The following is a 56,418-nucleotide window of genomic DNA, read 5'->3' as shown; positions in this document are numbered from 1 at the left end:
GCCGTGCAGCGCGATCTCGCGGTCCTTCTTCTGCAGCGCCAGGCAGATGCGCTTGGTGATGAAGTACGCGATGAACGGACCCGCGATGAGCAGGAACTGCAGGCTGTGGATCACGCCCTCCATCGTGAGGTGGAAGTGCGTCGCGATGAGGTCGGACGAGGCGGCGGCCCAGAGGACGGCGTAGAAGCTGACTCCGGCGGCGCCGATCGCGGTGCGGGTCGCGGCGTTGCGCGGGCGGTCGAGCAGGTGGTGCTCGCGCTTGTCACCGGTGATCCACGCCTCGAGGAACGGGTAGAGCATGACCACGGCGATGAACAGTCCGAGACCGACGAGCGGGATCAGGATGTTGAACGACAGGGTTCCGATGCCCGGGATGGCCCACTCGAGTCCCGGCGGGACGAGGCGCAGGGCGCCGTCGGCGAAGCCGATGTACCAGTCGGGCTGGGTTCCCGCGGAGACGGGCGAGGGGTCGTACGGGCCGTAGTTCCAGATCGGGTTGATCGTGAACAGCGAGGCGATGAGGACGACGACGCCGAAGACGATGAAGAAGAATCCACCGGCCTTCGCGGCGTAGACCGGCAGCACCGGGTAGCCGACGACGTTCTGCTCGGTCTTGCCCGCACCGGGGAACTGGGTGTGCTTGTGGACGACCACGAACACGAGGTGCAGGGCGATGAACGCGAGCACCAGCGCCGGCAGCAGCAGGATGTGCAGCGTGTAGAGGCGGCCGACGATGTCGGTGCCCGGGAACTCGCCGCCGAAGAGCAGGAACGAGATCCAGGTGCCGACGATCGGGATGCCCTTGACCATGCCGTCGATGATGCGGAGGCCGTTGCCCGAGAGCAGGTCGTCGGGGAGCGAGTAGCCGGTGAAGCCCTCGGCCATCGCGAGGATGAAGAGGACGAAGCCGATGACCCAGTTGAGCTCGCGGGGCTTGCGGAACGCACCGGTGAAGAAGATGCGCAGCATGTGCAGGCCGATCGAGGCCACGAACAACAGCGCCGCCCAGTGGTGGATCTGCCGCATCAGCAGGCCGCCGCGGATGTCGAAGGAGATGTCGAGCGAGGACGACATCGCCGCCGACATCTCGATGCCCTTGAGGGGCAGATAGCTGCCCTCGTAGTGCGTCTCGACCATCGAGGCCTGGAAGAAGAAGGTGAGGAACGTGCCCGACAGCAGGATGATGACGAAGCTGTAGAGCGCGACCTCGCCGAGGAGGAAGGACCAGTGGTCGGGGAAGATCTTGCGACCGAACTCCTTGACGACCGCGGAGATGCTCGTGCGCTCGTCGATGTAGTTCGACGCCGCTCCGACGTACCCCTTCTGGAACTTGCCGGATCCGAGGATGACGCCGTCCTCGGGCTCCGCGGGGGAGCTGGAGGGGCGTGAGGGGGTGGTGGTGGACATGTGAGTCATCGCTCCCAGAAGGACGGTCCGACGGGCTCCGTGAAGTCGCTTCTGGCGACCAGGTAACCCTCGGCGTCGACGGTGATGGGGAGCTGCGGAAGCGGACGCTTCGCCGGGCCGAAGATGACGGCGGCCTCGCGCGTGATGTCGAATTGCGACTGGTGGCACGGGCACAGCAGGTGGTGGGTCTGCTGCTCGTACAGCGCCACGGGGCAGCCGACGTGCGTGCAGATCTTGGAGTAGGCGACGATTCCGTCGTAGTTCCAGGTCTCGCGACCCTCACTGACGATGAGGTCCTCCGGCTTCAGGCGCATCAGGAGGACGGCGGCCTTGGCCTTCTCCTCCAGCTTGCCCTCGGCGTCGTTGAGGCCCTCGGGGATGACGTGGAAGGCGGATCCGAGGGTGACGTCCGATGCGAGGATCGGCGCTCCCGACGGGTCCAGGGTGAGCCTCGTGCCCTCTTCCCACAGGGTGGTCTTGAGGAGGGCGACGGGGTTCTGGTCCTGCGGGCCGAGGCCCCGGAACAGGATCACGGCGGGCAGGGGGAACACGACGAGGGAGGCGATCAGGCTGTTCCGGACGAGGGAGCGGCGGCCGAAGCCGGACTCCTTGTCGGACTGGTCGAAGATCTCGAGCGCACGGGCGCGGGTGGGCTCCGCGCTGCGGACGGGGTGGCGGATGTCGATGCCCTCGTGGTCCGACATCAGCTGCTTGCCCCAATGGACGGCGGCGATGCCGATGCCCAGGAGCGCGAGGGACATGCCCAGGCCGATGAACAGCGTGTTCAGCCGGACCGACGCGACGTCCTCGGTGATCGGGAACGCCATGTAGGCGGCTACCGCGAAGATCGAGCCCGCGAAGGAGAGGTAGAAGAGCGTGTACACCGTGCGCTCGGCACGCTTCTCGACCTTGGGGTCGAGGTCGGTCATCCGGGGGCGGTGCGGCGGGAGGCCCGGGTCCTGGACGCGGTCCCGCGTCACGACCGCGGTGCCGGCCGGAGCCGTTCCGTGCCCGGTGGCCGACGAGGTGGCGAGGTCCGTGCCACCCTCATCGTGCTCTGCCATGGTTCTCCTTTTCACGCCGTGTCGGCACCAGTCGGTGCCGTGGGTCAGTCGCGCCCGTCAGGGCGCTGCAGTCGTCTAGTTGGATCGGGCGGTGATCCACACCGTCAGGGCCACGATCGCGCCGAGGCCGAAGATCCAGAGGAACAGGCCCTCTGCGACCGGCCCGAGGGAGCCGAGCGCGAATCCGCCCGGGGACGGGTTGGCCTCGATGTACTTGAGGTACGAGATGATGTCGCGCTTGTCCTCGGGCGAGATGTTCAGGTCGTTGAAGACCGGCATGTTCTGCGGGCCGGTGACCATCGCCTCGTAGATGTGCGCCTCGGTCACGCCGCCCAGCGGGGGAGCGAACTTGCCCTCCGTGAGCGCGCCGCCGGCTCCGGCGACGTTGTGGCACATCGCGCAGTTGATGCGGAACAGCTCGGCGCCGTTCGCCGCGTCGCCCTGTCCGTCGAGGACCTCGCCCTCGGGGATCGCGGGGCCGGGGGCCAGCGACGCGACATAGGCGGCGAGCTCGCCTACCTGCTCGTCGGTGAACTGCACCGGCTTCTCGAGCGCCTGGGGGCCGTGCATCTGCATCGGCATGCGTCCGGTGCCGACCTGGAAGTCGACCGACGCCGCGCCCACTCCGATGAGGGAGGGAGCGTTGTCGGTGCCCGCGGCGTCGAGGCCGTGGCAGGTGGCGCAGTTCGCGGCGAAGAGCTTCGAGCCCTCGTCGATCGTCTGCTGGCTGGTGGACGACGTCTCCGCCGAGGCGGACGTCGCGACGCCGACCGCGGCGTAGGTCCCGCCGGTGAGCCCGAGGCCGATGGCGATCAGGGCCAGGGTGGCGAGCGGGTGGCGGCGACCCTTCTTGGCTCGGCTCTTCGTCTTCGGGGAGGCCATCGAGGCGTCCTTCCTGCGGGGGTCGGGAGTGGAGTGGGGCATCGGCGGGCGCGTCACTTGAGGAAGTAGATGACGGCGAACAGGCCGACCCAGACGACGTCGACGAAGTGCCAGTAGTACGAGACGACGATGGCGCTCGTCGCCTCCTTGTGGCCGAAGTTCTTGACCGCGAAGCCACGGCCGATGACGAGGAGGAACGCGATGAGGCCGCCGGTGACGTGCAGGGCGTGGAAGCCGGTCGTCAGGTAGAAGGCGGAGCCGTAGGCGTTGCTGGAGAGCGTGACGCCCTCGGAGACGAGGGTCGCGTACTCGAGCACCTGGCCGGAGACGAAGACCGCGCCCAGGGCGTAGGTGAGGAAGAACCACTCGACCATGCCCCACTTGAACGGGCTGAGGCCCGTCGCACGCGGCTGCAGGCGCTCGGCGGCGAACACGCCGAACTGGCAGCTGAACGACGAGGCCACGAGGATCACCGTGTTCACGCCCGCGTAGGGGACGTTGAGGATCTGGGTCTCGGCGCCCCAGAGCTCGGGCGAGGTGCTGCGCAGGGTGAAGTAGATCGCGAAGAGGCCCGCGAAGAACATGACCTCGCTGCCCAGCCAGACGATCGTTCCGACCGCGACCGGGTTGGGTCGGTTCACTACGGGCGCGGTGGCCGTGGGGGAGAGAGAGGTGCTCGTCACACAGACCATTATGGCCGATGGCAGGGGAGGGAAGTCGCACTAGCCGGGAGGCGATCCTCGTCGCATAATCTGGGAGCCATGTCGGAAACCCTGTCCTGGCCGCACGTTCTCAGCGCACTCCTCGAGTCCTCCGATCTGAGCGTCTCCGAGGCGACGTGGGCCATGGAGCAGGTGATGGAGGGCGCGGCGACTCCGGCGCAGCTCGCCGGACTGCTGGTGGCCCTCCGGGCGAAGGGCGAGACCGTCGACGAGATCGTCGGCTTCCGCGACGCGATCCTCGACCACGCGGTGCCGCTGGACGTGGACCCGATGGCCCTGGACATCGTCGGGACGGGCGGGGACCGCTTCGGGACCGTCAACATCTCCTCCACCGCGTCGATCATCGCGGCCGCCGCCGGCACGCCCGTCGTGAAGCACGGGAACAAGGCCGCGTCCTCCTCCTCCGGCTCCTCCGACGTGCTCGCGGCACTCGGGGTCGACCTCTCCCTCTCCCCCGAGCGGGTGGCCGAGGTGTTCCGGCGGACGGGGATCGCCTTCGTCTTCGCGTCCCTCTTCCACCCCGGCTTCCGGCACGCCGGTCCGGTGCGCGCCGAGCTGGGCGTGCCGACGGTGTTCAACTTCCTCGGCCCGCTCTGCAATCCGGCCCGTCCCGAGGCCTCTGCGGTCGGGGTGGCGCACCTCGACCGGGTGCCGCTGGTCGTCGGCGTGTTCCGGACGCGCGGGGCGACGGCTCTGGTGTTCCGCGGGGACGACGGCCTCGACGAGCTCACGACCACGGGTCACAGCCACATCTGGGAGGTGTCGCGCGGCTCCGTGGTCGAGCACGACCTCGATCCGCGCGACCTGGGCCTGCCCCGCGCCCGGATCGACGAGCTGCGCGGCCGCGACGCCGCCTACAACGCGAGCGTGGTGCGCTCGGTGCTCGCGGGAGACGGCGGCCCCGTCCGCGACATCGTCCTTCTGAACGCGGCCGCGGGCCTCGCGGCGTTCGACCTGGCGCGCGACCCGGACCTGGTGCGCACGCCCGTCCTGGAGCGCCTGCGGACGTCGATGGACCGCGCGGCGGAGGCCGTCGACTCCGGGGCCGCCACGGCCAAGCTCGAGGAGTGGGTCCGCGAGACGCAGCGCGCCGTCGTCCCGCTGCCGTAGGCGCGAGCGCAGGGCGTAACGTGGGGCTGCTGTCCGCGACGGTGCGGGCGGCGATCCACCACGCGCCGGATCGCCCGCAGGTCACGGGACGCCCGAGTGGTGGCCCGATCCTGGAGGAGACCTCGATGAAGAAGCTCATCAACGACCCGAAGAACGTCGTCACGGAGTCGGTGGCCGGCTTCGGCCTGGCGCACGCTGACCTGGTCCGGGTGGTGTCGGATCCCCTGTTCGTGGTGCGGGCCGACGCGCCCCGCTCGGGCAAGGTGGGCATCGTCAGCGGAGGCGGCAGCGGGCACGAGCCGCTGCACGCGGGCTTCGTCGGATTCGGGATGCTGGACGCCGCCGTCCCCGGTCCCGTCTTCACCTCGCCCACGCCCGACCCGATCGTCGCGGCCACGCAGGCCGTCGACGGCGGCGCGGGTGTGCTGCACATCGTGAAGAACTACACGGGCGACGTCCTGAACTTCGAGACCGCGGCCGACCTCGCCGGCGCCGAGGGGATCGAGGTGCGCAGCGTGATCGTCGATGACGACGTCGCGGTGAAGGACTCGCTCTACACCGCGGGCCGCCGCGGCGTGGCCGGCACCGTGCTGGTCGAGCGGATCGCGGGCGCGGCGGCCGAGCGGGGCGACTCCCTCGACGAGGTCGCGACGATCGCCGAGACGGTGATCGCCAACGTGCGCTCGATGGGCGTCGCCCTCACGCCGTGCATCGTCCCGCACGCGGGCGAGCCGAGCTTCGAGCTGGGCGAGGACGAGATCGAGATCGGCATCGGCATCCACGGCGAGCCCGGCCGGGAGAAGATCGCGCTGGAGCCGGCCGACCGCATCGTCGACCGGATCCTCGGCCCGATCCTGGAGGACCTGCCGTTCTCCTCCGGGGACGAGGTGCTGCTCCTGGTGAACGGCATGGGCGGCACGCCGCAGATCGAGCTGTACCTCGCCTACCGCCGCGCAGCCGAGGCGCTGGCCGAGAAGGGGATCACCGTCGCACGCAGCCTCGTCGGCAACTACACGACGTCGCTCGAGATGCAGGGCTTCTCGCTCACCGTCCTCAAGCTCGACGACGCCCTGACCGAGCTGTGGGACTCCCCGGTGCAGACCGCGGCGCTGCGGTGGGGACGCTGAGCGCCCGCGCGCACACCATGACCGGAACGACAGCCGCAGGAGCGGCCCACGAGGAGGAGACGACCATGCAGGACGCACAGGGAGCCGGGCTCGACGCGGCGTGGGCGACGGCGTGGATCCGCCGCGCCGCCGAGTCGATCGCGGAGCACCGGGTCGAGCTGATCACGCTCGACCGGGCGATCGGCGACGGGGACCACGGCGAGAACATGGACCGCGGCTTCCAGGCCGTGGTCGCGAAGCTGGACGGGGCGCCGGAGCAGGGGCTCCCGGCGGACGTGCTCAAGCTGGTCGCGACGACGCTCATCTCCACCGTCGGCGGCGCCTCGGGCCCGCTGTTCGGCACGGCGTTCCTGAAGGCCTCCGCCGCGGTCGCGGGCGAGGACGCGCTCGAGGGCGCTGACGTCGCAGCTCTCCTGGCCGCGGCGAGGGACGGCATCGTGCTCCGCGGCAAGGCCGAGGTGGGCGACAAGACGATGGTGGACGCGTGGACGCCGGCGGTCGACGCGGCCGCGGCCGCCGCCGAGGAGGGAGCGGCTCCGGCCGACGTCCTCGCCGCGGCGGCGGAGGCGGCGCAGAAGGGAGCGGAGTCGACGGACCCGCTGGTCGCCCGCAAGGGACGCGCCAGCTACCTCGGCGAGCGCGCCATCGGGCACCGAGATCCCGGCAGCGTGTCGACCGTTCTCCTGCTCCGCGCAGCAGCCGAGGCGGCGGCGTGAGCGTCGGGCTGGTCCTGGTCTCGCACAGCGCGCAGCTGGCGGAGGGGCTGGTCGAGCTCGCGGAGCAGATGGCGGCCTCGGTCGCGCTGGTCGCCGCGGGCGGGACGGACGACGGCGGCATCGGCACCAGCTTCGACCGCATCACGGCGGCCCTGGCGGAAGCGGACTCCGGCGAGGGGGTCGTCGTCCTCTGCGACCTCGGCTCGGCGATCATGACGGCGGAGACCGCGGTCGAGTTCCTCGACGACGACGCGCGCGCCCGGGTCCGGATCGCCGACGCCCCGCTGGTGGAGGGGGCGGTCGCGGCCGCCGTCGCCGCGGGCACGGGGGCGTCGCTGGACGAGGTGCTCGCCGCCGCGGAGTCGGCCCGGGTCGAGACGCTCGCTGCTCCCGCCGAGGAGGCCTCGCCCGGTGACGAGCGCGTGCAGCGCCGCGTCCGCCTCATCAACCCGAACGGCCTGCACGCCCGTCCCGCGGCCGACTTCGTCACGCTCGCCGCCACCTTCGACGCCCGGATCGACGCGAACGGCAAGGACGCCACGAGCCTGCTCGGCGTGATGTCGCTGGGGCTCGACCGCGGGGACGAGGTCGTCCTCTCGGCGTCGGGGCCGCAGGCCCACGAGGCGGTCGGCCGGCTCGGCGATCTGGTCGAGTCGGGCTTCGGCGAGGTGTAGCGCGCCGTCGACCGGTCCAGGGACCGCGGAGGCGCCTCCTCCTACGCTGAGCGCATGGCCCTCCGCGGAACCCGACCCCCGTCTGTCCTGCTCCGCCGACTCGTCACCGTCCCGCGCGTCGTGCGCCGGGCGGACGCTCGTGCGGCCCGGCGGCTGAACGCCCGTCGCCCGTCGCCCGTCGTCGACGGGGCGCTCGTGAGACTCTCCCGGGCCGCGGACTACGGAGTCCTCTGGGCCGGCGTCGGCGTCCTGCTGCTCCTGGCGGGCCGTCCCCGCGAGGCTCTGCGGGGGACCGCCTCGCTCGCCGCGGCCAGCGCGCTCGCGAACCTGGTCGGCAAGCGCGTGTTCGGCGGCGACCGGCCGCTCCTCGTCGACGTCCCGGTCGGCCGGCGCCTGGCGACGGTGCCGACGTCGGCGTCCTTCCCCTCGGGGCACGCGGCGAGCGCCGCTGCCTTCGCCGCCGGGGTCGCGCTCGAGTCGCCCCGAGTGGGGGCGGCGGTCGCCCCGCTCGCCGCCGCCGTGGCCTTCTCCCGCCTGCACGTCGGCGTCCACTGGCTCTCGGACGTCCTCGGCGGCGCGGCGCTCGGCGCGGCGGTCGCGGTCGTCGGCCGAGCCGTCCTGCCGGCCGAGCCGCGCCACGTGCCCGTCTCGGAGCGCGCGACCCGGCCCCCCGTCGACCGCAGCCCGCTGGGGGACGGCGCCGCCCTCCTCGTGGTCCTCAACCCCGGCGCGGGCCGGGACTCGCACCGCCCCGATCCCGAGCCGCTGGTCCGAGCCCGGTTCCCGAAGGCGCGCGTGCACCGGCTGACCGAGGGGGAGGACCTCGCCGACGTGGTGCGCGAGGCGCGCTCGGGGGACTCTCCGCCCCGGGTGCTCGGGATCTACGGCGGGGACGGGACCATGTCGGTCGGTGCCGCTCTCGCCCGCGCCGAGGGGATGACGCTGCTCGTGCTGCCGGGCGGGACCATGAACCACTTCGCGAAGGCGCTGGGGCTGCTCACCGTCCAGGACGCGCTCGACGCGGCGACGATCGGCGAGCGCCGCGACGTCGACGTGGCCGAGGTCGTCGCGGACGGGGGAGACCCGGTCACGGTGCTCAACACGGTCTCGATCGGCGTCTACCCGGAGTTCGTCGCGGCCCGCGAGAAGCGCGAGAAGCGGATCGGGAAGCCGCTCGCCGCCGTGATCGCGGCCCTCTCGGTCGTGCGGCGCACCGATCCGTTCGAGCTCCGACGCGACGGGCGCACGCAGCTCGTCTGGTCGTACTTCGTCGGGGTGAACCAGGAGCACCCGCGCACGGCCGCCCCGCTCGCCCGGCGTCGGCTCGACGACGGCCACCTCGACGTGCGCATCCTGCACTCAGGACGGACTCCTCGCACCCGGGGAGCGTTCTCGCTCCTGCTCGGCCGTACGGCGACCCCGGTGGTCGGCCGTGTGCCCGGCTGGCGGGCACCGGTGGTGGAGTCGTTCTCGACGCCGGAGATCACCGTCGGCGCGCGCCGACCCGCGGGGGACGACCCCGAGTGGGCGCACGACGGCGAGACCGAGCGCTTCGACGGCTCCCGCGACGGATTCGACGAGGCCGTGGTGCGGATCGTGCCGCTGGGCCTGCGGGTCTACGCGACCGCGGACTAGGGGGCGGTGCCGGCCCGGTCCCCGCCGTCCGGATCCGCCAGCAGTTCGGCCAGCGCGTCGAGGGCGGCGACCTGCCCGGCCACCACCAGCGAGCGGGCCTCGTCGAGCGGGTGCCACCGGGCGTCCTCCAGCTCGGGGAAGCTGCGCAGCACGCCGGAGCCCCGCGGCCACTCCAGCTCGAAGGTGTTGCTCGCGACGAAGGCGGTGTCCGCGTGTCCGCGCCCGGCGAAGACCGTGACGGTCTTGGCCGCGCTCTGCCGGAACGCGCCGAGGAGGGTCAGCTCCCCGACGGGCGGAGGAGCGCCGGTCTCCTCCTCGAACTCGCGGCGCGCGGCGTCCAACGGCGTCTCGTCGCCCGTGTGCACGCCCTTCGGGATCGTCCACGCGCGGGGGCGCCGGGTCCAGAAGGGGCCGCCCATCCGCCCGAGGAACACCTCGGTGCCGGAGGGGCCCTCGCGGTGCAGCAGGATCCCCGCGCTCGTCACCGCGGCCATCGCGTCTCTCCGGTCATCCCGCCATCCTGCCCCGCGCCCGTGGAAGGATCGGCAGGACCCGCCCGCGACCGCACGGAGTGAACCATGCACGACCACGAGATCCTCCGACAGCTGCGCGACGCGCTCGGAGACGCGGTCCTGACCGAGGGCCCCGGGTTCGAGGCCGTGCACACCGACAAGTCGGGCTTCTCCGCACCGGGTCGCGCGCTCGCGCTCGTCGCTGCCCGCTCGGTCGAGGACGTGCAGGCGGCGCTGCGCATAGCGACGGAGCACCGGCTCCCGGTCGTGCCGCGCGGAGCGGGAACGGGCCTCGCTGCCGGGGGAGTGGCGAGCGAGGGAGCGCTCGTCCTCTCGACCGCCGCGATGGACCGCATCCTCGAGGTGTCGCTCGAGGACGAGCTCGCGGTCGTCGAGCCCGGGGTCATCAATCAGGCGCTGTCGGACGCTGTCGCTCCGCACGGCCTCGTGTTCTCGCCCGACCCCGCGAGCCGCGCGATCTCGAGCATCGGCGGCAACATCTCGACGAACGCCGGGGGGCTGCTGTGCGCCAAGTACGGCGTGACCCGGGAGGCGGTGCTCGGGTTGACGGTCGTCCTCCCCGACGGGCGACTGCTCCGCACCGGCCGCCGCAGCGTGAAGGGAGTCACCGGGTACGACCTCACCGCGCTCCTGACCGGCTCCGAGGGGACGCTGGGCGTCATCGTGGAGGCCACCGTGAAGCTCCGCCCGATCCCGACCGGGCGCGTGGTCACGGTCGGCGCGTACTTCCCGAGCGTCGTCGCCGCGGCCGCCGCCTCCGCCGCGATCACCGCCGCGCGGCTCCGTCCCGCGGTGATGGAGCTGATGGACGAGGCGGCGCTCGCCGCGATCTCGCGCTACACCGGAGCGATGCTGGACCGCGGTGCCGCCTACCTCCTCGTCCAGACGGACGGCGGAGGAGCGGCGGAGGAGTCGCAGCGCGTCCTCGAGATCGTGACCGCCTCCGGGGGCGCCGCCGAGGCGACCGAGGACCCGGCCGAGGGTGAGGCTCTGCTGGCCGTCCGCCGGGCCTTCCACCCGGCGCTCGAGGCGGAGGGCCGCGTGCTGATCGAGGACGTCTGCGTGCCCCGCTCCGCGCTGCCGGCGATGTTCGCGGCGATCCGCGGCATCGAGGAGCGGACGGGGCTCAGCATCCCCACCGTCGCGCACGCGGGGGACGGGAACCTCCATCCGAACTTCGTGCTGCCCGCGGGGGACGGACCCGTGGGGGAGGGCGTCTGGGACGCCGCCGCGGAGCTCTTCCGCACAGCCCTGGCCCTCGGCGGCACGCTCACGGGCGAGCACGGCGTGGGACTGCTCAAGCGGCGCTGGCTGGCGGAGGAGCTGGGCGAGGACTCGCTGGCGCTCCAGCGCGGGATCAAGGCCGTGTTCGACCCGCTGGGGATCATGAACCCGGGGAAGGTCTTCTGAGGAGGGCGCCCCGGGCTACAGCAGCTCGGCCGTGATCATCGAGGCGGTGAGCACGATCGTCGCCGCGGACATGAGCCAGTAGAGGACCGTCTCGCGCCAGGACCCGGCGGAGCCCAGGACGGGCAGCGCGGCGTAGCCGCCGGTGGTCCAGACGTGGCGCAGCGGTGTCCGGCGCAGGCGCCGCGGCAGGCGCACGCGCAGCGGCCACAGCCAGTTGATCCCGCCGGTCGTGAGGGCGTCGCCGGCCACGTGCACGAGGTAGCCCAGCGTCGCGGCGACCCGGAGCCACGCCCAGGTGCCGTCGGCGAGCGCGACGAGCAGGACCGTGACGACCGTCGCCCCGGCCCAGGCGATGCGCCAGGAGGGGGCGGCCCGGACGGCCTTCGCGGCGAACGCGAGGGCGGGCAGCGTGAGCACGGCGGCCACGGCGACGGGGCCGACGACCGGCACCGGGAAGCGCAGCGCCGTGAGCACCGGCACCAGGTACCAGACGACGGCGACCGCGAGCAGCGAGTGCATCCCGTGCCGGTGCCCTCCGCTGATCCGGCCCGCGGTCGCCGTGAGCAGGGAGGCGCCCGGCGCCGAGCGGGAGACGGTCGCGCTCGCGTGGTCCGCGTCGGGCACCAGGGCCCAGCCGGCGGCGACTCCGAGGCCGACCAGTCGGAGGTCGAGCGGGAGACCCGCGAGGCCGAGGGGCCCGGCGACGGCGGGCACGGAGGCGGCGACGGCCCAGGCGAGCGCACCGGAGACGGCGTGCGAGCGGCCCATCATCGCGGGTCGGCTCCTTCGACTGGGCGCTGCGAGGCCGGAGGACGACCGCGGCGGGACGAGAGAACCCCCGGCCGAGTGCGTGAGCACGGACCGGGGGTGAGGGTGGGCGATACCGGACTCGAACCGATGACCTCTTCCGTGTGAAGGAAGCGCGCTACCAACTGCGCCAATCGCCCAGGGGGACGTGCTGGACGACCCGAGAGACGATCGTAGCGGATCCGCGGGGCCCGGATGCACCGCCGACGCCCGCCACGCCCGGGTGAACGGACGGCGACGAGCCGGTTTCGCGCGGAAAGACGCGGATCGGACTCCGAGCGGCGGGATCGGCGTCCGCTCGATTTGGATTCCGGCGCCGCTGTCGTATACATTCTTCTAGGTCGAGCCGGGCAGCGAAAGCGCCGGACAGACAGCAAGACAGCACGACACGCAAGACGGCAACACCAGTACGACCTACATGCGGATGTGGCGCAGCGGTAGCGCATCACCTTGCCAAGGTGAGGGTCGCGAGTTCGAATCTCGTCATCCGCTCGAACACCGGTCCTCGGACCGGCGTCATCGGGACGGCACCCTCGGGTGCCTCCCACCTGGTCGGCCCTCGGGCCGCCGACACCGAATCCCGTACACGGTGGATTGGCCGAGAGGCGAGGCAGCGGCCTGCAAAGCCGTATACACGGGTTCGAATCCCGTATCCACCTCGATCGTTCACCGAACGAGGCGCTCCGCACGGAGCAACGGGCGATTGGCGCAGCGGTAGCGCGCTTCCCTGACACGGAAGAGGTCACTGGTTCGATCCCAGTATCGCCCACCACGAGAACCCCCGGCCCCTGGCCGGGGGTTCTGTCGTTCCCGGCTCCGGCGCTACCCTCGCAGGATGCCCGCCCCGATCCCCGTCGACGACCAGGGCACCCTCCTGCGGCTCGTCTCGCGGGACGACGGACCGGCCCTCGCCGCCGCGTACCGGCGCAACCGCCGGCACCTCGCGCCCTGGGAGCCGACGCGCTCGACCCGCTTCTTCGAGGCGGGGGGCCAGACCGACGCCGTCGCGGACGCGCTCGCCGCGCACCGGGCCGGCAGCGTCCTCCCGCTCGTCCTCGACGCGGGCGGCGTGATCGTCGGTCGGCTGACTCTCGCGAACATCGTCCGCGGCGCCTTCGACAGCGGCGATCTCGGCTACTGGCTCGACAGCGGTCTGCAGGGCCGCGGCGTGATGACCCGCGCGGTCGGAGCCGTCCTGCGCACCGCGCGTGAGGATCTGGGGCTGCACCGCGTGCAGGCCGGGACGCTCCTCCACAACGTCGGATCGCAGACCGTGCTGCAGCGCAACGGCTTCGAGCGGATCGGCGTCGCGCGGCGCTACCTGCGGATCGCCGGGGAGTGGCAGGACCACGTCCTCTTCCAGGCGCTGCTCGAGGGCGGCCCGCTCCAGCCTCCGCCGACTCCGCTCGTCTAGGGTGAGCGGCGCCGGCCTTCTCCCGGCGCTCCGAGCGGGAGGGACGCGCCCATGACCACGCGGCACATCGGCGGACGAGAGTTCGACTTCGAGCGGCAGGTGGCCGTGATGGCGGTCGTGAACCGCACACCCGACTCCTTCTACGACAAGGGCTCCACCTTCGCCCTGGACAGCGCCATCGCGGCCGCCGTGCGCGCCGCGGAGCTCGGCGCCGACTGGGTCGACATCGGCGGAGTGCCGTTCGGCCGCGGCCCCGCTGTCACGCTCCAGGAGGAGCTCGACCGGGTCGTCCCCGTCGTGGCGGGCATCGCGGAGCGGAGCGACGTGGTCGTCTCGGTAGACACGACGAGCGCCGAGGTCGCGCGCGCGAGCATCGCCGCGGGCGCCTCCGTCATCAACGACACGAGCGGGCTGCACGACCCCCGGATGCTCGAGGTCGTCGCCTCCTCCTCCGCTCAGCTCGTCATCACCCACAGCGTGGGCGCTCCCCGCAGCGAGCCGGAGAGACCCGAGTACGACGACGTCGTGGCGACGGTGGTCGACTACCTGCGGAGCCGCGTCGATCGCGCGCTCTCGGGTGGAGTGCCTGCCGGGAGGATCATCGTCGATCCGGGTCACGACCTGAACAAGAACACCCTGCACACGCTCGAGCTCACCCGCCGGCTGGGCGAGGTGGCCGCGCTCGGCTTCCCGGTGCTCGCCGCGGTCTCCAACAAGGACTTCATCGGCGAGGCGCTGGACCGGCCGCAGGGGGAGCGCCTCGAGGGCTCCCTCGCCGCCGCGGTGATCTGCATCCTGAACGGTGCGCGGATCGTGCGCATGCACGACGTGCGCCAGGCGGTGGACGCCGTGCGGATGACGGAGGCGGTGCTGGGCTGGCGGGCGCCCGTCTTCCTCCGCCACAACGTGGAGCCGGCGGCGTGAGCGCCCGCATCGACGGCCTGTCGCCGGCCGGGCAGGACCTGTCCGACCAGGCTCTGCTGGCCCTCTACGCGGACGGGGCGGGCGAGCAGTGGCTCCGGGTCAACTTCGTCGCGAGCGTCGACGGCGCGATCACCCGCGACGGCGTCTCGGGCGATCTCGGGGGCGCGGCGGACCTGCGCGTGTTCGACCTGCTCCGCCGGCTCGCCGACGTCGTGCTCGTCGCGGCCGGCACGGTGCGGACCGAGGGCTACGGTCCGATGGTGCTGAGCGACGAGTCCGTGCGAGCCCGGCTCGGCACCGGGCTCGCCCCGCAGCCCGTCTTCGCGATCGTCTCGGGGTCGCTCGACCTCGATCCCGCCTCGCGGATCTTCACCGAGGCGCCGGTGCGCCCGATCGTCGTGACCACCGGCTCCTCGCCGGCCCGCCGCCGCGCGGAGCTCGCCGAGGTCGCCGACGTGCTCGTCTGCGGCGACGCAGAGCTCGACGCGACGCGGATGCGGGCGCAGCTCGCGGAGCGGGGGCTCGGCAGGATCCACTGCGAGGGCGGTCCGTCGCTGCTCGGGACCCTCCTCGCCGCGGACGCCGTCGACGAGCTCTGCCTGACCGTCGCTCCGACGCTCGAGGCGGGGGACTCCGGGAGGCTCGCCCGCGGCGACGTCCCCGGACCGCGCCCGCAGCACCTGGCGCACGTGCTCAGCGCCGGCGACACACTGCTCCTGCGCTACCTCCGCCGGCGCTGACCCGCCCTACTCGCGGCGCCGCTCGTTCCCGTCGCGCTTGGCCTCGGAGGCCGGACGGGCGGCGATCACGGGGTGGGCGCCGGTGAAGCCGTCACGGGCGGACGCGATCGCCAGGATGCGCGGCTTCGCGACGTGCCAGCCCACGATCAGGGCGGGCACGCCGACCACCGCGACGATCCCCACGGTCCAGGTGCCGGTCGGGAAGTCGACGGCGATGAGGACCACCACGATCACCAGGAACGCCAGGGTGAGCCACGAGGTCACCGGGGCGCCGGGCATCCGGAAGGACGGGCGCTCCAGGCGCCCCTGGGCCGCCCAGCGCTGCAGCTGCATGTGGCAGAGGACGATCATGCCCCAGCCCGTGACGATGCCCAGCGCCGAGATGTTGAGGACGATCTCGAAGGCCTCGGACGGCACGAAGAGGTTCAGCACGATCCCGATCAGGGTGATGCTCGCCGTGAGCAGGATGCCGCCGTAGGGGACGCCCTGCTTGTTCATCCGGCCGGTGAAGGCGGGGGCGGAGCCGTTGAGCGCCATGGAGCGGAGGATGCGGCCGGTCGAGTAGAGCCCGGCGTTGATGCTGGAGAGCGCGGCCGTCAGCACGACGAAGTTCATGATCGATCCGGCGATCTCGCCCGAGGAGCCGTCGCCCAGCGAGCTGAAGAACGTGACGAACGGGCTCTCGCCCTTCGAGTAGGCCGTGTAGGGCAGCAGCAGCGTCAGCAGCAGCACCGAGCCGACGTAGAAGACGGCGATGCGCAGGATGACCGAGTTGATGGCGCGCGGGATGACCTTCGCCGGCTCCGCGGTCTCGCCCGCCGCCGTGCCGACCAGCTCGACTCCGGAGTAGGCGAACACCACGCCCTGGACGACCAGGACGCTGGCGATCAGGCCGCCGGGCAGGATGCCGCCGTTGTCGTTCCAGAGGCTGATCCCGGGGTCCACGGCGACGCCGCCGGACTGCAGCGGCCAGCCCGCGGCGAGCACGACGACGCCGATCACCAGGAAGACCACCAGCGCCGTGACCTTGATCAGCGCGAACCAGAACTCCAGCTCCCCGAAGACCTTGACCGAGACGAGGTTCAGCGAGAGCACGACGACCAGGGCGATGAGTGCGAGGAGCCACTGGGGCACGGAGGAGAAGAGCGACCAGTACTTCACGTAGAGGGCCACCGCGGTGACGTCGGCGATCGCGGTCATCGCCCAGTTCAGGAAGTACATCCAGCCGGCGACGAAGGCGGCCTTCTCGCCCAGGAACTCGCGGGCGTAGGAGATGAAGGAGCCCGAGCTCGGCCGGTGCAGGACCAGCTCGCCGAGCGCGCGGAGGATCAGGTAGGCGAAGACGCCGCAGACCGCGTACACGACGACGAGCGAGGGACCGGCGGTGGCGAGTCGGCCGCCCGCGCCGAGGAAGAGGCCGGTGCCGATCGCGCCGCCGATGGCGATCATCTGCAGCTGCCGGGGCTTGAGCCCGGGACGGTAGCCCTCCTGCTCCTTCGAGAAGTCGGGCTGCGCGGGACCGCGGTCGTCGTCGCTCTGCGTCACGGGGGCTCCCTCGTCACCGGATCGCGCCGGGCGGCTGCTCCGGCACGCCCGTCAGGGTAAGGGCGCTCTGCTCGGAGGAGGCGGGTGGCGCGGTCCGCGGCATGCGGATCCTCTCAGGATCGGGGCGCCTACCCTGGAGGCATGAGCGGTCCCGACCTCGCACGGCAGTCCTCGCTCGAGGGCGTCCGGATCCCGTCGCCGGCGAGGCGCCTGAACGGCGGCACCGATCCGGCGCTCGTCTGGCGCAACGAGCTCGACGGGCTGACCTTCCGCGTGGACGCCGGGTACCTGAAGTGGAATCCCCGGTCCACGGGCGTCGACCTCCGTCGCGAGATCGCGCGTCTGCGCTGGCTGGAGGGGCGGATCGACGCGCCCCGGATCCTGGAGGCGGGCGAGGACGAGGAGGGGCAGTGGCTCCTCACCGCACCGCTGCCCGGGCGGAGCGCCATCGATCCGAAGTGGACAGCCCGGCCGGAGGAGGCCGTCCGCGCGATCGCGGCCGGCCTGCGGGCGGTCCACGCGCTCCCCGTCGACGCGGTGCCCGAAGAGCTGCGCGGCGACTCCTGGTTCGCGCGCCGGCCGTCGGCGCTCGGCGCGGCTCCGGAGCTCGTGGACCCCGTCGTGGTGCACGGCGACGCGTGCGCTCCGAACACGCTCGTCGACGACGACGGACGCTGGAGCGGCACGGTCGACGTCGGCGACCTGGGCGTGGGCGACCGTTGGGCGGATCTGGCGGTCGCCGCGGTCAGCCTCGGCTGGAACTACGGCCCCGGCCACACCCCGCTGCTCCTCGCGGAGTACGGAGCGGATCCGGACGACGAGCGCGCGGCCTACTACCGCGCGCTCTGGTCGGCCGAGTCCTGAGTCACTTCTTCTTCGCGGCCTCGTCGTCCTGGGCCGCGCCCTCGTCGCTGCGGTTCTCGCTCGCCAGGCGCAGCCAGCGCCCGTCGCGGACGTCCTTCTCGTGCACGGCCGCCTTCTTGTCGCTCGCGGCGGTGTCGCGCGGGGGGAGCTGGATGGTCTCCTCCGCCTCGATGCCCGCCTGCAGCTCGCGTCCGCGCTCGAGCTCGGCGTCGAACTCCGCGCCGAAGAGCAGGGCGATGTTGGTGATCCAGATCCAGAGGAGGAAGACGATCACGGCGCCGAGCGAGCCGTAGGTCTTGTTGTAGTTGGAGAAGTTGGCCACGTAGAACGCGAAGCCGGTCGAGGCGATCAGCCAGATCGCCAGGGCGACGATCGATCCGATGCTGATCCAGCGGAACTTCGGCTGGCGGATGTTGGGCGCCCAGTAGTACAGGATCGCGACGATCACGATCGCGATGACCACGAGCACCGGCCATTTCGCGATGTTCCACACGGTGAGGGCGGCGGGGCCGAGGCCCACGACGTCGCCGACGGCTGTCGCGACAGGTCCGCTGAGCACGAGGATGAGCGCCGCGATCACGATCAGGACGACCGTCACCACGGTCACGCCGAGCATCGTCGGGCGGAGCTTCCAGAAGGGGCGCCCCTCGTCGATCTGGTAGACGCGGTTCATCGCGCGGCCGAAGGCGCCGACGTAGCCGGAGGCGGACCAGATCGCTCCGACGACACCGGTCACGAAGGCGAGACCGGCGGCGGAGGAGCTGGTCAGCGCCTGGATCGGGTCGCGCAGCAGGTCGACGACCTCGCTCGACGCGAGGTTCCCGATCAGGTCGAGCACCAGATCGGTGGTGGCCTGCGCCTGGCCGAAGAGCCCCAGCACCGACACGATCGCGAGCAGGGCGGGGAAGAGCGCGAGCACGGCGTAGTAGGTGAGCGCGGCGGCGAGGTCGGTGCACTGGTCCGCGCCGAACTCGCGAGCCGTCTTCTTGAGGACGTAGAACCAGGAGCGCCTGGTGATGTCGGTGACGTCGTCGGGCTTCCGGGAATCGTCGGGATCGGGCGCTGTCTTCTCGCGGGTCGTGCTCTGCTCGGCCATGCGGACACGCTACGGGGCCGACAGTCGTCGGACGGCCCCCTTGACGGCGCGGCCGGTCGTGTCGCGGGTCAGGCCCGGCGCTGGCGCGCAGCGGCGAGTGTGCCGAAGAGGAGGAAGGAGCAGGTCGCGGCGAGGACGGTCAGCAGGGGAGCCTCCCAGCCGCCGCTCGCGTCGTGCGCGAAGCCGATGACGGTCGGGGCGGTGGCGGCCACGGCGTAGCCGATCCCCTGCACCGTGGCCGAGAGCCGCGACGCGTGGGCGTCGGAGCGGGAGAGCCGCACGACGAGCACGAAGACCACCGTGAATCCTCCGCCCTGGGCCGCGCCGCCCAGCACGCACCAGAGCGCCCAGAGCTGCGGGGCGAGCAGCAGCCCCGCCGGCACCGTGCACCAGAGGAGGCCGACGAGCACGATGCTCCCCAGCGGTCCGAGCCTGCGGACCAGGAGCGGGACGCCGAGGGCGCCGGCGACCGCGGCGAGCTGGAACACCGAGGCGCTCGCGCCCGCGGTCGCGATCGAGAAGCCGTTGCGGTCGACGAGCAGCGAGGGGAGCCACGCCGTCACTCCGTAGTACGAGAACGCCTGGCTCGAGAAGCAGAGCGCGAGCGCCAGCACGGTCGCGCTGCGGAAGATCCGCGGAGCCGGTGCGGCCGGTGCGCGGTCGGCGCGGGACGGGCGGGGAGTCGGACGCAGGGCCGCCCGAGGCCCCACGGCCACGAGCCAGCCGGCCAGAGCGAGGGCGTTGAGGGCGAGCCAGACGAGCAGGGCGCCGCGCCAGCCGAGGGTTAGAGCGAGCGGAGCGGTGCCGAGCGAGGTGATCGTCGAGCCGATGTTGAGGGCCGCGGTGTAGACGCCCGTCGTGAGGTCGACGCGCTCGGGAGCGACGTCCCGCCGGATCACGACGGGGAGGACGACGTTGCCGATCGTGATGGAGACGCCGATCAGGATGGTGCCCGCCACGGCCGGTCCCACGTCGCCGATCGAGCGGACGATCGTGCCGAGCGCGACGCCGATCACCGTGACGGTCACGGCGGCATCGGGTCCCGCGCGGCGGATCACCAGGAGGGCGAGCGGAGTCGCCAGGGCGAAGCAGAGCACGGGGATGCTGGTGAGGATCCCCGCCTGGCCCGCGGACAGCGCGAGGTCCTCGCGCACCGCGTCGATGATGGGCGCGACGGCGACGATCGGACCGCGCAGGACCAGCGCGACCAGGGCGACCGCCACGACGAGGAGCCAGGGAGCGCTCCGGCGCGCGGTCATCGGGGCGTCGAGGGCCGCGGCACCCCGGTCAGCCGGCCAGGCCGGGGACCCCGGCCGAGAGGTTGCCGACGATGGTGAAGACGCCCGACACCAGACCGAGGATCCCGGTGACGAGTCCGGCCGTCGCGAGCCCGCGACCGCCTCCGACGAGCGGTGCGGCCGCCCGGCCCTTCGCCGAGAAGACGATGGCGAGGATCGAGGGGATCAGCAGCGGATTGATCAGCAGGCTCAGGACGCCGAGCACGAGGCTCGCGATCGCCATGGGGTTGCGGCCCGCCGCGGAGGACGGGGCGGACGGATAGGCGTACAGCTCCTGCTCCGGAGCGCCCGGGGGCGTGCCGTAGGCGGGAGCGGGCGCCGAGGAGGACGGACGGGACCGGTCCGTCCACGCCGCGCCGTCCCAGTAGAGCTCCGAGCCGAGGTCGGCCGGGTGCGGGTACCACCCGGGCGCGGGCAGCGGAGCGGAGTCGTCGGGCATGGGGCGAGTCTAGAGCGGCGCCGATCAGCTCTTGGGCTGCTCGATGCCGAGCGCGTTCCCGTCGGGATCGAGGATCCAGGACGCCCAGACGCTGCCGCGGTCGGCCACGCCGTTCTCGGTGCGCAGCTCGTCGCTGTCGTAGTCCTCCGGAGCCACGCCCCGAGCCGCCAGCGCGTCCAGCTCGGCGCGCAGGTCGGCCACCCGCCAGGCGGCCTTGGTCTGCTCGTCCTTCGAGCCCGTGGTGCTGGCGGTGACGGTGAGCCGCGTGCCGCCGCAGGAGTAGGCGATCGCCGACTCGCTCTCCTCGAGGACCTCCAGTCCCAGGGAGCCGGCGTAGAAGGCGCGGGAGGCGGCGAGGTCGCGGGAGAGCAGAACGGGGCCGATGGGGGAGTCGGAGAGCACGGTGAGTCCTTTCGTCGGTGGGCCTCCAGTCGACGCCCGCTGCGGCCCGGCGCGGAAGGGGTTGCCACCGGGCCGGCCGGAGGGAGCTGGCGCGGCAGAATGGCCTCGGCCGTGCCCGCCGCGCGGCCGGGAGGAGCCCTCATGAGCTGGACCATCGACGAGGTGGCGTGGACCCACCCGGACGCCGAGCGTCTGCGCGACGCGCAGCGGTGCGAGCTCGACGAGCGCTACGGCAACGACGACCACGAGCCCGGCACGCCGCCCTCGGCCGACGACGTGCCCGTCTTCCTCGTCGCCCGCGACGCGAGCGGCACGGCGGTGGCCTGCGGCGGACTGCGGCCTCTCGACGACGACGTCCTCGGACCGGGGGCGATCGAGGTGAAGCGGATGTTCGCCGACCGCGCCGCCCGCGGCACCGGAGCGGCCACGGCCGTCCTGCGCGCGCTCGAGGCGCGGGCGGCCGCTCTGGGCACGACGCGCCTGGTGCTGGAGACCGGGACGCTCCAGCCCGACGCGATGCGGTTCTACCTCCGGGAGGGCTACCACGCCATCCCGCCGTTCGGCGCCTACATCGGGTCCGAGCACTCGGTCTGCTACGCCCGCGATCTCGCTCCCGGCGCCTGAGCGTCAGCGGCGCAGGGTCTCCACCGGGTACTCGCCGAAGCGGCGGTGGTACGCCCCCGAGAAGCGGCCCTGGTTGAGGAAGCCCCAGCGCGCGGAGACGGCGCGCACGGTCTCCTCGCCCGGAGCGCCCTCGCGCAGCTCGACGCGCGCCCGGTCGAGACGCACGCCGCGCAGGTAGCCGAGCGGAGTGTCGCCGAAGTGCCTCCGGAACGCGGCCTGCAGCGCCCGCGGAGTGAGCCCCGCCGCTGTCGCGATGTCGGACACGGTGACGGGCGACGCGGCGAACGCGTGCAGGAACTCGGCGGCACGCAGCAGGTGCTCGAGCCCCGGCCGCAGCACCTGCGCCGGAACGACGACCGGCCGGTGCGCGAAGGTCGCGAGCAGGTGCAGAGCGACGCCGCGCTCGGCCGCCACGAGCTGCAGCGCTGTCGCCTCGCGGCCCGACCGGAGGACGCCCGCGAAGTCGTCGACCGCCCGCCACCAGCCCGGGAGTGCCGACGCGGAGGCGATCGAGCGGTGGTCGAAGACGAGCGGCAGCGGCACGCCGTCGCCGGCCTCGGACGCGACCTGCTCGAGGAGGCCGGCGGCCACGTGCACGAGCCGCTGCTGGAAGTCGCGGCTGACGAACTCGAACGGACGCGCGCTGGGGAACACGACCGGCCGCCCCGGCAGGTGGACGATCCGATCGCCCTCCGGGTCCACCACGCTCGTGCCGGAGAGGAACCACGAGACGACGTACTCGCCCGCCGGACGCAGCCCCCCGGACACGGAGCCCCGGAAAACAGACGTCCGCAGGCTCACGCCCTCGCTCCCGGAGACGTCGTAGCGGAAGGAGAAGGGCCGCTCGACCGGTTCCGTCCGGAATCCCGACCCGCCGTAGCCGTCCGAGTAGAAGCGCCGCGCCTCCTCCAGGTCGGCCCCGGAGCGCGTGAAGCGCTGCAGCGCAGGACCGGCACCCATCGGACCAGGATGCCACCTGGACGGATTGCGCACCGGTCGCCCCCGCGCCCCTCTCCGGGCACGTCCTGTCGGCAGGGTGACGGGGTCGGACGACACGGACGGAGACGCATGGAGATCAGCGCACGCAGACTCGCGGCACGCGACGCGGTGGCCGTCATCGCCGTGCTCGCCGCACTCGAGGGGGCGCTCGCCGTGGACTCCCTGCCGCCCGGCCTGGAGGAGGTCCTCCTGCACCAGCTCGAGCGCAGCTCGCTCGTGCTCCCCGGCGCCGACCGGGACGAGCTCGCCTCCGCTCTGCGCGCGCTCGGCGTCCGCGTGCTCGACGCGCTCGGGTAGAGGCCGCCGCCGACTACAGTCGAGGGGTCAACCGAGCCCGAGGAGTGCCCGCACGTGTCGAACGAACCGTCGAATCCCGCAGAGAACGAGTCCCACTCGGTCGTCACCGAGGCGGGCACGGGATTCACGCACTTCACCGACCGGGCCGTGGTCGCGATCCGCGTCAACGGGGAGCTCAAGGACCTCGCCGCCGACGTCGTGCCGGGCGACCGCATCGAGCCGGTGCTCATCTCCTCGCCGGACGGGCTGAACATCCTCCGCCACTCCGCGGCCCACGTGCTCGCACAGGCGGTGCAGCAGATCAACCCGGAGGCGAAGCTGGGCATCGGCCCGCCCGTCACCGACGGCTTCTACTACGACTTCGACGTCGAGGAGCCCTTCACGCCCGAGGCGATGAAGGCGCTCGAGAAGGCGATGGACCGCATCGTCCGCCAGGGCCAGCGGTTCGTGCGCCGCGTCGTCTCCGAGGAGGAGGCGCGCGCCGAGCTCGCCGGCGAGCCCTACAAGCTCGAGCTGATCGGGATCAAGGGCGGGGGAGCCGAGCACGAGAGCGTCGAGGTCGGCGGCGCCGAGCTCACCATCTACGACAACGTCGACCCGCGTTCCGGCGAGACGGTCTGGAAGGACCTCTGCCGCGGCCCGCACCTGCCCAACACCCGCATGATCGGCAACGGCTACGCCCTGACCCGCAACGCTGCCGCCTACTGGCGCGGCTCGGAGAAGAACCCGCAGCTGCAGCGCGTCTACGGCACCGCGTGGCCCACGAAGGACGAGCTGCGCGAGCACCAGGCCCGCCTCGAGGAGGCGGCGCGCCGCGACCACCGCAAGCTCGGCCACGAGCTCGACCTGTTCTCCTTCCCGGACGAGATCGGCTCCGGCCTCGCGGTCTTCCACCCCAAGGGCGGGATCATCCGCTACGAGATCGAGCAGTACATGCGCGAGCAGCTGCTCGCCCACGACTACGAGCTCGTCTACACGCCGCACATCACCAAGGGCGACCTGTTCCTCACGAGCGGGCACCTGCAGTGGTACTCCGAGGGGATGTTCCCCCCGATGCACCTCGACGAGCTGCAGGACGAGGACGGCAACGTCACCCGCCAGGGCCAGGACTACTACCTCAAGCCCATGAACTGCCCGTTCCACAACCTGATCTTCCGCTCGCGCGGCCGCAGCTACCGCGAGCTCCCGCTGCGCCTGGCCGAGTTCGGCACCGTGTACCGCTACGAGAAGAGCGGCACCCTGCAGGGCCTCACCCGCGTGCGCGGCCTGACCCAGGACGACGCCCACATCTACGTCGCGCAGGAGGACGTGTCGGCCGAGCTGACCCGCAACCTCGAGTTCGTGCTGCAGGTGCTGCGCGACTACGGCCTCGACGACTTCTACCTCGAGCTGTCCACGAACGAGGAGGGCAACCCGAAGTTCGTCGGTGCGCCCGAGCAGTGGGAGGAGGCGATCGAGTCGCTGCGCGCGGTCGCCGTCGCCTCCGGTCTCGAGCTGGTGCCGGATCCGGGAGGAGCGGCGTTCTACGGTCCGAAGATCTCGGTGCAGGCGCGCGACGCCATCGGCCGCACCTGGCAGATGTCGACCATCCAGCTCGACTTCAACCAGCCCGAGCGCTTCGAGCTCGAGTACACGGCCTCGGACGGCTCGAAGAAGCGGCCCGTGATGATCCACCGCGCGCTCTTCGGCTCCATCGAGCGCTTCTTCGCGATCCTCACCGAGCACTACGCCGGGGCGTTCCCGGTCTGGCTGTCGCCGGTCCAGGTCGTGGGCATCCCGATCGCCGACGAGTACCTGCCCTACCTCGAAGAGGTCGTCGGCGAGCTCAAGCGGTCGGGCATCCGCGCCGAGATCGACTACTCCAGCGACCGGATGCAGAAGAAGATCCGCAACGCCACGCTGCAGAAGGTGCCCTTCCAGATGATCGTGGGGGAGAAGGACCGCGACGCCGGAGCCGTCAGCTTCCGCTTCCGCGACGGCACGCAGGAGAACGGGATCCCGGTCGCCGATGCCGTCGCGCGCATCCGCGAGGCCGTCGCCTCGAAGGCGCAGGTCTGAGCGTGAGCGACGGCTGCGTGCCCGAGGGAGCGGAGGGCTCGGCGCACCTCGCCGGGGTTCCCGACGAGTTCCAGCGCCTGTGGACGCCGCACCGGATGGTCTACATCCAGAAGGGGCAGCCCGGAGCCGACGACTGCCCCTTCTGCGTGGCGCCGACGCTGAGCGACGAGGAGGCCCTCATCGTCGCCCGCGGGGAGCACGCCTACGTCCTGCTGAACCTGTTCCCGTACAACTCCGGCCACCTCCTGGTCTGCCCGTACCGGCACATCCCGCTCTACGACGAGGCCACTCCCGAGGAAGTGGCCGAGATCGGAGCGCTCACGCAGACGGCGATGCGCGTCGTCCGCTCGGTCTCGAACAACGACGGCTTCAACCTCGGGATGAACCAGGGCGCGGTCGCGGGAGCGGGGATCGCCGCGCACCTGCACCAGCACGTGGTTCCGCGCTGGGCGACCGACGCGAACTTCTTCCCGATCATCGCCCGCACGAAGGCGCTCCCGCAGCTGCTCGGCGACGTGCGGGCGAGCCTCGCGGCGGCCTGGCCGAGCCTCTAGACCGCCGCCCGGCCCCCTGTCCAGCGCCGCGGACGGCGGGCGCCGTCTCGTAGACTCGGAGCTGCCGTCGGCGGAAGTCGCCGCACAGAACAGGACTCGCGAACATGACCGACACCACCACTCCGTCCTCGTCCGCTCCCGAGCAGTTCGGCTCGAGCCGCGTCAAGCGCGGTCTCGCCGAGATGCTCAAGGGCGGCGTCATCATGGACGTCGTCGACGCCGATCAGGCCCGCATCGCGGAGGACGCCGGCGCGGTCGCCGTCATGGCGCTCGAGCGCGTCCCCGCCGACATCCGCTCGCAGGGCGGCGTCGCACGCATGAGCGACCCCGACCTGATCGACGGCATCGTCTCCGCCGTGTCGATCCCCGTCATGGCGAAGGCGCGCATCGGCCACTTCGTCGAGGCGCAGATCCTGCAGGAGCTCGGCGTCGACTACATCGACGAGTCCGAGGTCCTCTCGCCCGCCGACTACGTGAACCACATCGACAAGTGGAACTTCACCGTCCCCTTCGTCTGCGGAGCGACCAACCTGGGCGAGGCGCTGCGCCGCATCACCGAGGGCGCAGCGATGATCCGCTCGAAGGGCGAGGCCGGCACCGGCGACGTCTCCGAGGCGACCAAGCACATCCGCACGATCTCCGGCGAGGTCAACCGCCTGAAGGCGATGACCAAGGACGAGCTCTACGTCGCCGCGAAGGAGCTGCAGGCCCCCTACGACCTGGTCGTAGAGATCGCCCGGACCGGCAAGCTCCCCGTCGTTCTCTTCACCGCCGGCGGGGTCGCGACCCCGGCCGACGCGGCGCTGATGATGCAGCTGGGCGCCGACGGCGTGTTCGTCGGCTCCGGCGTCTTCAAGTCGGGCGAGCCCGCCAAGCGCGCGGCCGCGATCGTGAAGGCGACCACCTTCTTCGACGACGCGAAGGTCGTCGCGGAGGCCTCGCGCGGCCTGGGCGAGGCGATGGTCGGCATCAACGTGGCCGACGTGCCCGCGCCGCACCGCCTCGCCGAGCGTGGCTGGTAGCGCCGACGCGCCGCTCGCCGGCGCAGGATCGACGCGGGAGTCCCTCGAGGGGCTCCGCGTCGGGGTCCTCGCGCTGCAGGGCGACTTCCGCGAGCACGCGCACGTCCTGCGCGAGCTGGGCGCCGAGGTGGTGCTGGTGCGACGCCCGGAGGAGCTCGCCACCGTCGCGGGGCTGGTCATCCCGGGCGGCGAGTCCACGGTGATGGACAAGCTGTCGCGCCTCTTCGGCCTCGCGGAGCCGGTCGTCGAGGCGATCAGTGCGGGGATGCCCGTCTACGGGACCTGCGCCGGGCTGATCATGCTCGCCGACCGGGTCCTCGACCGCATCGACGGCCAGAGCAGCTTCGGCGGCCTGGACGTGTCGGTCCGGAGGAACGCGTTCGGCAACCAGCTCGACTCCTTCGAGACCGATCTCGACGTGCCGGCCATCGGCGATCCGCCGGTGCACGCGGTCTTCATCCGCGCACCGGTCGTGGAGGAGCTGGGCGAGCGGGCGACCGCGCTCGCCAGTGTCGCCGACGGGCGGGTGGTCGCGGTCGAGCAGGGCAACCTCCTCGGGACGGCGTTCCATCCCGAGATCACCGGCGACTACCGGTTCCACGAGCTGTTCCTGCGGAAGGTCGCGGCGACGCGCTTCGGCGACTGACCCGCTGCCGCCCCCTCCGCCAGGGGTGGACGGTGCGGGACCCGCGGGCCAGGGTGGTCGCATGCCCGAACTCCCCGAGGTCCAGGCCCTCGCTCTAGATCTCGACGCGCGCCTGGGCGGACGCGTCCTCGAGCGGCTCGACGTGTTCGCGATCTCCGCCCTCAAGACCGTGGCCATCCCGCCGTCGGCTCTCTCCGGCGAGACCGTCCACGGAGTGTCGCGGCACGGCAAGTTCCTCGACCTCGCAGTCGGCGAGGCCCACGTCCTCCTGCACCTCGCCCGCGCCGGCTGGGTCCGCTGGCGGCCCGAGCGGCCGACGGCGCCGGCGAAGCCCGGCCGGGGACCGCTCGCCGCGCGGCTGGTCCTCGACGACGGGTCGGGGTTCGACGTGACGGAGGCCGGCACCAAGAAGAGCCTCGCGCTCTCGATCGTCGCCGATCCGCTCGACGTCCCGGGCGTCGCCCGGCTGGGTCCCGATCCGCTGGACCCGGAGTTCACCGAGGAGATCCTCGGCGCGATCCTCGCCACGGCGGGCAGGGCGCAGGTGAAGGGCGTCCTCCGCGACCAGTCCCGCATCGCCGGCATCGGCAACGCCTACTCCGACGAGATCCTCCACGTGGCGCGCATGTCGCCCTTCAAGCCCGCCGCGCTCACCGCCGACGAGCTGGACCGCCTCTACGCGGCCCTCCGCTACACACTCGAGGAGGCGCTCGCCCGCGCCGAGGGCCTGCACGCGGCCGACCTCAAGCGCGAGAAGAAGCTCGGCATGCGCGTCCACGGCCGCACAGGAGAGGCGTGCCCCGTCTGCGGCGACACGATCCGCCAGGTGGTCTTCCACGACTCCACGCTCCAGTACTGCCCCACCTGCCAGACCGACGGCAGGATCCTCGCCGACCGGCTGCTGTCGCGGCTGATCAAGTAGCGAGCCGGTCCCTGCCCGGCTCGCCGCGGTCGGCTCTCGGGGGTGGCTGGGTGGGTGGAGCGGGTCGCGTTCGCCTAGCGCGATCCGCTGGGACGCGGATCGTGCGTTCGGCGGTGCGGGGGCGCGTGGGGAGGGCGGCTCGGCGCCGGCGAGACGGGCGCGGAAGGCTCGGTGCTCGGGCCGAGACGGGCGCGGACCGGCTCTCGAATAGACTGGCCCCTGCCATCAGCGGCGCCCTCGGGGGCCGCACGCAACGAGATTTCCGAGGGAGCACCGTGTCCGGGCATTCCAAGTGGGCCACGACCAAGCACCAGAAGGCGATCAAGGACTCGCGCCGCGCGAAGTCCTTCGCCAAGCTGATCAAGAACATCGAGGTGGCCGCCAAGATCGGCGGCGCCGACCTCTCCGGCAACCCGACGCTCGTCGACGCCGTGCAGAAGGCGAAGAAGACCTCGGTGCCGAACGACAACATCGACCGCGCGATCAAGCGGGGTGCCGGCCTCACCGGCGAGGTCATCGACTACACGACGATCATGTACGAGGCCTACGGCCCCAACGGCATCGCCCTGCTCGTCGAGTGCCTCACCGACAACAAGAACCGCGCCGCGGCGGACGTCCGCACCGCGATGACCCGCAACGGCGGCACCATGGCCGACCCGGGCAGCGTCGCGTACAACTTCGCGCGCAAGGGCGTCATCTCCGTGCCCCACGGAGAGAGCGTCACCGAGGACGACGTGCTCGGCGCGGTCCTCGACTTCGGTGTCGACGACGTGCTCGACCACGGCGAGAGCTTCGAGGTCCGCGTCGAGCCGAGCGAGCTCGTCCCGGCCCGCTCGGCACTGCAGGAGGCGGGCATCGACTACGACTCCGCCGACATCGAGTTCGTCGCCTCCCTCCAGGTCGAGGCCGACGCCGAGACAGCTCGCAAGGTCTTCCGCCTGATCGACGCGCTCGAGGACTCGGACGACGTGCAGAACGTCTACACCAACCTCGACATCACGGCAGAGGTGCGCGCCGAGCTCGAGAACGAGGAGTGACGCGGTGAGCCCGGCCCGATCCCGGAGGGCGGCCTGATGCGCGTCCTCGGGATCGACCCCGGGCTCACCCGCTGCGGCGTCGGCATCGTCGACGTCTCGCGCGACCGCCACGCGACCCTCGTGCACGTGACGGTCCTCCGGACACCGCCCGACGACGCGCTGGAGCGCCGCCTGCTGGCCCTGGGCGACGGGCTCGAGGCGCTGCTCGACGAGCACCGCCCCGACGCCGTCGCGATCGAGCGGGTCTTCGCGCAGAACAACGTCAGCACCGTGATGGGCATCGCGCAGATCAGCGGCGTCGCCCTCGTCGCGGCGGCCCGGCGCGGGCTCCCAGTCGGGATGCACACGCCGAGCGAGGTGAAGGCCGCCGTCACCGGCTACGGAGCCGCGGACAAGCGCCAGGTCACCGCGATGATCCAGCGCGTCCTCCGGCTCGACGCCCCGCCGCGGCCGGCCGACGCGGCCGACGCCCTCGCCCTGGCCGTCTGCCACGCCTGGCGGGCGCCTCTCACGCCGTCCTCCGGGTCGGCGGGAGCCGGTGCCGACGGAGCGGCGGGCGGCACAGCAGCGCAGCGGGCGTGGCGCGCCGCCGAGGCCGCGAGTCGAACGCCTGTTCGAGCATCTAGACTGACGCGGTGATCTCCTCCCTCCGCGGCTCCGTCCTCTCCGCCCGCGGGAGCCTCGCCGTCCTCGACGTCCACGGCGTCGGCTACGCGGTGAACGTGACCCCGCAGCACGCGCTCGAGATGCGCGTCGGCGACGAGACCACGGTCAGCACCGTGCTCGTCGTCCGCGAGGACTCGCTCACCCTCTACGGCTTCCCCGACGAGGAGCAGCTCGAGATCTTCGAGCTGCTGATCGGCGTGACCGGCGTCGGCCCGAAGTCCGCCCTCGGCGTGCTCGGCGCGGTCGAGCCGGACCGGATCGCGCAGGCGGTCGCCGACGAGGACGACGGGGTGTTCCGGAAGGTCAGCGGCATCGGCCCGAAGACGGCCAAGCTGATCATCCTGTCGCTCGCCGGCAAGGTGACCGTCCGTCCGCGCGCCGCCCGCGGCTCCGGTCCCGCCGCCACCGCCGCGCAGAACGTGCTCGCGGCGCTCGTCGGCCTGGGCTGGCCCGAGCGCACCGCGGCCGATGTGGTCGACGAGATCCTGCTCGACGCGCAGGCCTCCGACGCCGCGAACGTGCAGGCGCTGCTCCGGCTCGCCCTCGCCCGCCTCGGTCCGGCGGCCCGCTCGTGAGCGACGAGGTGCTGGGCGCCGAGGTCGCATCGGAGGCCGAGGTCGCCTTCGAGGGCGCCCTGCGGCCCAGGAACCTCAGCGAGTTCGTCGGCCAGCGCAAGGTGCGCGGCCAGCTCGAGCTGCTGCTCAAGGCCGCGGCCATGCAGGGCCGGACCCCGGACCACATCCTCCTGGCGGGCCCGCCCGGTCTCGGCAAGACGACACTCGCGATGATCGTGGCGGAGGAGAGCTCCTCGCCCCTGCGGCTCTCCAGCGGCCCCGCGATCCAGCACGCGGGCGACCTCGCCGCCGTCCTCTCCTCGCTGCTGCCCGGCGAGATCCTCTTCATCGACGAGATCCACCGCATGGCGCGCTCCGCGGAGGAGATGCTCTACCTCGCGATGGAGGACTTCCGGATCGACATCATGGTCGGCAAGGGGGCGGGAGCGACGTCCGTCCCGCTGGATCTCGCCCCGTTCACGCTCGTCGGTGCCACGACCCGCTCCGGCCTGCTGCCCAATCCGCTCCGCGACCGCTTCGGCTTCACCGCGCACCTCGAGTTCTACGCGGAGGACGAGCTGCGGCAGGTGCTCGCCCGGGCGGCACGGCTGCTCGAGCTCGACATCGACGCGGACGCGATCGCCGAGATCGCCGGCCGCTGCCGAGGCACCCCGCGCATCGCCAACCGCCTGCTCCGGCGGGTGCGGGACTTCGCCCTGGTCCACGGCGGACGGGCCGACGTGACCGCCGTCCGCGCGGCGCTGGAGCTCTACGACGTCGACGCGCTCGGACTCGACCGGCTCGACCGCGCGGTGATGGAGATCGTGCTGACCCGCTTCGACGGCGGGCCGGTCGGCCTGAACACCCTCGCCGTGTCGGTGGGGGAGGAGGCGGAGACGGTCGAGGCCGTCGTCGAGCCGTTCCTCGTGCGGATCGGATTGCTGACCCGGACGCCGCGCGGCCGCGTGGCGACCCCCGCCGCCTACCGCCACTTCGGCATCGACCCCCGGGGGACGGCGGCTCAGCCGCCCCTGTTCCCCGATGATCTATGATTCTCTAGGCCCGACGGGCCGCTCGATCCGCTCCGCCTCGACCTGAGGCCGCGCGGCGGATCGCCCATCCACTCCGGAAGGCCCACCCATGGATCCGACGATCATCCTGCTCGTCCTGCTGCTCGCCGTGATGATCATCTTCATGTTCCGCAACAACAAGAAGCGCCAGCGCGACGCGGAGAGCATGAAGAACAACCTCCAGCCGGGGGTGGAGCTCATGACCGGCTCCGGCCTCTTCGGCACCGTCGTGTCGATCGACGACGAGGCGAACAAGATCGTCATCGAGTCGACCCCCGGCACGCTGCTGACCATCCACCGTCAGGCGATCGCCCGCCTCATCGACCCGAGCGAGAACGCCGTCGCCGTCGACACCGAGGACGAGGCCGACCCGCTGACCGCGACCGGCTCGCCCGAGTTCGGCGAGCGCGACTCCGCGCACCGCGACCCGCTGGTGGACCCGGTCGAGCGCGACCGCCGCCCCGACGCGCAGTAGTCTCCTGGGCGGGCCGGGCGCATCGGCGCCGGCCCGCCCTTCTCCACGCCCGGGCGACCCCGGGCCGATCACCGTCGACCGAAGAGAAAGCTGAGCCCTGGGTGGCCGCATCAACCCCCGTCCGGAAGGCCCGCCGCTCCCTGAGCTGGCTCGGTGTCCTGATCCTCGCTCTCGTCGGACTCAACACGGCGGCCGTCCTCTGGGGCGGCGGCTCCTGGACGCCGAAGCTCGCCCTCGACCTCGAGGGCGGCACGCAGATCGTCCTGCAGCCGCAGCTGAACGACGGCGACACCGTCTCGTCGGAGCAGCTGACGCAGGCCGTCTCGATCATCCGCCAGCGCATCGACGCGTCCGGCGTCTCCGAGGCCGAGATCACGACCCAGGGCTCGAGCAACATCGTCGTCTCGATCCCGGGCACGCCCGACGACGAGACGCTCCAGCGCATCGAGGCCTCGGCGAAGCTCGACTTCCGCCCGGTCCTCGTCGCGAGCCAGGCCACCAACAGCTCGGTCGGCGGCGACGCGACGTCCTCGCCCACGCCGACGCCCGTCGACCCGTCGCTCTCGACGGAGCCGACCGCCTCGCCGACGAACGCGAGCGACCTCGCCTACCTCACGCCGGCGCTCGAGGCCCAGTACACCTCGTTCGACTGCGCGTTCCTCAACGGCCAGGACCCGAACCTCGCCCCGGCCGACCAGCCGCTCATCACCTGCGACGACAGCGGGACGGTGAAGTACGTCCTCGGCCCGGTGGAGATCACCGGCGAGGACATCTCGGACGCCTCGAACGGCCTGATGACGACCTCCTCCGGCGCCAGCACCGGCACCTGGGCCGTCAACCTCTCGTTCGACGACCAGGGCACGCAGGCCTTCGGCGACGTGACCTCGCGCCTCGTGGCTCTGCAGGGTGCGCAGAACCAGTTCGCGATCGTCCTCGACGGCCGGGTCATCTCGGCCCCGTCGACGAACGCCGCCATCACCGACGGCAACGCGCAGATCTCGGGCTCCTTCACCCAGGAGTCGTCGAAGACGCTCGCCGACCAGCTCAAGTACGGCGCGCTGCCGATCGGCTTCCAGGTCCAGAGCTCGGACAGCATCTCGGCGACGCTCGGCTCCGCCCAGCTCGCCAGCGGCCTGCTCGCCGGCCTCATCGGCCTGATCCTCGTCATCGTCTACTCCATCGCGCAGTACCGCGTGCTCGGAGCCGTCACGATCGCCTCGCTGCTCGTCGCGGCGATCGTCACCTACCTCGTCGTCACGCTGCTGTCCTGGCGGGAGGGACTGCGCCTCTCGCTCGCAGGAGTCGCGGGTCTCATCGTCGCGATCGGCATCACGGCCGACTCGTTCATCGTGTACTTCGAGCGCATCCGCGACGAACTGCGCGACGGACGCGGCCTCGAGTCCGCCGTCGAGTCCGGCTGGCGGCGCGCGCTGCGCACGATCTTCGCGTCCGACATGGTGAACCTGCTCGCCGCGGTGGTCCTCTTCCTCCTCGCCGTCGGCAGTGTCCGCGGCTTCGCGCTCACCCTCGGGATCACGACGATCATCGACCTGATCGTGGTGGCGCTGTTCACCCACCCGATCCTGCAGCTGATGGCCACGAGACCGTTCTTCGCCGAGGGGCACAAGGCGTCGGGCCTGGATCCCCGGGCGCTCGGGGCCGTCTACCGCGGCCGTGCCGCCTTCCGTCCGCAGGACCAGGTGGTCGCCGGCAAGCGCGCCTCCGCGTCCCGTGAGGCGGCCAAGCGCCAGACCATCGCCGAGCGGAAGGCCGCCGAGGCGGCCGGCCTGCGCGACTCCAACGACTCGAACGGGAAGGACGCGTGATGGCCAGCTTCTCGCAGTTCGGAAACGACCTCTACACCGGTGCGCGATCGATCGACTTCGTCGGCCGGCGCCGCACGTGGTACCTCGTCTCACTCGCCCTGATCCTGATCACGCTGCTCGGGACGGTCGCCCGCGGCGGCTTCAACTTCGGCATCGAGTTCACCGGCGGCTCGCAGTTCACGGTGTCCTCGCCGTCGAGCCTCGAGCAGGCGACGGCGACGGACGCGGTCACCTCGGTCGCTCCGGAGACCGTGCCGCGCGTGTCCATCGTCGGCGACGACTCCATCCGCGTGCAGACCGGCCAGCTCTCGACCGACGAGTCGACCGCGGTGCGGAACGCCCTGTCGGAGGCCTACGACGTGCCCACCGACCAGGTCGCCTCCTCCTTCATCGGAGCGGCGTGGGGCAACGACGTGACCCAGCAGGCCCTGCGCGGCCTGGTGATCTTCGTGGTCCTCGCGGCCCTGGCCATGTGGGCGTACTTCCGCACCTGGAAGATGTCGCTCGCGGCGATCGTCGCGCTCCTGCACGACCTCGTGATCGTGGCGGGCGTCTACGGCATCACCGGCACCGAGGTGTCGCCGGCGGCGGTGATCGGACTGCTGACGATCCTCGGCTACTCGCTCTACGACACGGTCGTGGTCTTCGACAAGATCCGCGAGAACACCGTGGAGGCGCTCGGCAGCACGACCCGCACCTTCTCCGAGACGGTGAACCTGGCCGAGAACCAGACTCTCGTGCGCTCCATCAACACCTCGATCGTCGCCGCCCTCCCGGTGGCCGCGATCCTCGTGATCGGTGCGTTCGTCCTCGGCGCGGGCACGCTCCGCGACATCTCGCTCGCCCTGCTGATCGGCATCATCGTCGGCACGTACTCGACGATCTTCGTCGCGGCGCCGCTGTACGCCCAGCTGCGCAGCCGGGAGCCCGAGATCTCCAAGCACGACAAGCGCGTGGAGTCGGCCCGGGCGAAGGCGGCCGCGCCGGCCGCGCCGGCCGTGCAGGGCTGAGCCGTGGCCGACTACGCACAGGTCACGGCGGCCGACGCCGTCGGACTCGTCGAGCGCGACGAGGTCTGGCTGCTCGACGTCCGGGAGCCGCACGAGTGGGCGGCGGGGCATGCTCCGGCCGCCCACCACATCCCGATGGGGGAGATCGGCGCCCGGCAGGACGAGCTCCCGGCCGACACGGCGATCCTGGTGGTCTGCCACTCCGGAGTCCGCTCCGCGATGGTGACGCAGGCCCTCGAGGGCGCCGGATACGAGGTCGCCAACGTCGACGCCGGCATGACCGCCTGGGCCGCGGCGGGCGGCGACGTGGTCGACGGCGAGGGGCGCCCGGGACGCATCGGCTGACGCCGGCGCCGTCCGCCCCGGGCGGAACGGTCATCGGCGCCGTCCGCACGGGCGATAATGGGGCGATGGAGATCCTCGCGTGACGGAAACGACGACGACGTCCTCGACCGCTGCCCTGCGCAGACTGGTCCCGCGGATCTTCTCGCGCGCGCAGCCCTCCGGTGCTGTCGACACCCTCGTCCGCACCGTCCGGATGCACCATCCGAAGAGCGACATCGCGCTGATCGAGCGCGCGTACTCGGTCGCGGAGCGGGCGCACGCGAACCAGAAGCGCCGCAGCGGCGAGCCCTACATCACTCATCCGCTGGCCGTCGCGCAGATCCTCGCCGACCTCGGCATCGGCTCGAAGACGATCGCCGCCGCGCTGCTGCACGACACCGTCGAGGACACCGACTACCAGCTCGACGAGCTCCGCGCGGACTTCGGCGACGAGGTCGCGATGCTCGTCGACGGCGTCACCAAGCTCGACAAGGTCAAGTACGGCGACAGCGCGCAGGCCGAGACCGTCCGCAAGATGATCGTGGCGATGTCGAAGGACATCCGCGTCCTGATCATCAAGCTCGCCGACCGCCTTCACAACGCGCGGACCTGGGGCTTCGTCCCCGCCGAGTCCGCGGCCCGCAAGGCCACCGAGACTCTCGAGATCTACGCGCCGCTGGCGCACCGCCTCGGCATCCAGGCGATCAAGTGGGAGCTCGAGGACCTGTCCTTCGCGGTGCTCTACCCCAAGATCTACAACGAGATCGAGAGCCTGGTGAAGCGGCGGACGCCGCAGCGCGAGGAGTTCGTGCAGAACGTCATCGACCTGATCAGCGAGGACCTGCGGGCCGGGCGGATCCGCGGTCGTGTCGTCGGCCGGCCGAAGCAGTACTACTCGATCTACCAGAAGATGGTCGTCCGCGGTCGCGAGTTCGACGAGATCTACGACCTGGTCGGCATCCGCGTCCTCGTGAACTCGGTGCGCGACTGCTACGCCGTGCTCGGCTCGATCCACGCCCGCTGGACGCCGATGCCGGGCCGGTTCAAGGACTACATCGCCACTCCGAAGTTCAACCTCTACCAGTCGCTGCACACGACGGTCGTCGGGCCGAAGGGGCGTGCGGTCGAGATCCAGATCCGCACCAACGAGATGCACCAGCACGCGGAGTTCGGCATCGCGGCGCACTGGAAGTACAAGGAGCAGATGGCCACCGGCAAGGTGCCCACCTCCGGATCGAACGACACCGACCTCGCCTGGCTCGCGCACCTCTCGGACTGGCAGTCGGAGACCACAGACCCGAACGAGTTCCTCGACTCCCTCCGCTTCGAGATCGGTGCCAAGGAGGTCTACGTCTTCACCCCGAAGGGACGCGTGATCGGCCTGCCGACCGGTGCGACCCCGGTCGACTTCGCCTACGCGGTGCACACCGAGGTCGGGCACCGGACGATGGGCGCCAAGGTCAACGGGCGCCTCGTGCCGCTGGAGTCGGCTCTGACGACGGGCGACGTGGTCGAGGTCTTCACCTCGAAGAACCCCGACTCGGGACCGAGCCAGGACTGGCTCCACTTCGTGCAGAGCCCGCGGGCCCGCAACAAGATCCGGCAGTGGTTCACCAAGGAGCGGCGCGACGAGGCGATCGAGCAGGGCAAGGACTCCATCGCCCGGGCGATGCGGAAGCAGAACCTGCCGCTGCAGAAGCTGATGAGCCAGGACACCTTCACCGAGGTGGCCAGCCAGCTGCGCTACAACGACGTCGAGGCGCTCTACGCGGCCGTCGGCGAGGGCCACGTCTCGACCCAGTCGGTGCTCGAGAAGGTCGTCTCCTCCATCCAGGGCGATCCGGAGTCGGACGAGAACGAGGTCACCCTCCCTCGCTCGCCCCGGCCGCGGAGCCGGAGCAGCGAGTCGGGCGTCCTCGTGAAGGGCGCGCCGGACATCCTGGTGAAGCTCGCGAAGTGCTGCACCCCGGTTCCGGGCGACCAGATCGTCGGATTCGTGACGCGGGGGGCCGGCGTCTCCGTGCACCAGGCGAACTGCCACAACGTGCAGGAGCTGCTGAAGGAGCCGGAGCGGATCGTCGACGTCGAGTGGGCGCCGTCCTCCAAGAGCATCTTCCTCGTGCAGATCCAGGTCGAGGCGCTGGACCGCTCGGGCCTGCTGAGCGACGTGACGCGCGTGCTCTCGGAGCACCACGTCAACATCCTCTCGGCGACGGTCTCCACCTCGAGCGACCGGCTGGCGATCAGCCGGTTCGTCTTCGAGATGGGCGACACCACCCACCTGGACCGCGTGCTGAACGCCGTGCGCCGGATCGACGCCGTCTACGACGTCTACCGGGTGAACGCGGGCTGATCCCCGGGCGGCGCCTCGCCGAGCGCCGCCCGCAGCCGTCGTCCGACGATCCTCCGTCCGGCGACGGCGCTGCCCTCCTCCAGCCTCGCGAGGACGGCGTCGAGGCCGATCCGGGTGCTCCGAGAGAGCGCTCGGAGGATCGCGCCCGCGTCCTCCGTCCGGGCGAGGTCGATCAGGGTGCGGGCAGGCGACGTGACCGGTGCGCCGCCGAGGAGGACGACGTCGTCCTCGTCGAGCAGGACCTCGTGGCAGCGCAGGCGGGGCTTCGACGGCGCCTGCCGGCGCTTCCGCCGGTCGATCGAGGCGCTGTGCACAGGCGGCGGACGGTGCGTCGCTCCGTGCACCCACGCGGCGGAGAGACGATCGGCGACGGCGCCGCGGGGGAGCAGCGAGCGCAGGGAGGCGGCCCGCTCGGACGCCCCCAGGGGCAGGTCCGCGACGAGGAAGCCCTCGTCGAGCGCGACCAGCTCGCCGTCGAGGCGGGCGGCGCACAGCTCCGCGAGAGGAAGGTGCCCGGGGAGGAGCACGGAAGGGAGGCGCATCAGGCCATGCTGGCCGATGCGCCTCCCCTCCGGAGCGTCGCGAGCGGATCTGTGGAGGGATCCGCCGGAGCGGGTCTAGCCGATCGCGTCGAGCCAGACCTTGCGGGCGTCGAGCGCCTCCTGAGCCTGGGCGATCGCGTCGCGGTCGCCGCGCGCCTTCGCCTCGTCGAGCTCGTCCTGGAGCTTCTGGATCGCGGCGGTCAACTGCGAGGCGAGACCCTCGGAGCGGGCCTTGCGCTCCGGGTTGCTGCGGTTCCAGTGCTCCTCGTCGAGCTTGCGGACGTGCGCCTCGACCTTGCGGAGGCGGTCCTCGACGGTGCGCACCTGCTCCCGCGGCACGCGGCCGACGGCGTCCCAGCGCTCCTGGATCGAGAGCAGCACCCGCTTGGCCTTCTCGCGGTCCTGCTCCTGCAGGAGCGGCTCCGCCTCCTCGAGGAGGGCGAGCTTGAGGTCGAGGTTCTCGGTGTACTCGACGCTCTCCTGCGCGACGATCTCGGCCTTGGCTCCGTAGATCGCGTCGCCGGCGGCCTTGAAGCGCGCCCAGAGCGCGTCGTCGAACCGCTTGCCGGCACGGCCGGCGACCCGCCAGCGCTCGAGGAGCGCGCGGTAGTCCGGGATGGCGTCGGCGCCCTGGGGCACCAGCGCCTCGGCCTGGTCGATGAGCGCCTGCTTGGCCTGCTTGGCCTCGCGGTGCGCGGAGTCGAGGTCGGCGAAGAACGCCTTGCGGTTCTGCTCGATCGTGGTGCGCGCACCGCGGAACCGGCGCCACAGCTCGTTCGCGTCGTTCTTGGGCAGGCGCGGACCCTGCTGCTGGTGGTTCTGCCAGCGGGCGAAGAGGTCGTCGATCGCGGCGCTGGCCTGCTTCCACTGCGTCTTCGCCGGGTCGACAGCCGCCAGGGCCTCGGCCTCGGCGACGATGGCCTCGCGGTAGGCGAGGGCCTCGGACAGCGCGGCCTTCGACTCGGCCGCCTGCTGCTCGGTCAGATCCTCGACGGAGCCGCTCAGCGCGTCGACCCGGGTCTGCAGCGATTCGAGGTCGCCGACCGCGTTCGCCTGCGCGATGGCCGCGGACAGCGACTGCACCGTCCGGGCGACGTCTCCGGCGGGTGCGCCCCGCTTGGCGCGCTGCTCGAGCAGGGAGACCTGCCCGGCGAGCTCCGTGTACTTGCGCTCGTAGTAGGCGAGCGCCTCCTCGGGAGTCGCATCGGGGTACTGGCCGACCTCTCGCTCCCCGTCGCCGACGCGGACGTAGACCGTCCCGTCGTCGCCGACCCGTCCCCACGGCTGCTGGTCACTCATCGCTCGGAGCCTCACCTTGCTGTTCGATGTCGTGCTTCTCGGTGCCCGTCGCGTCGTCGGCCGGTGGGGCTCGACGGCCGGAGGGCCGAAGACCGCGCTCGGCCGCGAACGGGCAGTGACGACAAGCCTATTGCACTCCCCGCACGGGCGGACCGTGACGACGCCGCGGGCGCGACTACTGGACGGAGACGGAGGTGATGGTCACGGGCTCGGCGGGGGCGCCGTCACCCGATCCGTCGGCCGTGCCCTTCGACACGACGTCGCTGACGAGCGCGTCCAGTCCCGAGGTGACCTGCCCGAGCACGGTGTACCCGCCGGCCGCGTCGGCGGGCAGGGTCGTGTCCTGGTAGACGACGAAGAACTGGCTGCCCTGGCTGTAGCCGTTGCCGCCCTGGCGGGCCATCGCGATGGTCCCGGCCGGGTATACGCCGTCCTCGGGCGCGTTCTCGACGGGGCCGTAGCTGTAGCCCGGTCCGCCGGTGCCGTCGCCGTCCGGGTCGCCGCACTGGAGGACGTAGAGGCCCTCCGTGGTGAGGCGGTGGCAGGAGACGCCGTCGTAGAAGCCGGACTGCGTCAGCGAGATGAAGGAGGACACCGCCTGCGGGGCGGCGGCGCCGGCGAGCGTGATGCCCAGCGGGTCCTCGCCGATCGTGAGCGTGCCCGTCCAGTCGCGGCCCTCGGCGATGTCGGAGGAGGGGACGTCGCCGGTGTTCGACCCCGTCGCCTCGGGCGTCGGGGTCGCGGAGGAGGAGGAGGTCGGCTCGGCGACCGTGGTGCCGGGGCCGCCGGAGAAGTAGAGGATCTGGGCGACGACCGCGAGCCCGATCACGACGACGGCGGCGATCGCCGCGATCACGTTGTCGCGCACGCGCCGCTTCTGCCTCGAGCGGTGGAGGCTCTGACGGGCCTGGTAGGCCCGGAGCCGGGTGCGCGCCTCGCGGTCGTTCGACTTGCCCTGGGCCACGTGTTCCTCCGACGTCCTCGTCCGCGCGGCTTCGGCGCGGCGGCCCGCGCACGCAGGCCGCGTCGAGCCTACGAGAACCGCCGGAGGCGCGACAAACGCCGCTCCGTCGCGCCGGGCAGTCGGGCCGGGGCTCTGTCGGAGGCCGTCGTTACGCTGGGGGCATGACCATGCAGCAGGCCGGACTCCGCTCCGGGGCGACTCCGCTCGCCGTGCGGATGCGGCCGCGCAGCCTCGAGGAGGTCGCCGGCCAGCGCCACCTCCTGACGCCCGGCTCGCCCCTGGTCGCCCTCGCCGCCGACACGACGGGGGAGCGGGGAGCGGTGTCCGTGATCCTCTGGGGCCCTCCCGGCACGGGCAAGACCACGCTCGCGCAGGCGGTGGCCCACTCCAGCGGCCGCCGCTTCGTCGAGCTCTCCGCCGTCACGGCGGGCGTGAAGGACGTGCGGCAGGTGATGGAGGAGGCACTCTCCACCCGCGACCTCTACGGCACGTCCACCGTGCTCTTCCTCGACGAGATCCACCGCTTCACCAAGGCGCAGCAGGACGCACTGCTGCCCGGGGTCGAGAACGGGTGGGTCATCCTCATCGCGGCCACGACCGAGAACCCCTCGTTCTCGGTGATCGCGCCGCTGCTCTCGCGCTCGCTCCTGCTGACCCTCGAGCCGCTCAGCGACGACGACCTGGGCGTCCTGGTCGACCGCGCCCTGCACGACGAGCGGGGTCTGCGCGACTCGGTGACGCTGGAGGAGGAGGCCCGGGCGAGCATCGTGCGGCTCGCCTCCGGAGACGCCCGGCGGGCGCTGACCGCGCTCGAGGCCGCCGCCACCTCCGCCCGCTCGGAGGCCCGCGAGGCCGACCGGGTCGCCCGCGCCGCCGCCGCGGAGGACCCGGACGAGGAGGACGAGGACGACGAGGGCGCTCCCGTCGAGGCCGCCGCCGCGGAGCCCGCGCTCCCCGTGATCACGACCGAGGTCGTCGCGCGCGCCGTCGACCGCGCCCTGCTGCGCTACGACCGCAACGGCGACGAGCACTACGACGTCATCAGCGCCTTCATCAAGTCCATCCGGGGCTCGGACGTCGACGCGGCGCTGCACTACCTGGCCCGGATGATCGAGGCGGGGGAGGATCCGCGGTTCATCGCCCGCCGCATCATCGTCTCCGCGTCCGAGGACATCGGCATGGCCGACCCGCAGGCGCTCGTCGTCGCGATCGCCGCGGCCGACGCCGTGCAGTTCATCGGCATGCCGGAGGGGCGCATCCCGCTCGCCCAGGCGGTCGTGCACCTGGCGACCGCCCCGAAGTCGAACGCGTCCTACTCCGCCATCGACGCGGCCATCGCGGACGTGCGCGCTGGCCGCGCGGGCCGGGTGCCGGCGCACCTGCGCGACGCGCACTACCCCGGCGCCAAGAAGCTCGGCCACGGGAAGGGCTACCGGTACCCGCACGACGCCGACCTCGGCGTCCTCGAGCAGCAGTACCTCCCGGACCCGCTCCAGGGCGCGCGGTACTACCGGCCCACCGAGCACGGCAACGAGCGCGACGTCTCCGCACGACTGGCGAAGCTCCTGCGCATCATCCGCGGCGACCGGGGCTGACCGCGCCGACCGCGAACTCGCGCGACCCGCACGGGAGGCCGTGGCCTGATACTCTTGCGAGGTTGCCCACCGCTCTGTAGCCGAGCGGAGCAGCGCATCCCTCTGAATCGCGCAGCCCGCCACTGCGGTCACCCTTCCCCCGCACCCGCGGAGGACACGACCGCGGCGTCCGCCCTCCTCCCGGAGCCGGCGGTCGAGAGCTGCGACCGAACCTCTCAGACCTTGGAAGGACCACTGTGTCGACCACGTCCCGTACCCGCTCGAAGACGCGCCTCTCGCGCGCCCTCGGCATCCCCCTGACCCCGAAGGCCGCCCGCTACCTCGAGAAGCGTCCCTACGCTCCCGGCGAGCACGGCCGCTCGAAGCGCAAGGCCGACTCCGACTACGCGGTCCGCCTGCGTGAGAAGCAGCGTCTGCGCGCCCAGTACGGCATCCGCGAGAAGCAGCTCCGCATCGCCTTCCAGGAGGCGCGCCGCACCCAGGGCCTGACCGGTGAGAACCTGGTCGAGCTCCTCGAGATGCGCCTCGACGCCCTCGTCCTGCGCTCGGGCTTCGCCCGTACCACCGCGCAGGCCCGCCAGTTCGTCACCCACCGCCACATCATGGTGGACGGCAAGACGGTCGACCGCCCCTCCTTCCGCGTGAAGCCGGGCCAGGTCATCCACGTCAAGACCCGCTCCGAGGGCACCGAGCCCTTCCAGGTCGCCGCCGCCGGTGGACACGTCGACGTCCTCCCCAAGACCCCGGGCTACCTCGAGGTCGAGATCGACAAGCTGCAGGCGACGCTCCTGCGCCGCCCGAAGCGCGCCGAGGTCCCCGTGACCTGCGAAGTGCAGCTCGTCGTCGAGTACTACGCGGCCCGCTGAGTCCAGCCCCGCAGAGAAAGGCCCCGGTGTCCGCACCGGGGCCTTTCCCGTTCCCGGGGTCGCGATCCGGAGTGCCCGCCGCGCTCCGAGAGTCCCGCGCTGCGCCCGATCCGGCCGTCGCGCCCGAGCCGAGCGCCCGTCCCCGCGTCCGACCCTCTCGCGGCCCGTCGGTAGGCTGGAGTGCCGCGCTGGGCGGCATCGAACGGAGGTCACCGTGACCGGTGGAGACATCGCAGGGCTCATCGCCGCGGGGGTGTTCGCGATCCTGGTGGCGATCACCGCCGTCCCGCTCTGGAAGCTCGGACGCGTCTTCGACAGCACGAGCGAGGCCATCAAGCAGGCCAGCGACGGACTGACGCCGATCCTCGACGAGTCGGCCTCCACCCTCCGCGAGGCCAACCACCAGCTCGCGCGGGTGGACACGATCACCAAGGACGTCGCCGAGGTCACCGGCAACGTCAACGCGCTCGTCGCCCTCACGGCCGCGACCGTCGGCGGTCCGCTCATCAAGCTCGCCGGCTTCACCGCCGGAGTCCGCGCCGTGCTCGTCGCCGGACGGACGGCCGACAAGGCCGGAGCCGCGGTCGGCCGCTCCGCCGCGAAGCGCACGAAGCGCCCGCGCTCGAAGTAGCGCCGCGCCCGCGCCCTAGAATCGAACGGGTCGTCGCGCCGTCGCGCCCGCCCCGCCGCTGTGGAAGGACACCCCGTGAAGAACATCCTCCTGATCGTCATCGGGATCGGCCTCGGATTCGCGGTCGCCCACCAGGTCTCGCGCACCGAGGCGGGCGCCCGGCTCTTCGCCGACATCAACCGCACCGCGAAGGAGCTCGGCGAGGCCGTCTCCGAGGGCTACCACCAGCGCGAGGCCGAACTGAAGGCCGCCATCGGCGAGGGCTGACGCCCCGCCGCCCGACATCCGCGTCGTCACCGACCGAACCGTAACGGAACCCATGCAGACCGCAGACATCCGCAACCGCTGGCTCGACTTCTTCGGGAGCCGCGGCCACACCGTGGTCCCCTCCGCCTCCCTCGTGAGCGAGGACCCGAGCCTCCTCTTCACCGTCGCCGGCATGGTGCCGTTCGTGCCCTACCTCACCGGAGTGGTCCCCGCGCCCTACCCGCGTGCCACCAGCGTGCAGAAGTGCATCCGCACCAACGACATCGAGGAGGTCGGCAAGACGCCTCGTCACGGCACCTTCTTCCAGATGAACGGCAACTTCTCCTTCGGCGACTACTTCAAGGAGGGGGCGATCGGCTACGCCTGGGAGCTGCTCACCGGCGCCGAGAGCGACGGGGGACTGGGCTTCGACGAGAAGGACCTCTGGGTCACCGTCTACAAGGACGACGACGAGGCGATCGCGCTCTGGAAGACGATCGCGGGACTGCCGGACGAGCGCATCCAGCGCCTGGACAAGGACACCAACTACTGGTCGACCGGCCAGCCCGGCCCCGCGGGCCCCTGCTCCGAGATCTTCTTCGACCGTGGACCCGCCTACGGGATCGACGGGGGCCCGGCGACGGACGACGACCGCTACGTCGAGATCTGGAACCTCGTCTTCATGCAGTACCTCCGCGGCGAGGGCACGAGCAAGGTCGACTTCGACATCCTCGGCGAGCTGCCGCGCAAGAACATCGACACCGGCATGGGCCTCGAGCGCGTCGCCTTCCTCAAGCAGGGCGTCGAGAACATGTACGAGATCGACCAGGTCCGTCCGGTCCTCGATCGCGCCGCCGAGCTCTCGGGCCGCCGCTACGGAGCCGTCCACGAGGACGACGTCCGCATGCGCGTCATCGCCGACCACGTGCGCTCCTCGCTGATGCTGCTGTCGGACGGCGTGACGCCGTCCAACGAGGGGCGCGGCTACATCCTCCGCCGCCTGATGCGCCGCACGGTGCGCGCAATGCGCCTGCTCGGAGTGGACACCGCGACGTTCCCCGAGCTCTTCGCCGCCTCGCGCGACGCGATGGCGTCGGCCTACCCCGAGGTGTCCACGGAGTTCGAGCGCCTCTCGACCAGCGCCTACGGCGAGGAGGAGGCGTTCCTGCGCACCCTCGCGGCCGGCACCGAGATCCTCGACCTCGCGGTCCTGAAGACGAAGAAGGCCGAGTCGCCGACGCTGCCGGGCGACACCGCGTTCCTCCTGCACGACACCTTCGGGTTCCCGATCGACCTCACCCTCGAGATCGCCGAGGAGTCGGGTCTGACGGTCGACCGCGAGGCGTTCGACTCCCTCATGACCGCGCAGCGCACGCGTGCGAAGGCCGACGCGAAATCGAAGAAGTCGGCGCTGGCCGATCTCTCGGTCTACGCCGACTTCCGCGCCCACGGCGAGACGCTGTTCACCGGCTACGACGTGCTCGACACCGAGACGCGCATCCTCGGCCTCATCGTCGGCGGGCACTCCGTCACGAAGGCGGTCGCGGGCGACATCGCCGAGGTGATCCTCGAGGCGACCAGCCTCTATGCGGAGTCGGGCGGCCAGGAGGCCGACGCCGGCCGCATCGTCGGCTCCGGCTTCGATCTCGAGGTCCTCGACGTGCAGAAGCCCGTCAAGGGTCTCATCAGCCACAAGGTCCAGGTCGCCAGCGGCGAGGTCGGAGTGGGCGACGCCGCCACCTCCGTCGTCGACCGCGACTGGCGCCGGGGCGCCACGCAGGCGCACTCGGGCACCCATCTCATCCACGCCGCGCTGCGCCAGGTGCTCGGCCCGCAGGCGCACCAGTCCGGCTCCTACAACAAGGCGGGCTACCTGCGCCTGGACTTCTCGTGGAACCAGGCCCTCTCGCTCGAGACCCGCAGCGAGATCGAGGAGATCGCCAACACGGCGATCCGGGACAACCTCGAGGTGGTCACGCGCGAGCTCCCGATCGACGAGGCGAAGGCGCTCGGCGCGATGGCCCTCTTCGGCGAGAAGTACGGCGACGTCGTCCGCGTGGTCGACATCGGCGGGCCCTGGTCGCGCGAGCTCTGCGCGGGCACCCACGTCGGGCGCTCGTCGGAGGTCGGCGTGATCAGCCTGGTCAGCGAGTCCTCGGTCGGATCGACCAACCGCCGCGTCGAGTCGCTCGTGGGCCGCGAGGCCTTCCAGGAGCTCGCCGCCGAGCGCGCCCTCGTCAGCACGATCTCGTCCTCGCTGAAGACCCCGCGCGAGCAGCTGCCCGAGCGGATCGGCGAGCTCGTCGCGAGCCTCAAGGCCGCCGAGAAGCGGATCGCCGCGTTCGAGGCTAAGGCCCTCGCCGACCGGGTGCCCGCCCTCGCCGCGACCCGTCGCACGGTGGGCGGCACGACCGTCGTCGCCGAGAGCATCGGCACCGCGGGATCGACCGACGAGCTGCGCTCCCTCGTGACCTCCGTCCGTGAGCGGCTCGGCCAGGAGCCGGCCGTCGTCGCGCTGGCCGCCGACGTCTCGGGCAAGCCCGCGGTGATCGTCGCCACCAACCAGGCCGCCCGCGACCAGGGCCGCCGCGCGGGTGCGCTCGCCAGGCGCGCCGCCGGGATCCTCGGGGGCGGCGGAGGCGGCAAGGACGACCTCGCCCAGGGCGGCGGCTCCGACGTCTCCGCCATCGGCGCGGCGCTCGAGGCCGTGGTGCAGGAAGCGACCAGCTGAATGGGCCGGTTCGGCGTCCGGCTCGGCATCGATGTGGGCCGCGCCCGCATCGGGGTCGCCCGCTGCGACGCCGACGGCCTGCTCGCGGTGCCCGTCGAGACGGTCGCGCGGGCGGGCACTGACGGCGGATCCTCGGACGTCTCCCGGATCGCGCACCTCGCCGCCGAGTACGATGCCCAGGCGATCATCGTCGGACTGCCGTTGTCGCTGTCGGGGGCCGAGACGGCCTCGACGGAGGACGCGCGCGGATTCGCTCGACTGCTCGCCGAGGCGGTGCCCACCGCTCCGGTGCGGCTCGTCGACGAGCGGCTGTCGACGGTCACCGCTCAGAGCGCCCTGCACCGCTCCGGACGCACCACCCGCGGCTCCCGAGCCGTGATCGACCAGGTCGCCGCCGTGGTGATCCTGCAGCACGCCATCGATTCCGAGCGCTCGGCCGGCACTCCGGCCGGAGTCCTGCTCGAACCGAACGAAGGACCTCCCCGTGACCGACGTCCCCCCGAGCCGCCGCGACGCCCGCGCCGCCGAGCAGGCGCAGCCGACTCCGCCCGACCCGACTCCGGAGCAGCAGCCCGCGCCGACTGAGGCGCACGATCCGCTGGGCCGCCTCTTCACCGGGCCCGACGTGCCCGAGCCCCGCGGCCGCGACGACGCGGCCGCGTTCGACCCGGACGCGCGCCCGAAGCGGCGCCGCGCGGCTCCCGCGACGGGCGGCGCGAAGAAGCGCCGCAGCCGCCGCGGGCTCATCGGCGGGCTTCTGGCCTTCGGCGTCTTCGCCGCGCTCGTCGCCATCGCCGTGACGATCTTCCTCGAGCCCGTGCGCGGCCTGTTCGCCGAGCCCGAGCCGACCGACTTCACCGGCACCGGCTCGAGCGAGGTGCTGTTCACGATCCACCAGGGCGACGGCGGCAGCGACATCGCCAACAACCTCGTCTCGGACGGGGTCATCAAGTCGTACGACCCCTTCTACGACCTGCTCCTCGCCCAGAACCCGGAGCCCGTCTTCCAGCCCGGCGCGTACTCGCTCAAGGCCGAGATGAGCGCCAAGGCCGCACTGTCGGCGCTGCTCGACTCCGAGTCGACGCGCCTCGCGAACACCTTCGTCATCCCCGAGGGGACGGCGCTCAAGGAGGCGCTGCCTCTCATCGCGGACGGCACCGGGGTCGCGCTGACGGACCTCGAGGCGGCCGCCGCCGATTGGGGCTCGTTCGGGCTCCCGGCCGGGGCGACGAGCCTCGAGGGGTTCCTGTTCCCCGCGACGTACGACATCGACCCGTCGACGCCGGCGCACGACATCCTGAAGACGCTGGTCGACCGGATGTACCAGTCGCTCGACCAGGCCGGTGTGCCGGTGGACGACCGCTACCGCGTCGTGGTGTTCGCGTCCCTCGTGCAGCGCGAGGCCCGCGTCGCCGAGGACTTCCCGAAGGTCGCGCGCGTGTTCCAGAACCGCCTCGACCAGGGGTGGCGCCTGCAGTCGGACGCGACCGTGGCGTACGGCACCGGCGCGACCGACCGCGTCTCGACCACGGACGCCGAGCGGAACGACGCCGGCAACGTCTACAACACCTACCAGCGCGACGGCCTGCCGCCCGCGCCGATCTCGAACCCGGGCGACGTGGCGATCGACGCGGTCATGCACCCCGCGGACGGCACCTGGATGTACTTCGTCACGGTGAACCTCGAGACGGGCGAGACGGTCTACTCCACCACCGACGCCGAGCACAACGCGGCCGTCGACCAGTGGCAGGCCTGGATGCGGGACCACCCGGAGTACCAGTGACGGCCGCCGGGTACCGCCTCGCGGTCCTCGGCGCGCCGATCGCGCACTCGAAGTCGCCCGCGCTGCACGCGGCCGCCTACCGGGTGCTCGGACTCGACTGGAGCTACCGCGCCGTCGAGACGACGGAGGCGACCCTCTCCGACGTCGTGTCCGGTGAGCCCTGGCACGGCCTGTCGCTGACCATGCCGCTCAAGCACGCGGTGCGCCCGCTGCTGGCGGAGGAGGACGCGGTCGCCCGGGCCACCGGCGCGGTCAACACCGTGCTGGTCGACCGCTCCGGCCCGGCGCCCCGCCTCCGCGGGTTCAACACCGACGTCGCGGGCATCGTGCGCGCCCTCGCCGAGGCGGGCGTCGTCTCGGCGGAGCGCGTCCAGGTGCTCGGCGGGGGAGCGACCGCCGCCTCCGCCCTGGCCGCCGCCGCCGAGCTGGGCGCGGCGCGGGTCGACCTCGTCCTGCGGACGGCGTCGAGGGCCGTCGAGCTCGCTCCGCTCGCGGAGTCGCTCGGCGTCCTGATCTCGGTCCGCTCCTTCGCCGACTGGTCCACCGGAGCGCCGCTGGTGATCTCGACGCTCCCCGGCGGGGCGGCGGACGGCCTCGACGTGCCCGACGCGGCGGTCGCGGGCTCAACCCTGTTCGACGTGGCGTACTCCCCGTGGCCGAGCGCGCTCGCCCGGCGCTGGGAGCAGGGCGGCTCCCCGGTCGTCTCCGGGCTCGGGATGCTGCTCCACCAGGCACTCGTGCAGGTGCGGATCTTCGTCGGCGGCGACCCGGTCCTGCCTCTCGATCGCGAGGACGAGGTGCTCGCGGCGATGCGCCGAGCCGTCTCGGCGGGTCCGGCGCACTGACCTCGTGTGCCAGAATCGGAGGATGCTCCGTTGGCTCACGGCCGGGGAATCCCACGGTCCCGAACTCGTCGCCGTCCTCGAAGGACTGCCGGCGGGCGTCCCCGTCTCCCTCGACGACATCCGCGCCGATCTGGCGCGCCGGAAGCTCGGCTACGGCCGCGGAGCCCGGATGAACTTCGAGCAGGACGAGCTGACGATCTCCTCCGGCGTCCGGCACGGAGCGACGATGGGCAGCCCCATCGCCCTGCGCATCGGCAACACGGAGTGGCCGCGCTGGGTCGACGTCATGTCGGCGGAGCCCCGCGACCCCGAGAGCCTGCCCAAGGGCCGCGGCGCCGCGCTCACCCGGCCCCGCCCGGGCCACGCCGACCTCGTCGGGATGCAGAAGTACGGCTTCCCCGAGTCCCGCAACGTGCTCGAGCGCGCCTCCGCCCGCGAGACCGCGGCCCGCGTCGCCCTCGGCGCCGTCGCCCGCCGCTTCCTCGGCGAGCTCGGCGTCTCGCTCGTCAGCCACACCCTCGCCATCGGGCCGGTCCGCGTGCCCGAGGGCTCGCCGCTGCCCGGCCCGGCCGACGTCGCCGCCCTGGACGCGGATCCGCTGCGCTGCCACGACGCCGCGACCAGCGCCCTCATGGTCGCCGAGGTGGACCGCGCCCACGACGACGGCGACACCCTCGGCGGCGTGGTCGAGGTCCTCGCGTACGATCTTCCGCCCGGACTCGGGTCCTACGTGCACTGGGACCGTCGTCTCGACTCCCAGCTCGCGGCGGCCCTGATGGGGATCCAGGCGATCAAGGGCGTCGAGGTCGGCGACGGCTTCCTCACCACCACCCGCCGCGGCTCGGAGGCGCACGACGAGCTCTTCCAGTCCGCCGCCGGCATCTCCCGGTCCAGCGACCGGGCCGGCGGCACCGAGGGCGGGATGAGCACGGGGACCGTGCTGCGGGTCCGCGCCGGCATGAAGCCGATCGCGACCGTGCCGCACGCGCTGCGCACCGTCGACGTCGCCACCGGCGAGGCGGCCGGCGCTCACCACCAGCGCTCCGACGTCTGCGCGGTGCCGGCGTCCGGTGTCGTCGCGGAGGCGATGGTCGCCCTGGTGCTCGCGAACGCCGTGCTCGAGAAGTTCGGCGGCGACAGCGTCACCGAGACCCGCCGCAACCTGCAGGGCTACCTCGCCTCCATCCCCGACGAGCTCCGCACGGCCGCCGCGAGCGACCCGGGTCTCGGGCTCGCCTGATGGCCGCGTCCTCGGCGGCCCGCTGATGGCGGGTCACGATACCGGCGCGGCCCGCGCCCGCCTCGTCCTGATCGGCCCGATGGGCGCCGGCAAGACGACGATCGGCAAGCGGGTCGCGAAGGCGCTGAGCGCCGGGTTCGTCGACTCCGACGCGGAGTTCGTGCGCACCCACGGCCCGATCGCCCCCTACTTCGACGCCCACGGCGAGCCGGCCTTCCGCCGGGAGGAGCGCCGTGTCGTCGAGCGCGCCGTCCGTCGCGACGTGGTGCTGAGCCTCGGCGGGGGAGCGGTGCTCGATCCCGCGACGCGCGCCGACCTCGCGGACGTGCCCGTCGTGCTCCTCACCACCACGGCCGAGGCCGTCCGCGACCGGCTCGGCTCCGGCTCCCGCCCGCTGGTGCGCGGCGGGGTCGGCGACTGGGTCCGCATCTTCGACGAGCGGCGCCCGGTCTACGAGTCCCTCGCGGACACCGTGGTCGACACCTCCCGGCGGCCGATCACCCTGATCGCCGCCGAGATCGCGGAGTGGGTGCGCGCGCAGCGCCCCTCCGCCACCCCTGCACCATCGGACCCGGCGGCCACGAGCCGCCCGAGCGGAAGACAGTCATGAACGACGGCACCACCGCCATCCCCGTCGCCGGAGAGAACGGCTACGACATCCACGTCGGGCGCGGACTCCTCGACGGCCTCGCCGACGCGATCGGCCCCCGGGCCGCGAAGGTGCTCATCGTGCACCCGCCGACCCTCGCGGTCCTCGCCGCCGAGATCCGCGAGAGCCTGCTCGAGCGCTACGAGGTGCTGCTCGCCGAGGTCCCGGACGCCGAGGCCGCGAAGCGCGTGGAGGTGGCGGCCTTCTGCTGGCAGGTGATGGGGCAGTCGGACTTCACCCGCACGGATGTGGTCGTCGGCTTCGGCGGCGGCGCGATCACCGACCTGGCCGGCTTCGTCGCCGCCACCTGGCTCCGCGGGGTCGACCTGGTGCAGGTGCCGACCACCGTGCTCGGGATGGTCGACGCGGCCGTCGGGGGGAAGACCGGCATCAACACGGCCGAGGGCAAGAACCTCGTCGGCGCCTTCCACGCGCCGCGGGCGGTCGTCGCCGACCTCGACGTGCTGACCAGCCTCCCGCGCAACGAGATCCTGGCCGGCTTCGGCGAGATCGTGAAGTACGGGATGATCGCCGAGCCGCGCATCCTCGACATCATCGAGTCCGACATTGACCTGGCCACGGACCCGACGTCGGAGGAGTTCCGCAGCCTGGTCGAACTGTCGATCGGGATCAAGGCGCGGGTCGTCGGCGAGGACTTCACCGAGAAGGGCCTGCGCGAGATCCTGAACTACGGGCACACCCTCGGGCACGCGGTCGAGCACGCCGAGCGCTACCAGTGGCGCCACGGCGCGGCCGTCTCCGTCGGGATGATGTTCGCGGCCGAGCTCTCGCGCCTGACCGGATCGCTCAGCGACGCGGTCGTGGACCGCCAGCGCCGGGTCCTCGAGTCGCTGACCCTGCCGACGAGCTACCCGCTCGGACGGTGGGAGACGCTCCTCGCCGCGATGCAGCGCGACAAGAAGACCCGCGCGGGGATGCTCCGCTTCGTGGTCCTCGACGACATCGCCCGCCCGAGCATCCTGCAGGGGCCGGAGACGTCGCTGCTGTTCGCGGCGTACCAGGAGATCGGATCGTAGGTCCGACTCGGCTGAGCCCGGGCGGCGCCGTTGGGGCGATTCGCACGCGGCGTCCAGACTCCTCTGCCGACGGGGCCGCGTCGACTACACTCGACGGGTCAGCCGGACCGGCCGATATCGCCGCGCCCGCGTACCGGGCTCGCCGGCGCAGACTTCCACCGAAACGGATCCCCCTTCGCATGGCCTCTACCACCGACATCAAGAACGGCACCGTCCTCAGCATCGACGGCCAGCTCTGGAACGTCATCGACTTCCAGCACGTCAAGCCGGGCAAGGGCGGCGCCTTCGTCCGCACCAAGATGAAGAACGTCCTCACGGGCAAGGTCGTCGACAAGACCTTCAACGCGGGCGCCAAGATCGACACGGCCAACGTCGACCGCCGCGACTTCCAGTACCTCTACCGCGACGGCGCGGACTTCGTGTTCATGGACACCAGCGACTACGACCAGATCACCGTCCCCGAGGCGGTCGTCGGCGACGCGGCGAACTTCATGCTCGAGAACCAGAACGTGACCCTCGCCCTGCACGACGGCGACCCGCTCTACATCGACCTCCCCGCCTCGGTCGTCCTCGAGATCACGTACACGGAGCCGGGCCTCCAGGGCGACCGCTCAACCGGCGGCACCAAGCCCGCGACGGTCGAGACCGGCTACCAGATCCAGGTCCCGCTCTTCCTCGAGCAGGGCACGAAGGTCAAGGTCGACACCCGCACGGGCGACTACCTCGGCCGCGTCAGCTGAGCCGGGCCTCCCGTGAGTGCTCGCACGAAGGCGCGCAAGCGCGCCCTCGACATCCTCTACAACGCCGACGTCCGGCAGATCAGCTTCGCCCAGTCGCTGCGCGCCGAGGCCGAGCGAGCGGCGAACGAGCCGGCCCGTGAGGCCTCGTGGCTCTACGCCCGCGAGATCGTCGACGGGGTCATCGACCACGCTGACGAGATCGACGAGCTGATCGCCCGGCTCGCCCAGGGCTGGACACTCTCGCGCATGCCGCTGGTCGACCGCGCGATCCTCCGGATCGGGGTGTGGGAGATCCTGCACAACGACGCGGTGCCCGACGGCGTCGCCATCTCGGAGGCCGTCGAGGCCGCCACGTCGCTGTCGACCGACGACTCGGCGGGCTTCATCAACGGGCTCCTCGCCTCCGTCGCGGAGTCCCGCACGACGGCCTGACCCGCCCCGGAGACCTGCTCGGCCCGCCGGATCCCCGTGATCGGGCGGGCCGAGGTCGTTCCCGGGCTGCCCGTCCGGCGGGCCGCGCGACGGCCCCTATACTCGACACGGCTTTTCCTTTAACAGCCGTCCTGTGAGGCGGGGAAGGAGGTCGGTGTGGCGGCACGAATCGTGCTCAACGGCGCTGACATCACGCGAGCGCTCACGCGCATCGCCCACGAGATCCTCGAGTCAAACCGCGGCCCCGAGTCGCTGGTCGTCCTCGGCATCCCGACGCGCGGCGTCGCCCTCGCGAGGCGCATCGCCGAGACGATCGCGCGGATCGAGCCGGACGGTCCCCCCGTCTTCGCCGGCTCCCTCGACGTGACCATGTACCGCGACGACCTCTCCCGGCACCCGGTCCGCACCCCCGCGCGCACCGCCGTCCCCGCGAGCATCGACGGCCGGACCGTGGTCCTCGTCGACGACGTCCTCTTCTCGGGCCGCACCATCCGCGCCGCCCTGGACGCCCTCAGCGACATCGGCCGTCCGCGAGCCGTGCGGCTGGCCGCGCTGGTCGACCGCGGGCACCGCGAGCTCCCGATCCGGGCGGACTTCGTCGGCAAGAACCTGCCGAGCAGCCTGAGCGAGCGGATCAACGTCCGGCTCGTCGAGACGGACGGTGAGGACCTGGTCGCGATCGAGTCGCAGGCCACCGGCGAGGAGACGGCTCCGTGAAGCACCTGCTCTCGACCCGGGACCTCGACCGCGCGAGCGCGATCGCACTCCTCGACATCGCCGAGGACATGGCGGACGTGCAGAACCGCGAGGTCAAGAAGCTGCCGACCCTGCGCGGGAAGACCGTGGTCAATCTCTTCTTCGAGGACTCCACCCGCACGCGGATCTCGTTCGAGGCGGCGGCGAAGCGGCTCTCGGCCGACGTCATCAACTTCAGCGCGAAGGGCTCCAGCGTCTCCAAGGGCGAGAGCCTGAAGGACACCGCGCAGACGCTCGCCGCGATGGGCGCCGACGGAGTGGTCATCCGCCACAGCGCCTCCGGAGCCCCTGCGGTTCTGGCGGCGAGCGGCTGGATCGACGCCTCGATCCTCAACGCCGGCGACGGGACCCACGAGCACCCGACCCAGGCGCTCCTGGACGCGTTCACCATCCGACGGCGCCTGCACGGCGCCTCCGCGTCCCGCGGCAAGAGCCTCGACGGCGTCGCGGTCACGATCGTGGGCGACGTCCTGCACTCGCGGGTGGCGCGCTCGAACGTCTGGCTGCTGACGGCGCTGGGCGCCGAGGTGACCCTGGTCGCACCGCCGACCCTCGTGCCGGTCGACACGCGCGACTGGCCCGCGACCATCCGCTTCGATCTGGACGAGGCGATCGACACCGGGCTCCCCGACGTCGTGATGCTCCTGCGCATCCAGCTCGAGCGGATGTCGAGCGGGTTCTTCCCCAACGGCCGGGAGTACGCGCGGATCTGGGGCCTCGACGACGAGCGGCTCGCCCGGCTGGGTCCCGATACCATCGTCATGCACCCCGGACCCATGAACAGGGGCGTCGAGATCTCCTCGGCGGCCGCCGATTCGAGCCGCTCCACGGTGCTCGAACAGGTCACGAACGGAGTGTCCGTCCGGATGGCCGCGCTCTACCTGCTGCTGTCCGGCGAACGGGAGGTCCACTGATGAGCACTGCCCAGCCGCTTCAGAGCACGGCGCCGGAGCGGATCCTGATCTCGGGAGCGACGCTCGCCGACGAGTCGACCGCCGACCTGCTGATCGACGGGGGCGTGATCGTCGAGATCGGCGCCGACCTCGACTCGCGCGGGGCCCGCGTGATCGACGCCGACGGCCTGCTGGCGCTGCCCGGCCTGGTCGACCTGCACACCCACCTGCGCGAGCCGGGGTTCGAGCAGAGCGAGACGATCCTCACCGGCACGCGAGCTGCGGCCGCCGGAGGCTTCACCGCCGTCTTCGCGATGGCGAACACCTCGCCGGTGCAGGACACCGCGGGCGTGGTCGAGCAGGTGCAGAGCCTGGGCGAGGACGCCGGCTACGCGACGGTCCGCCCGATCGGCGCGGTGACCGTGGGTCTGGCGGGGGAGTCGCTCGCCGAGCTCGGCGCGATGGCCCGCAGCCGCGCGGCCGTGCGGGTCTTCTCGGACGACGGGAAGTGCGTCTCGGACGCGCTGCTGATGCGCCGCGCTCTCGAGTACGTCAAGGCGTTCGACGGAGTCGTCGCCCAGCACGCGCAGGAGCCGCGGCTCACCGTGGGCGCGCAGATGAACGAGGGCGCCGTCTCCAGCGCCCTCGGCCTGCAGGGCTGGCCCGCCGTGGCCGAGGAGGCGATCATCGCCCGCGACGTGCTCCTCGCCGAGCACGTGGGCTCCCGCCTGCACGTCTGCCACGTCTCGACCGCGGGCTCGGTCGACGTCATCCGCTGGGCGAAGGCCCGGGGGATCGACGTGACCGCCGAGGTCACCCCCCACCACCTGCTCCTCACCGAGCAGGCCGTCGCCGGCCAGGACGGGCCGAGCTACGACGCCCGCTTCAAGGTGAACCCGCCGCTGCGCCGCGACGAGGACGTGCTCGCCCTCCGCGAGGCCCTCGCCGACGGCACCATCGACATCGTCGCCACCGACCACGCGCCGCACCCGGTCGAGGCGAAGGACTGCGAGTGGGACGCCGCGGCGTTCGGCATGGTCGGCCTCGAGAGCGCGCTGAGCGTGGTGCACGCCGCCGTCGTCGAGGACGGGCGGATGAGCTGGTCCGACGTCGCGCGCGTGCTCTCCTCCGCCCCCGCCCGCATCGGCCGGCTCGACGGCTACGACCGCGGCCTCGCCGTCGGGGCCGCCGCGAACGTCGTGCTCTACGACCCGGAGGCGCGACGCCGCTTCTCCGTCGAGGACCTGCGCGGCCGCAGCGGCAACTCCCCGTACCTCGGTCGCGAGCTGCCGGGCCGCGTCGTCGCCACCCTCCACCGGGGCTTCCCGACCGTGCTGGACGGCGAGCTCGTCGACGCGGCGGTCGTCGCCGCCTCCGCGAAGGCCTCCCGTGGATAGGGCCGCGATCACGATCGTCATCGCCGCGGTCGTCGTCCTCGTCTTCGTCGGCATGCTGCTCTCCTGGCGCGCGCGGCGCCGCCGCTCGGCCGCCCTCGCGCCGGAGCCCGTGCCCGCGTCCTCGCTGGGCGCCGAGGTCGAGCGCGTCGACCTCCCGTACGTGGCCACGACCCGCTTCGAGCAGCCGCTCGAGCGCGTCGTGCTGCCGGGGCTCGGCTTCCGCGGCAACGCTGTGCTGCGCCTCCACGAGCGCGGCGTCGTGATCGCCCCCGTCGGCGAGCGCGAGACGGTGATCCCGGCCTCCCTCCTGCGCGGAGCGGGCCAGGGCAGCTACGTGATCGACCGCGTCGTCGAGGAGGGCGGCCTGCTCGTGATCTCCTGGTCGCCCCGCGGCGACGAGACCGTCGACAGCTACCTCCGCGTGGCCGAGCCCGCCCTCCGGGCGCACCTGGTCGCCGAGCTGCAGCGCCTCGCCGGCCCCCGTTCCTCCCCCCCCCACCCCGGCCCCGCCCACGGCGGCCCCGAC

Annotated in this window: 57 protein-coding genes, 4 tRNA genes and 1 pseudogene (1 of these 62 only partly in view); 46 read left to right on the top strand and 16 right to left on the bottom strand. The window is 72.3% G+C overall.

Annotation, left to right across the window (positions count from 1 at the left end; genetic code table 11):
- The 4 genes from C5D09_RS13500 to C5D09_RS13485 form a co-directional block, all read right to left on the bottom strand.
- Positions 1-1,407, bottom strand: partial view of a ubiquinol-cytochrome c reductase cytochrome b subunit gene (locus tag C5D09_RS13500; RefSeq protein WP_104224650.1) — the 5' portion only. It extends 249 nt beyond the left edge of the window; 1,407 of the gene's 1,656 nt are visible here — the first part of the coding sequence; the start codon lies at positions 1,405-1,407; its stop codon lies beyond the left edge, outside the window.
- 5 nt (positions 1,408-1,412) lie between these two features.
- Positions 1,413-2,471 carry a ubiquinol-cytochrome c reductase iron-sulfur subunit gene (locus C5D09_RS13495; RefSeq protein ID WP_104225358.1) on the bottom strand — a complete coding sequence of 353 codons (1,059 nt, stop codon included), beginning with the start codon at positions 2,469-2,471 and terminating at the stop codon, positions 1,413-1,415.
- Between the two features lie 75 nt (positions 2,472-2,546).
- Positions 2,547-3,353 (bottom strand): c-type cytochrome, encoded by an 807-nt coding sequence (locus C5D09_RS13490; protein WP_104224648.1) that lies wholly within the window; start codon positions 3,351-3,353, stop codon positions 2,547-2,549.
- A 53-nt stretch (positions 3,354-3,406) separates the two neighbouring features.
- Entirely contained in the window at positions 3,407-4,045 is a 639-nt protein-coding gene (locus tag C5D09_RS13485) for a heme-copper oxidase subunit III (RefSeq protein WP_104224647.1), read from the bottom strand.
- Between the two features lie 69 nt (positions 4,046-4,114).
- Between C5D09_RS13485 and trpD the strand changes: the two genes are divergently transcribed.
- The 5 genes from trpD (at position 4,115) to C5D09_RS13460 (ending at position 9,337) form a co-directional block, all read left to right on the top strand.
- On the top strand, positions 4,115-5,185 hold the full coding sequence (gene trpD / locus C5D09_RS13480; RefSeq protein WP_104225357.1) for an anthranilate phosphoribosyltransferase: 1,071 nt from the start codon (positions 4,115-4,117) through the stop codon (positions 5,183-5,185).
- A 125-nt stretch (positions 5,186-5,310) separates the two neighbouring features.
- Positions 5,311-6,312: a dihydroxyacetone kinase subunit DhaK gene (gene dhaK / locus C5D09_RS13475; protein WP_104224645.1), complete on the top strand. Its 1,002-nt coding sequence runs from the start codon at positions 5,311-5,313 to the stop codon at positions 6,310-6,312.
- A 65-nt stretch (positions 6,313-6,377) separates the two neighbouring features.
- Entirely contained in the window at positions 6,378-7,028 is a 651-nt protein-coding gene (dhaL, locus tag C5D09_RS13470) for a dihydroxyacetone kinase subunit DhaL (RefSeq protein WP_104261619.1), read from the top strand.
- Positions 7,025-7,702 (top strand): dihydroxyacetone kinase phosphoryl donor subunit DhaM, encoded by a 678-nt coding sequence (dhaM, locus tag C5D09_RS13465; RefSeq protein WP_104261615.1) that lies wholly within the window; start codon positions 7,025-7,027, stop codon positions 7,700-7,702. Before dhaL ends, dhaM begins: the two co-directional genes overlap by 4 nt.
- 54 nt (positions 7,703-7,756) lie before the next feature.
- Entirely contained in the window at positions 7,757-9,337 is a 1,581-nt protein-coding gene (locus C5D09_RS13460) for a bifunctional phosphatase PAP2/diacylglycerol kinase family protein (RefSeq protein ID WP_104269511.1), read from the top strand.
- On the opposite strand, the gene C5D09_RS13455 is transcribed toward C5D09_RS13460, so the two are convergent.
- On the bottom strand, positions 9,334-9,831 hold the full coding sequence (locus tag C5D09_RS13455; RefSeq protein ID WP_104246759.1) for an NUDIX domain-containing protein: 498 nt from the start codon (positions 9,829-9,831) through the stop codon (positions 9,334-9,336). The two genes, C5D09_RS13460 and C5D09_RS13455, sit on opposite strands and share 4 nt — an antisense overlap.
- Before the next feature lie 84 nt (positions 9,832-9,915).
- Between C5D09_RS13455 and C5D09_RS13450 the strand changes: the two genes are divergently transcribed.
- The gene (locus tag C5D09_RS13450; RefSeq protein WP_104269510.1) at positions 9,916-11,280 is read left to right on the top strand and encodes an FAD-binding oxidoreductase; all 1,365 of its coding nucleotides are present in this window, start codon (positions 9,916-9,918) and stop codon (positions 11,278-11,280) included.
- A 15-nt stretch (positions 11,281-11,295) separates the two neighbouring features.
- On the opposite strand, the gene C5D09_RS13445 is transcribed toward C5D09_RS13450, so the two are convergent.
- Positions 11,296-12,051: a metal-dependent hydrolase gene (locus tag C5D09_RS13445; RefSeq protein WP_104269509.1), complete on the bottom strand. Its 756-nt coding sequence runs from the start codon at positions 12,049-12,051 to the stop codon at positions 11,296-11,298.
- Positions 12,052-12,154: 103 nt separating this feature from the next.
- Positions 12,155-12,227, bottom strand: a tRNA-Val gene (locus tag C5D09_RS13440).
- 280 nt (positions 12,228-12,507) lie between these two features.
- Between C5D09_RS13440 and C5D09_RS13435 the strand changes: the two genes are divergently transcribed.
- The 6 genes from C5D09_RS13435 (at position 12,508) to C5D09_RS13410 (ending at position 15,165) form a co-directional block, all read left to right on the top strand.
- Positions 12,508-12,579 (top strand) — tRNA-Gly (locus tag C5D09_RS13435).
- 96 nt (positions 12,580-12,675) lie between these two features.
- Positions 12,676-12,746 (top strand) — tRNA-Cys (locus C5D09_RS13430).
- 38 nt (positions 12,747-12,784) lie between these two features.
- Positions 12,785-12,859, top strand: a tRNA-Val gene (locus C5D09_RS13425).
- Between the two features lie 63 nt (positions 12,860-12,922).
- Positions 12,923-13,501: a GNAT family N-acetyltransferase gene (locus C5D09_RS13420; RefSeq protein ID WP_104225349.1), complete on the top strand. Its 579-nt coding sequence runs from the start codon at positions 12,923-12,925 to the stop codon at positions 13,499-13,501.
- Positions 13,502-13,552: 51 nt separating this feature from the next.
- Positions 13,553-14,425: a dihydropteroate synthase gene (gene folP / locus C5D09_RS13415; protein WP_104269508.1), complete on the top strand. Its 873-nt coding sequence runs from the start codon at positions 13,553-13,555 to the stop codon at positions 14,423-14,425.
- On the top strand, positions 14,422-15,165 hold the full coding sequence (locus tag C5D09_RS13410; RefSeq protein WP_104269507.1) for a pyrimidine reductase family protein: 744 nt from the start codon (positions 14,422-14,424) through the stop codon (positions 15,163-15,165). The genes folP and C5D09_RS13410 overlap by 4 nt, the downstream gene beginning before the upstream one ends.
- Positions 15,166-15,171: 6 nt before the next feature.
- Here C5D09_RS13410 and C5D09_RS13405 read toward each other — a convergent pair whose 3' ends face one another.
- Positions 15,172-16,710: an amino acid permease gene (locus C5D09_RS13405; protein WP_258067010.1), complete on the bottom strand. Its 1,539-nt coding sequence runs from the start codon at positions 16,708-16,710 to the stop codon at positions 15,172-15,174.
- A 141-nt stretch (positions 16,711-16,851) separates the two neighbouring features.
- Here C5D09_RS13405 and C5D09_RS13400 point away from each other — a divergent pair, with 141 nt between their 5' ends.
- Entirely contained in the window at positions 16,852-17,574 is a 723-nt protein-coding gene (locus tag C5D09_RS13400) for an aminoglycoside 3'-phosphotransferase (protein WP_104269506.1), read from the top strand.
- Position 17,575: 1 nt separating this feature from the next.
- Here the strand turns inward: C5D09_RS13400 and C5D09_RS13395 are convergent, their stop codons facing one another.
- The 4 genes from C5D09_RS13395 to C5D09_RS17575 all read right to left on the bottom strand — a co-directional run bounded on the left by C5D09_RS13395 (position 17,576) and on the right by C5D09_RS17575 (position 20,809).
- Positions 17,576-18,670 (bottom strand): YihY/virulence factor BrkB family protein, encoded by a 1,095-nt coding sequence (locus C5D09_RS13395; RefSeq protein WP_104269505.1) that lies wholly within the window; start codon positions 18,668-18,670, stop codon positions 17,576-17,578.
- A 68-nt stretch (positions 18,671-18,738) separates the two neighbouring features.
- The gene (locus tag C5D09_RS13390) at positions 18,739-19,929 is read right to left on the bottom strand and encodes a CynX/NimT family MFS transporter (RefSeq protein ID WP_104269504.1); all 1,191 of its coding nucleotides are present in this window, start codon (positions 19,927-19,929) and stop codon (positions 18,739-18,741) included.
- A 28-nt stretch (positions 19,930-19,957) separates the two neighbouring features.
- Positions 19,958-20,407, bottom strand: coding sequence for a DUF2510 domain-containing protein (locus tag C5D09_RS13385; protein WP_104251081.1), 450 nt, complete (start codon positions 20,405-20,407; stop codon positions 19,958-19,960).
- A gap of 24 nt (positions 20,408-20,431) precedes the next feature.
- Positions 20,432-20,809, bottom strand: coding sequence for a VOC family protein (locus C5D09_RS17575; RefSeq protein WP_104224632.1), 378 nt, complete (start codon positions 20,807-20,809; stop codon positions 20,432-20,434).
- A gap of 141 nt (positions 20,810-20,950) precedes the next feature.
- Here C5D09_RS17575 and C5D09_RS13375 point away from each other — a divergent pair, with 141 nt between their 5' ends.
- The gene (locus C5D09_RS13375; protein ID WP_104225442.1) at positions 20,951-21,433 is read left to right on the top strand and encodes a GNAT family N-acetyltransferase; all 483 of its coding nucleotides are present in this window, start codon (positions 20,951-20,953) and stop codon (positions 21,431-21,433) included.
- A 3-nt stretch (positions 21,434-21,436) separates the two neighbouring features.
- Here C5D09_RS13375 and C5D09_RS13370 read toward each other — a convergent pair whose 3' ends face one another.
- A complete protein-coding gene (locus tag C5D09_RS13370; RefSeq protein ID WP_104327523.1) occupies positions 21,437-22,393 on the bottom strand; it encodes an AraC family transcriptional regulator in 957 nt (318 codons plus the stop codon).
- 108 nt (positions 22,394-22,501) lie between these two features.
- Here C5D09_RS13370 and C5D09_RS13365 point away from each other — a divergent pair, with 108 nt between their 5' ends.
- The 15 genes from C5D09_RS13365 to C5D09_RS13295 all read left to right on the top strand — a co-directional run bounded on the left by C5D09_RS13365 (position 22,502) and on the right by C5D09_RS13295 (position 37,246).
- A complete protein-coding gene (locus tag C5D09_RS13365; RefSeq protein ID WP_104269503.1) occupies positions 22,502-22,729 on the top strand; it encodes a hypothetical protein in 228 nt (75 codons plus the stop codon).
- A 147-nt stretch (positions 22,730-22,876) separates the two neighbouring features.
- Positions 22,877-24,787: a threonine--tRNA ligase gene (gene thrS, locus C5D09_RS13360; protein ID WP_258066763.1), complete on the top strand. Its 1,911-nt coding sequence runs from the start codon at positions 22,877-22,879 to the stop codon at positions 24,785-24,787.
- 2 nt (positions 24,788-24,789) lie between these two features.
- Positions 24,790-25,341: an HIT domain-containing protein gene (locus tag C5D09_RS13355; RefSeq protein WP_244230646.1), complete on the top strand. Its 552-nt coding sequence runs from the start codon at positions 24,790-24,792 to the stop codon at positions 25,339-25,341.
- A gap of 104 nt (positions 25,342-25,445) precedes the next feature.
- A complete protein-coding gene (pdxS, locus tag C5D09_RS13350; protein ID WP_104224629.1) occupies positions 25,446-26,363 on the top strand; it encodes a pyridoxal 5'-phosphate synthase lyase subunit PdxS in 918 nt (305 codons plus the stop codon).
- Positions 26,364-26,436: 73 nt separating this feature from the next.
- Complete coding sequence (gene pdxT / locus C5D09_RS13345) at positions 26,437-27,009, top strand: pyridoxal 5'-phosphate synthase glutaminase subunit PdxT (protein WP_244229657.1); 573 nt, start codon at positions 26,437-26,439, stop codon at positions 27,007-27,009.
- Between the two features lie 61 nt (positions 27,010-27,070).
- Complete coding sequence (locus C5D09_RS13340; protein ID WP_104225339.1) at positions 27,071-27,931, top strand: Fpg/Nei family DNA glycosylase; 861 nt, start codon at positions 27,071-27,073, stop codon at positions 27,929-27,931.
- Between the two features lie 275 nt (positions 27,932-28,206).
- The gene (locus C5D09_RS13335; protein WP_104224772.1) at positions 28,207-28,968 is read left to right on the top strand and encodes a YebC/PmpR family DNA-binding transcriptional regulator; all 762 of its coding nucleotides are present in this window, start codon (positions 28,207-28,209) and stop codon (positions 28,966-28,968) included.
- 36 nt (positions 28,969-29,004) lie between these two features.
- Positions 29,005-29,607, top strand: coding sequence for a crossover junction endodeoxyribonuclease RuvC (ruvC, locus tag C5D09_RS13330; RefSeq protein ID WP_104224771.1), 603 nt, complete (start codon positions 29,005-29,007; stop codon positions 29,605-29,607).
- Positions 29,604-30,209 carry a Holliday junction branch migration protein RuvA gene (gene ruvA / locus C5D09_RS13325; RefSeq protein WP_104269501.1) on the top strand — a complete coding sequence of 202 codons (606 nt, stop codon included), beginning with the start codon at positions 29,604-29,606 and terminating at the stop codon, positions 30,207-30,209. The genes ruvC and ruvA overlap by 4 nt, the downstream gene beginning before the upstream one ends.
- Positions 30,206-31,240, top strand: coding sequence for a Holliday junction branch migration DNA helicase RuvB (gene ruvB / locus C5D09_RS13320; RefSeq protein ID WP_104224769.1), 1,035 nt, complete (start codon positions 30,206-30,208; stop codon positions 31,238-31,240). Before ruvA ends, ruvB begins: the two co-directional genes overlap by 4 nt.
- 88 nt (positions 31,241-31,328) lie before the next feature.
- The gene (gene yajC, locus C5D09_RS13315) at positions 31,329-31,733 is read left to right on the top strand and encodes a preprotein translocase subunit YajC (protein ID WP_104224768.1); all 405 of its coding nucleotides are present in this window, start codon (positions 31,329-31,331) and stop codon (positions 31,731-31,733) included.
- Positions 31,734-31,834: 101 nt separating this feature from the next.
- Positions 31,835-33,559: a protein translocase subunit SecD gene (gene secD, locus C5D09_RS13310; RefSeq protein ID WP_104261519.1), complete on the top strand. Its 1,725-nt coding sequence runs from the start codon at positions 31,835-31,837 to the stop codon at positions 33,557-33,559.
- On the top strand, positions 33,559-34,569 hold the full coding sequence (secF, locus tag C5D09_RS13305; protein ID WP_104269500.1) for a protein translocase subunit SecF: 1,011 nt from the start codon (positions 33,559-33,561) through the stop codon (positions 34,567-34,569). Before secD ends, secF begins: the two co-directional genes overlap by 1 nt.
- A 3-nt stretch (positions 34,570-34,572) precedes the next feature.
- Positions 34,573-34,914: a rhodanese-like domain-containing protein gene (locus tag C5D09_RS13300; RefSeq protein ID WP_104233315.1), complete on the top strand. Its 342-nt coding sequence runs from the start codon at positions 34,573-34,575 to the stop codon at positions 34,912-34,914.
- Positions 34,915-34,993: 79 nt separating this feature from the next.
- A complete protein-coding gene (locus tag C5D09_RS13295) occupies positions 34,994-37,246 on the top strand; it encodes a bifunctional (p)ppGpp synthetase/guanosine-3',5'-bis(diphosphate) 3'-pyrophosphohydrolase (RefSeq protein ID WP_104225334.1) in 2,253 nt (750 codons plus the stop codon).
- Here the strand turns inward: C5D09_RS13295 and C5D09_RS13290 are convergent.
- The 3 genes from C5D09_RS13290 to C5D09_RS13280 form a co-directional block, all read right to left on the bottom strand.
- Positions 37,225-37,788, bottom strand: coding sequence for a type IV toxin-antitoxin system AbiEi family antitoxin (locus C5D09_RS13290; protein ID WP_104269499.1), 564 nt, complete (start codon positions 37,786-37,788; stop codon positions 37,225-37,227). The genes C5D09_RS13295 and C5D09_RS13290 overlap by 22 nt on opposite strands.
- 75 nt (positions 37,789-37,863) lie before the next feature.
- The gene (locus C5D09_RS13285; RefSeq protein ID WP_104224762.1) at positions 37,864-39,087 is read right to left on the bottom strand and encodes a DUF349 domain-containing protein; all 1,224 of its coding nucleotides are present in this window, start codon (positions 39,085-39,087) and stop codon (positions 37,864-37,866) included.
- 175 nt (positions 39,088-39,262) lie between these two features.
- Positions 39,263-40,051 carry a peptidylprolyl isomerase gene (locus tag C5D09_RS13280; RefSeq protein ID WP_104269498.1) on the bottom strand — a complete coding sequence of 263 codons (789 nt, stop codon included), beginning with the start codon at positions 40,049-40,051 and terminating at the stop codon, positions 39,263-39,265.
- 161 nt (positions 40,052-40,212) lie between these two features.
- Between C5D09_RS13280 and C5D09_RS13275 the strand changes: the two genes are divergently transcribed.
- From C5D09_RS13275 to C5D09_RS13195, 17 genes and pseudogenes are all read left to right on the top strand, one after another.
- Positions 40,213-41,646 carry a replication-associated recombination protein A gene (locus tag C5D09_RS13275; RefSeq protein ID WP_104239056.1) on the top strand — a complete coding sequence of 478 codons (1,434 nt, stop codon included), beginning with the start codon at positions 40,213-40,215 and terminating at the stop codon, positions 41,644-41,646.
- Positions 41,647-41,882: 236 nt separating this feature from the next.
- Positions 41,883-42,512, top strand: a complete 630-nt coding sequence (gene rpsD, locus C5D09_RS13270) for a 30S ribosomal protein S4 (protein WP_068210518.1) — start codon at positions 41,883-41,885, stop codon at positions 42,510-42,512.
- 214 nt (positions 42,513-42,726) lie between these two features.
- A complete protein-coding gene (locus C5D09_RS13265) occupies positions 42,727-43,143 on the top strand; it encodes a DUF948 domain-containing protein (protein ID WP_104224759.1) in 417 nt (138 codons plus the stop codon).
- A 75-nt stretch (positions 43,144-43,218) separates the two neighbouring features.
- Positions 43,219-43,410, top strand: a complete 192-nt coding sequence (locus C5D09_RS13260) for a hypothetical protein (RefSeq protein WP_104225329.1) — start codon at positions 43,219-43,221, stop codon at positions 43,408-43,410.
- A 52-nt stretch (positions 43,411-43,462) separates the two neighbouring features.
- Positions 43,463-46,120 (top strand): alanine--tRNA ligase, encoded by a 2,658-nt coding sequence (alaS, locus tag C5D09_RS13255; RefSeq protein WP_104269497.1) that lies wholly within the window; start codon positions 43,463-43,465, stop codon positions 46,118-46,120.
- Positions 46,121-46,594: pseudogene (ruvX, locus tag C5D09_RS13250) on the top strand (Holliday junction resolvase RuvX); the annotation flags it as partial.
- A gap of 10 nt (positions 46,595-46,604) precedes the next feature.
- Positions 46,605-47,903, top strand: coding sequence for an endolytic transglycosylase MltG (gene mltG / locus C5D09_RS13245; RefSeq protein WP_181135049.1), 1,299 nt, complete (start codon positions 46,605-46,607; stop codon positions 47,901-47,903).
- Positions 47,900-48,748, top strand: coding sequence for a shikimate dehydrogenase (locus tag C5D09_RS13240; protein ID WP_258063923.1), 849 nt, complete (start codon positions 47,900-47,902; stop codon positions 48,746-48,748). The genes mltG and C5D09_RS13240 overlap by 4 nt, the downstream gene beginning before the upstream one ends.
- A gap of 22 nt (positions 48,749-48,770) precedes the next feature.
- A complete protein-coding gene (gene aroC, locus C5D09_RS13235) occupies positions 48,771-49,988 on the top strand; it encodes a chorismate synthase (protein WP_104269495.1) in 1,218 nt (405 codons plus the stop codon).
- Between the two features lie 25 nt (positions 49,989-50,013).
- The gene (locus C5D09_RS13230) at positions 50,014-50,598 is read left to right on the top strand and encodes a shikimate kinase (RefSeq protein WP_104225325.1); all 585 of its coding nucleotides are present in this window, start codon (positions 50,014-50,016) and stop codon (positions 50,596-50,598) included.
- Positions 50,595-51,674, top strand: a complete 1,080-nt coding sequence (aroB, locus tag C5D09_RS13225) for a 3-dehydroquinate synthase (RefSeq protein WP_104224752.1) — start codon at positions 50,595-50,597, stop codon at positions 51,672-51,674. The genes C5D09_RS13230 and aroB overlap by 4 nt, the downstream gene beginning before the upstream one ends.
- Positions 51,675-51,853: 179 nt before the next feature.
- Positions 51,854-52,414 (top strand): elongation factor P, encoded by a 561-nt coding sequence (efp, locus tag C5D09_RS13220; protein ID WP_068210208.1) that lies wholly within the window; start codon positions 51,854-51,856, stop codon positions 52,412-52,414.
- Positions 52,415-52,426: 12 nt separating this feature from the next.
- Entirely contained in the window at positions 52,427-52,846 is a 420-nt protein-coding gene (gene nusB / locus C5D09_RS13215; protein WP_104224751.1) for a transcription antitermination factor NusB, read from the top strand.
- Positions 52,847-53,002: 156 nt separating this feature from the next.
- On the top strand, positions 53,003-53,563 hold the full coding sequence (pyrR, locus tag C5D09_RS13210) for a bifunctional pyr operon transcriptional regulator/uracil phosphoribosyltransferase PyrR (RefSeq protein WP_104269494.1): 561 nt from the start codon (positions 53,003-53,005) through the stop codon (positions 53,561-53,563).
- Positions 53,560-54,516, top strand: a complete 957-nt coding sequence (locus tag C5D09_RS13205; RefSeq protein ID WP_104224749.1) for an aspartate carbamoyltransferase catalytic subunit — start codon at positions 53,560-53,562, stop codon at positions 54,514-54,516. The genes pyrR and C5D09_RS13205 overlap by 4 nt, the downstream gene beginning before the upstream one ends.
- Positions 54,516-55,892, top strand: coding sequence for a dihydroorotase (locus C5D09_RS13200; protein ID WP_104224748.1), 1,377 nt, complete (start codon positions 54,516-54,518; stop codon positions 55,890-55,892). Before C5D09_RS13205 ends, C5D09_RS13200 begins: the two co-directional genes overlap by 1 nt.
- A partial coding sequence (locus C5D09_RS13195) for a hypothetical protein (protein ID WP_104269493.1) occupies positions 55,885-56,418 on the top strand: 534 nt, incomplete at its 3' end. The genes C5D09_RS13200 and C5D09_RS13195, both read left to right, overlap by 8 nt.

It is taken from the genome of Rathayibacter sp. AY1C9 (assembly GCF_002932315.1).
Taxonomy (GTDB): domain Bacteria; phylum Actinomycetota; class Actinomycetes; order Actinomycetales; family Microbacteriaceae; genus Rathayibacter.
This window is presented reverse-complemented; position numbering and strand designations above follow the sequence as displayed.

Coding starts and splice junctions, on each gene's coding strand:
- C5D09_RS13495 (WP_104225358.1), bottom strand. CDS start 2,471: ATGGCAGAGCACGATGAGGGTGGCACGGACCTCGCCACCTCGTCGGCC.
- C5D09_RS13490 (WP_104224648.1), bottom strand. CDS start 3,353: ATGGCCTCCCCGAAGACGAAGAGCCGAGCCAAGAAGGGTCGCCGCCAC.
- C5D09_RS13485 (WP_104224647.1), bottom strand. CDS start 4,045: ATGGTCTGTGTGACGAGCACCTCTCTCTCCCCCACGGCCACCGCGCCC.
- trpD (WP_104225357.1), top strand. CDS start 4,115: ATGTCGGAAACCCTGTCCTGGCCGCACGTTCTCAGCGCACTCCTCGAG.
- dhaK (WP_104224645.1), top strand. CDS start 5,311: ATGAAGAAGCTCATCAACGACCCGAAGAACGTCGTCACGGAGTCGGTG.
- dhaL (WP_104261619.1), top strand. CDS start 6,378: ATGCAGGACGCACAGGGAGCCGGGCTCGACGCGGCGTGGGCGACGGCG.
- C5D09_RS13460 (WP_104269511.1), top strand. CDS start 7,757: ATGGCCCTCCGCGGAACCCGACCCCCGTCTGTCCTGCTCCGCCGACTC.
- C5D09_RS13455 (WP_104246759.1), bottom strand. CDS start 9,831: ATGGCCGCGGTGACGAGCGCGGGGATCCTGCTGCACCGCGAGGGCCCC.
- C5D09_RS13450 (WP_104269510.1), top strand. CDS start 9,916: ATGCACGACCACGAGATCCTCCGACAGCTGCGCGACGCGCTCGGAGAC.
- C5D09_RS13445 (WP_104269509.1), bottom strand. CDS start 12,051: ATGATGGGCCGCTCGCACGCCGTCTCCGGTGCGCTCGCCTGGGCCGTC.
- C5D09_RS13420 (WP_104225349.1), top strand. CDS start 12,923: ATGCCCGCCCCGATCCCCGTCGACGACCAGGGCACCCTCCTGCGGCTC.
- folP (WP_104269508.1), top strand. CDS start 13,553: ATGACCACGCGGCACATCGGCGGACGAGAGTTCGACTTCGAGCGGCAG.
- C5D09_RS13400 (WP_104269506.1), top strand. CDS start 16,852: ATGAGCGGTCCCGACCTCGCACGGCAGTCCTCGCTCGAGGGCGTCCGG.
- C5D09_RS13395 (WP_104269505.1), bottom strand. CDS start 18,670: ATGGCCGAGCAGAGCACGACCCGCGAGAAGACAGCGCCCGATCCCGAC.
- C5D09_RS13390 (WP_104269504.1), bottom strand. CDS start 19,929: ATGACCGCGCGCCGGAGCGCTCCCTGGCTCCTCGTCGTGGCGGTCGCC.
- C5D09_RS13385 (WP_104251081.1), bottom strand. CDS start 20,407: ATGCCCGACGACTCCGCTCCGCTGCCCGCGCCCGGGTGGTACCCGCAC.
- C5D09_RS13375 (WP_104225442.1), top strand. CDS start 20,951: ATGAGCTGGACCATCGACGAGGTGGCGTGGACCCACCCGGACGCCGAG.
- C5D09_RS13370 (WP_104327523.1), bottom strand. CDS start 22,393: ATGGGTGCCGGTCCTGCGCTGCAGCGCTTCACGCGCTCCGGGGCCGAC.
- C5D09_RS13365 (WP_104269503.1), top strand. CDS start 22,502: ATGGAGATCAGCGCACGCAGACTCGCGGCACGCGACGCGGTGGCCGTC.
- pdxS (WP_104224629.1), top strand. CDS start 25,446: ATGACCGACACCACCACTCCGTCCTCGTCCGCTCCCGAGCAGTTCGGC.
- C5D09_RS13340 (WP_104225339.1), top strand. CDS start 27,071: ATGCCCGAACTCCCCGAGGTCCAGGCCCTCGCTCTAGATCTCGACGCG.
- ruvC (WP_104224771.1), top strand. CDS start 29,005: ATGCGCGTCCTCGGGATCGACCCCGGGCTCACCCGCTGCGGCGTCGGC.
- yajC (WP_104224768.1), top strand. CDS start 31,329: ATGGATCCGACGATCATCCTGCTCGTCCTGCTGCTCGCCGTGATGATC.
- secF (WP_104269500.1), top strand. CDS start 33,559: ATGGCCAGCTTCTCGCAGTTCGGAAACGACCTCTACACCGGTGCGCGA.
- C5D09_RS13290 (WP_104269499.1), bottom strand. CDS start 37,788: ATGCGCCTCCCTTCCGTGCTCCTCCCCGGGCACCTTCCTCTCGCGGAG.
- C5D09_RS13285 (WP_104224762.1), bottom strand. CDS start 39,087: ATGAGTGACCAGCAGCCGTGGGGACGGGTCGGCGACGACGGGACGGTC.
- C5D09_RS13275 (WP_104239056.1), top strand. CDS start 40,213: ATGACCATGCAGCAGGCCGGACTCCGCTCCGGGGCGACTCCGCTCGCC.
- alaS (WP_104269497.1), top strand. CDS start 43,463: ATGCAGACCGCAGACATCCGCAACCGCTGGCTCGACTTCTTCGGGAGC.
- aroC (WP_104269495.1), top strand. CDS start 48,771: ATGCTCCGTTGGCTCACGGCCGGGGAATCCCACGGTCCCGAACTCGTC.
- C5D09_RS13230 (WP_104225325.1), top strand. CDS start 50,014: ATGGCGGGTCACGATACCGGCGCGGCCCGCGCCCGCCTCGTCCTGATC.
- aroB (WP_104224752.1), top strand. CDS start 50,595: ATGAACGACGGCACCACCGCCATCCCCGTCGCCGGAGAGAACGGCTAC.
- efp (WP_068210208.1), top strand. CDS start 51,854: ATGGCCTCTACCACCGACATCAAGAACGGCACCGTCCTCAGCATCGAC.
- C5D09_RS13200 (WP_104224748.1), top strand. CDS start 54,516: ATGAGCACTGCCCAGCCGCTTCAGAGCACGGCGCCGGAGCGGATCCTG.